We start from the raw sequence: 56,749 nt of genomic DNA on the forward strand, positions 1-56,749 counted from the left end.
GAACTTAAAATCTTTGGCTTTGACAATTTGCATAGATTTTTCCTTCCTACTTGCTGAGCATTAATGTCGTTGGCTACCCCTACGGAGCTAAAAATTGCACGTTCTAACTTGCGTTAGCAAAACCAGGCAAACGTCTTTTTCTGCGGTAATACTCAATTCCACGAGGAGCAAATCCTAAATATCGTTCAACTCGTCCATACAGCCGGGGCATGAGCAAAACTGCTGGAATTGCTCCTAAAATGATGCCGTCGTTGATGGTGTTGCCAATAGCACTCCAAATAGCAACTCGCAATAACTCTTGATCAAACAGGAGCAGCGCAGTCACTTCAATCACCGCATGCAGGAAGCCGGATACCAATACCGCAAAGGCTAAGCGAGCTTTGTTTAAGGGGCGATTGCCGACGATATAGCCACCTACAACAAACCCTACAAGGTAGCCTATAGCTCCAATCGGATCATCAATCTCATATCCCTCAAGCAAATCCCGCAAAAACTCCCCTAGCATTCCGCCCAACCCAACAGCAAGGAGCGGCCCCCAAGCTCTTGGAACCAGGGCCGCAAATACCATCGGGATGAAAAAGGGCTTGAAATCGATATCAACCGGAATTTCAGGAATTGCTTCCACCAAAGTCAAAGCAAGGAAAAACGATACTGCAACGACGACCGAAACTACAGTCAGCTTAGGAATATTGGCACTTTGCATAGAGAAATCCCTATAACTTTAAATCAATTGTTTGCCTGAGAAACCACTTTTTAACTGACAAACAAGAAGAAGAAAATGCCTTTTTGTCTTGCAGAACACAATTCTCAAATTTAAGGTCGAATTAACCTTTTCTTATCCTAAACAAAGCGTTTCTCAAGCACTTTGATTTTTGCAGATTGGTCAACAGTGCGTTTATAACTTTAGAGGGAATTGTACAAAGGCACGTTATTTATAAGCCGGGAAAAAAAGCGCTACCCACTCTTGAGATAAGCAAAGCATAGGGCTGGCATTTGCAGTACTTGCGCTTATTTCCGTCCTCTCTAGCAATTTGAATCTGGCCATCAATCTGCACGATCTAAACTTGATCGTGTCAGAGCTAATAGATAACCTCTCTAGTCATCAATAGTGATGATTAAGAATGGAACTTATGTATTTACGAGAAAACCAGAGCAGCGGAACACACCTTTTCAAGCATTGAAGATCTTGGGCAGGAAGATCTTTTTCTCACCAGGCGGGTATGCATTCTGCTTTCCGAGCGATCGCTTCTGTTTTCGCCAAGATATGTGCTCCACTACCTTGTCTCTGCAATAAGTTGATCCATAGTCGATCAATCTGAAGCCAGTTCTAAGCAGTTCGGCCCGTGAGCCCACCCAGGATCAGGACAGTTCGATCAGCAGATGCTGTGACCACTAACGCTTATTCGCAGCATCGGGTTTGACCTCTACGTTGGCAAGACTGAGGCTATGTGCGATCGCATCATTCCAGCGCACCGCCTAAATAAGTAGGCGTCAAAACGGTTTCTGTCACCGAATCTCCGCATTTCTCCACGCGGTAGGCTTTAGCCTCAAGGTGAGAACTCACAACTTTCTCTATCTGCTCGTTCACGAAATGTAGCGCAACCCCATCATCTGCTGCGTACCCATTGCTTAAGAGACTATTTGCTATAAGCTGATGATAAATAGGTCTTCTTTGAGGATGGTTATAGTGGGGAGAATGGCTGCCCTTGATGAATCCTAAACACTTCAACGGATTTAATTGCCCTGGCAGGTAGTCACTGACGCCTTCTTCAAACCAACAGAGTGACCCCGCACTTACCCCACAAAGAATTGTGCCTTTCTCCCAAGCTTCTTTGATAATTTGATCAAGTTCCCAAGCTTTCCACAGAGCCAATAAATTTCTTGTGTTGCCGCCACCCACATAAAGGATGTCTTGCTCCAACACAAAAGACCGTAGATCAACGGTGGGAGGGCTAAATAAAGAAAGGTGGCAGGGAGTGCAGGAAAACTGCATAAAGGCAGCGTAGAACTGAACAATATAAGAATCGCGATCGCCACCCGCTGTTGGCACCAAGCAAACTCGTGGTTTGTCTTTAGCAGCTAGGTTTAGGATGTACTGTTCGATTAATGGGTTGTCAGGCTCCTTTGAAAAACCGCCGCCACCTATTGCAACAATCTGGCGTTTGATTTCAGACATAGCACTTTCAATTCAAAAAATTCCTTCTACACAGTTAACGCTTGCTAAGCGCACACCGTATTCTCAGTCATTAAGCTGTCTTGCGCGGCAGCCTAGACACAGTTTAGCCATGTCATCCACTACGAGACACTCTTCAACCGCTGCTTGGCTAGCTGTAAAACTGCCTGACGGTTGACCTTGCCCTGCGCATTAAGCAGCAGAGACTCAACCGCGATCCAGTGCTTAGGCTGCTTAAACTTGCTTAGCTGAGGCATAATTTGCTGCCGCAGTTTCCCCACTTCCGGGCCTGCCTCCCCCGGCACATACACAGCCGTTACCACCTGCCCCCAATCGGGGTCTGTTAGGCCCACCACGCACACGTCACTCACTAAGCCCGTCTCTCGAATCACTCGCTCCACTTCCTCAGGAAACACCTTTTCACCCCCGGTGATGATCTTCGTACTGTTGCGGCCCACGACAGACAGGTAGCCCTGTTCATCCAAGTAGCCCAAATCGCCGGGAAGAAAGCCGCGCCAGCCCTCAACACCAGTTGGGACTGACTGGGAACCAAAGTGTGTTTGGATATAGCGATGGGCTAGCGATCGCACATACACACAGATCTGCCCCACCTCCCCTGGCGGCAGCACGGCCCCTGCCTCATCCCAGATCTCAATCCGGGCATGGGGCAGCACTCGCCCCGCACAGTTCCGCCCGCTGAGAAATTCTGCAGGCAGCAAAGTTGCTACCTGCGCTGCCGTCTCGGTCATGCCGTAGGTAAGCGCAACTGGCACTGCCTGTAGCCGCGCCTGCTCCAGCAGAGCTGACCAGGCGGGCGCTCCCCCCAATAGCACCGCCTGAAATTGGCTCAGCCAGGTTGCCGCTCCCTGGGTTAAGAGCCGCTGCAGCTGAGTTGGCACCAGGGAGATAAAGCTGCCTTGGGCTGGAAGGGTCAATCGATTGCCGGTGCTCAATGCTTTAAACGGCTGAATTGCCAGCCTGCCCCTAGAGATAAACGCCCGCAGCGCCTGCATCAGCCCGCTAACGTGATACAGCGGCAGCACACAGTAGGCATGGACCTGCCCCACCTGAAAATGCTGCTGAAAGCCCTCAACCGCCGCCACAAGCGTTTCCCAGCTATGCACTGCAAACTTAATCTGTCCCCCAGATCCCCCAGTGGGAATGCCAACCCTGCCCCGTTCCAAGGCCAGCAGAGGCGCTGTCTGTGGGGGCAGGCAGTTGGGGGGCAGATCTCCCCAAATTGTGTCGGGTTTGCCCTGCGCCCACACCTGCTGCCACTCGCGCTCACCCCAGTCAGGGCTGCCTAGGTAAATCGGGCAATCTGCCGCCCAGGCCGCCCAGAAAGTAGAGAGAAACTTGAGCGGATCGCGTTCTGTAATTAGCACGACTGGAGATGCCTGCTCTCGGCACTGCTCTATCTGCACCTCGACCCTTTGCCAAAATACCTGACTGTCTATCCCCACCAGCCAGTCATCGCCCCACCGCTGCTGTAAAACCTCTCTAGGGTTCAAACTGCTTCCCATAGCTGCTCCGCTGGGAGACTATCCCAATCATCATCAAACAGGCTGCCAGTGCCAAAGCCCAAGGCCCTTTTGGGGTTGAGCGAGATTTCCTGAGCTAGTGCGATCGCACCCCGTCTCCCTACCCCAGTTTCCAGAGCCGAAGACAGCACCACATCCAGAGAGCGATCGCAAATAAACCGCGTCAACTCAGCCGGATAGCCACAAATAGTAGGTTTAACGACGTAGATCCCTGACCACTGCAGCCGCCAACAGCCCTCAAGCTGGGCCAAAGTCGCCACCGATTCATCCAAGGCAATCGGGGTTTGACAGCGCTGGCTTAAACGCTGTAAAGCCTCAAACTGCTCAGGCGGCAAGGGCTGTTCTAGAAACTCGATCTTTCCAGGCAGCGCATCACAAGCTTCTAGCCATTGCGCTGCCTCCACTTCTGTCAGGCCCCCATTGGCATCGAGCCGCAGTTGCCCCTCCGATGGCAATTCCCTCGCTAGAGCCTGTAAGCCCTCCAGTTCAATGTCTAGGGCCTGCACGCCCACCTTCCACTTAAAAGTGCGGTGTCCTTGCTGCCATAGGGGTTGCCACCGATGCAGCGCCGCTTCCCCCGCTGGCAGCAGGCCGCAAATCGCTCTCGGTTCCAGTTTTGGCAGGGGTAAAAGAGCCTCTAAATCGGCTAGGGCCAGCCCAAAGCCAAACTGACAGGCGGGCAGCGCTGCCGAAATTTCTCGCAACTGCAGATCATCCTGCCAGCCGCTCAGGCTTTGACAAAACGCTAGGGCCGCTGCCGTTGTCTCAGAGCCAAACCAAGGAATCGGCGCAACCTCGCCATAGCCTACACGGCCTGTCGGGTCGGTCAGCCTGAGCAAAATCCCCTGCCGCACCGACCACAGCCCATGCGCCGTTTTTAGCGGCTGACAGAACGGCCTCTCGTAAGGACGATACTCAACCCACCGCATCAGACGCCGGTAGGCAGCAGTAGCCCCAGCGCCAGCAGCACGCCGCTCCAGAAGTGAAAGCCAATGGCAATGAACTTAGAGTTACTGACCTTTTCCGGCACGTGATGGAATTGCCCCACATACTGGCTCAGCCTTACTGCTGGAGGCACACTGGCTAGCACCAGCAGCGTCCACAGCGGGAAATAATCAGCCGCTACAGCAAAGACGATTAGAGCAAAGACGCTGGCACAGGCCCAGGGAATCAGAGCTGCCCCGCGCTTTGTCCCCATCCTGACAATGGGCGATCGCTTGCCTGCGGCGAGGTCATCTTCGACCTGATGAAAGTGCGAGCAAAACAGCACCAGCGTGGTTGTCAGGCCGATGATTAAGCCCGCTAGCTGGCTACTCCACGACCAGGTCTGGGCCTGACTGTAGTAAGCCGCTCCCACACCCAAAGGCCCAAAGGCCAGGAAGCAGAGGATTTCGCCTAGCCCCTGATAGCCCAATCGAAATGGCGGCCCTTGATAAAGGTAGCCCAGCCCGCAACAGGCCAAAATCAGGGCCAACACTGTGGGGTCTTGCTGGCCGATTGCGATCGCAACAATCCCCGCAATACCAACTCCCAAAAACAGATTACTAATCCAAAAGATCATCCGCTTATTGCGGGTTAGGTTGACCAAAGAATGGGCTTTGTTCACATCAATGCCCGTCTCTGAGTCAAAGACATCATTGCTGAGGTTTTCCCAGGCCAAAATCAGCACGGCAGACAGGGCAAAGGTACAGAAAACGCCTGCCTTAAAGACCTGAGTTTCAGCATAGGCGGCGGCGCTGCCCACCAAAATCGGCATAACTGCCACGCTATACATCGGTGGCTTAATAGCAGCAAGCCAGAGCTTACGAGGGGTGTATTGAACCGAGCGAGTGGTCATCGTCTACGTTTTTACTCCAGGGCTAGCATATCGCTTTCCCTAAACCCGCTCAAAGGCCTTTCCTCAGTGGCATTGAGGCCCGTAAATCTGACGAGGGCGCGGCCCCTCAGCCTCAAAATTCAGTAAATTCCCTTAGCAATTCTTCAAGGAGCGCGGTCCATATTAGAAGCATCGACCCAGTCTGCAGCGATTTCTTATCTCATCTAGCCAAATTAGCAATGGATTTTCAAGTTCCTGCTCACTGTCACAAGCTTTTCCTCGACTCCCAACCCCGCAGCGAGCAGGCGGCCTAGGAGCCGACTAGGAGTCAACAAGTTTCTCCCTTCGAGAAAAAGTGGTTTGAGAGCCACAGGACGCAGAGTTATCTGCGTCCTTTTTTTTGTTTGGCCTGCCTTACTCGGTTGGATGCGCCTTCAGGTAGCTCAGCAGCCAGTTAGCCATTGTTGCGCGGCGGGTCAGCCGGGGAACGAGCTGATCGATACTGTAGCCCTTAAAGCCAAGCTGCTCTTTCAGCAGCTGCTTATTTTCAGGGGGGATAGAGCGGGTGAGCTGCACAGTGGCCGGACGGCTTTCGATAAAGTTGGGCGGCTCAGGGTATTTCTCGCTCCAGGCGGGCTCTACGTGAGCGGTGTTCCAACCCTCTGCGGTCTGCTGGTAGCCCAGGTAGTACCAGACCAGGCGGTTGACGGTGTCGTCGTCTAGCTTCTCGTTGAGGATGGCCCAAATGGTGTCTGTATTCAGGGGGGGCAGGTCAGGCATGGCGGCAGCGCTAGGATTGGGATGTCAGTTATTTTAAGGGTTTGACGGGCGCTGCTAAGAGCGCTTTAGGCAGAGGCGATTCCCTCTTCAGCCCTAATCACGTCTAGCGTCTGCTGCAGCTCTTTCTCATGAAACCAGCCGATGAATCCGGAGTAGAGGCACTGGCCATCGGGAGCCGCTACGTAGATGTGTAGGATTCCGAGGGAATTTCTCCAGGTGCGCAAAGTGCTGCCGTCTTTGAGCGCGATTAGGGTCTTGGCTTTGGCAAAATCTCGGGGATGTCCGTCAGTCACCCACTCAATTGCTCGCAGGCGGTTGATCACCGGAATAATGACTAGCGGCTCGCCCCGATTGGTATCGGTCCAAAATTCCTGAATGGCTGAAGCGACAGCGGGGTGATTCCGCATGACCGCATGGGATAGCCCCGGCAGACAAAGAAACTGGGCATTGGCGAACTGGGTGCAGGCTACGGGTACAGTGCCGTCGCTGCCGCCATCAATGTCGCCCGCAATGATCAAAGTGGGAATTTGGGCGGCAATGGGTTCTGCGATCGCACATCGAGTTTTGCCCAGATCTGCTGCAATACCCACCCCAAAGCCTATGGGATCTATCAGCCTGCTCAGGTCAGAACCGCCCACCGGAGAAGCCACCAGCACCAGGGAATGAACCCGGCTCCACCACTCTGGATGACGATGCAACAGTTCCAGCCAGATTAGCCCACCCATCGAATGGCCCACAATCCGTAGGGGTAAATCAGGGTGCTGAGCGAGAGTTTGTCGAGCAATCTGCTCCGCCGCCTCAATTAGGGGCATTATTCTCAGCCACGTCTGGAGGTAGCCGAGGCTAGGGGCCACAATATGCGCCTGTGGGGTTGCTAGTGCCTGTGCTAGAGCCAGCATGGCCCGGTTGTCGTCAGCCCATCCATGTTGAGCAAACAGAATAAAACCAGGCGAGGCCAAATCCATAAAAGAAGAATACATAGCGCAGAATGTAAGTGAAGTATAGGCGTCGGCCAACCTTATTGTTAGTCTCTCCGACTACTCCTATCTGTCTTTTGAAGGAGACCTTTTGACAGAGGGAACTAAGCAGTATGGTCGTTAGACTCTTGAGTGTTGTGACAGATAATGTGCCAGTTTGGCCGAGTGACCTTTTGGTGGGGTCAATTTGATCCACTGCTCGACCTTGTTTGGCGGCTTTAAGCGACCCGATCTGAAGCTTGAGGCCCTTGTAGCGTCTCCCTTTGAGGGATTTACCGGAATGGCTCTTAATGCCAAAGAGATTGCTGTTGCCACTGCACTAAGTGGCATAAAGGTGCAATCCATTCCCTCTCTCTTAGCGCTACAACTATGAATACGAGGGCGAGCAACACCTCAAACTCGACACTCAAACCTCCCTGAATCAGCAAGGCTCAAACAACCTCTAACGCCTCAGGGAATGTCTCAACTACACGCAGTCTGTTTCTTGGAGAACGTTCATGAAAGCTCGTCTATTCACTTCTATCTCTTTGGGTCTCGCTGCTGCTGCGATCGCAGTTATGCCCACTGCTGCTAACGCTCAAACCGCCGCTACAGACTACAACTACATCGGTGCTGGTGTCGGCGCTGGTGGCCTAGGTGGCAGCAACATCGGTCTATCTGTTAACAGCAAGCTCTCCGTTGCTGACCAGGTTTCTGTTCGCCCCGGTGTAATCACCAACTTTGACTTCGACAGCGAAGGCACCATCATCTCTGTGCCTGTGACCTACGACCTAGGTGCCATCACTGATGATGGTCGTCTGCTGCCCTACGTCGGCGGCGGTGTCTCTGTTGTCACTGGCGGTAACACCTCAGTAGGTCCGATGGCAACTGCAGGTGTTGACTATCTGCTGACCGACAACTTCGTCCTCAACGGCGGCGTCAACGTGTCTTTCACCGGCAACACCCGCGTTAATGGCACTCTGGGCGTAGGCTACACGTTCTAGGCTGAAGCGCTACAGACCTTGAAGGCTGATCTAGCTTTCAACCTTCAAGGTTCACCCTTAGGTAAAAGGTTGCTCTCCTAAGTTCTTTAAAGTAGCTGACAAGGATATGAAGCTGACCCGTCTGGGAAGGTTTCATATCCTTTTTGTGTTGTGTATTTGTCAGGCTACTCGGTTGGGCGGGCACTGCCCCTCGGAGAAATTCTAGATGGTGTCAAAGTTCTCAATGAGCGGAAAGCTTTCAGCGTCTTTGGAGGGGTTGCCGGGGCGATAGGAAAACAGGGTTTTCATGCCGGCTGCCTGGGCTGCTTGGAGCTCTGCAGCGATATCAGAGATGAAAAGGATTTGCTCTGGAGGCAGGCCGATAGTAGAAGCAATTTTCTGGTAGCTTTCAGCTTCTTTTTTCGGGCCGGTAGTGGTGTCGAAATAGCCGCTGAGCCAGGTTGTCAAATCGCCTTGATCAGTGTGGGCAAACAGCAGCTTTTGCGCCTGGATGCTGCCCGAGGAGAAGATAAATAGCGCTTTACCCGCCGCTTTCCAGCGCTTAAAAGCGGGATAGACATCGGGGTAGATTTGGGATTGGAGGCTGCCGTCGGCGTAGCCCTGGTTCCACAGTTTGCCCTGGAGGGATTTGAGGCCGATGGACTTGCGATCGCACCCAATCAAATACTGAATATACGCCACTGCTGCTGTCGGCTCGTCCCCCTGCCAGTCCGGCAGATCCAGCCCTTGAACCCGGTCTGCTTCATACTCCTGTCGCAGCAGAGCCAGGTCGGCCTGAACCGCTGCCTCCTGTCCGTGGGCCTGGAGGAATCTTTCAGCTTGGTCGCGGGCAAAGGGAAAGAGGACGCCAAACACGAAGTCTACAGGGGTAGTCGTGCCCTCAATATCTAGAAGAATCGCCTCAACCTGATCTGAAATTCGCTCTGCCATTGCCCATCCCCGCGCATCAGTTAAACCTGTAGGGTGGGTTGAGGCTTTGCAAAACCCACAATCCTCGCCAATGTTGGGTTTCACGTCTTCGACCCAACCTACCAGTCGAATGGTCCTAAGTTGCTGTAGTGCATTAGTAGTAAGGGGGCATCATCGCATGACGCCCCCATTTGCTAAGCCGTTACAAAAGCAGGGCCAAAGCACATCGGCACATAGCTCTGCTCTTTAGCGCTTTCGGTGTAGTGGGGAGCCCAACCCGACATCTCCTGAAACATGCGAATGGCGCGAATTCTGCGATCGCCGCAGAGTCCAAACCAGTGGTGCGTGCCGCGCGGCACGACCAGCAGATCTCCCGGCCCAACCTCAATGCCAACGACCGGACCAGTCTTCGGATTGATATGGAAAAGCCCGTGTCCAGACAGTGTGAAGCGCACCTCGTCTTCATCGTGCCAGTGCTCTTTACTGAACTTATCCAGCATGACCTCCAGGTTGGGAGTGTCGGGCTTGATATCGATCACGTCGGCGGTAACATACGCCCCAGACTGCTTCAGCACTTCAATTTCTTTAGAGTATGCCGCTAGCACCTCTTCAGCCGTGGCCTCTTCTGGCAGCGGGTGGGATGGTTCCCAGCGCTCAAAGCCAATGCCGATGTTGGCCAGATAGGCCTTGATCTCTTCGGGATCCGTGATTCTGCGATTTTCTTCAGCGATATTGAGAACAGCCATAGTCACCTCGTAAGAATTCAAAAAAGAGAAGGTTCAAAACTTTAGGAGTGTCACCCATCACCGCATTCAGGGTGGTGATCTGCTCGCCCCGGTGCAACATTCTGGGCTTAAGCGGGCTACATTGCAGGCAGCGTCAGTTTGCGGTAGGTCAATTCAAACAAAAATTCCAAAATTTCCAGGTGTCGTCGTGCCTGAAATAACGTATTACCCCAGGTATACAGGCCATGACCGGATAAAAGAACCCCGTGGGAATGCGGGTTCTGCTGCAAAATAGGGCGGATCTCTTGACTCAACTGCTGCATGTCTTGGGAATTGGGCAGCACCGGAATCTGCACTGTCGTGTCGTGGGTGGTGATGCCCTCTAGACCCTTGAGCATTTCATAGCCCGCTAAAGGCACCGCCCCCTGAGCCGCATAGACAACCGACAGCAGCGTATTAAAAACCGAGTGAGTATGCAGCACCGCTCCGGCCCCAGTCGCTTCGACAATAGCTAAGTGCAGCGGCGTTTCTGCCGAGGCTTTGCCGCTACCCTCAATTACCACCCCCTGCTGGTTCACCCGAATCAGGTCTGCCGGAGTCACCATGCCCTTATCCACTCCACTGGGAGCCATCAGCAGCGCCAGCGGCTCACGACTATCCACCGCACTGAAGTTGCCGCCAGTGCCCGTCGCCCAGCCCTTTCCATGAATCTCCTTAATTACCCAACTCAGCGCTTCCCGCTGATCCGGGGAATACAGCATCGCCTGACTCCTGCCCCTGGCCGCGATAAAAATTCTCCGAATTAAATACAATAGCTTAGAAATTTGGGCTTTATCAGCCGCTTTGTATCGCCGGATACGGGTGCTCTACAAAAGTTAAAGTGCGGGGAGGGAGTTGGGATTGTTAGGCCGCGCTGTGCTTGACACCAACTACGAGGCTTCTTGTCTTCCCCATCTCCTCCCCGCACCCCCATCTCCCCCCCCATCTCCTCCCCGCACCCCCATCTCCCCCCCTTGTGTCCCCCTCCCTAGTGTCTCTTTCGCTGAGATAGAGTAGGCGTATCTCCTACCTTCTCCCACGCCATGACCCATCCCCTGATCGAATTTCGCCACGTTCGCAAGGTCTACGGTGCTGGCAACACAGAAGTTCACGCGCTGTGGGATGTGGATCTGCAGATTGAAACAGGCGAGTACTGTGCCATCATGGGGCCTTCGGGTTCGGGCAAATCCACGGCGATGAATGTCATTGGCTGCCTCGATCGACCTAGTGCAGGCGATTACTATCTAGATGGGGAAAACGTGGCTACCTTGGATGACGATACCCTGGCCCACGTTCGCAACCGCAAGATTGGCTTTGTGTTTCAGCAGTTTCACCTGCTGCCCCAACTGACGGCTCAAGAGAATGTAGAGCTGCCGATGGTCTATGCCAGCGTGCCTGCAGCAGAGCGGCACCAGCGCGCCCAAGAAGCCTTGAAACAAGTAGGCCTGGGGGATCGGATGCAGAACCGCCCCAACCAGCTATCAGGAGGTCAGCAGCAGCGAGTTGCGATCGCACGCGCCATCGTCAACCGGCCTCTGTTGCTACTGGCTGACGAACCCACGGGAGCGCTCGACTCTCGCACCACTCAAGATGTGCTGGATATCTTCTCAGACCTTAATGCCAGCGGCATCACCGTCGTCATGGTGACCCACGAACCTGAGGTTGCCCGCACTACCCGTCGGGTTGTTTGGTTCCGCGACGGGCAGGTGCTCAATGCCCACCTTAGCCCGGATGAGGTGGGGCAGTTGGCGGCGGTGGGTTAGGGGGTGAAGGGTTAGGGGGTAAAGGGTGAAGGGTGGAGTGTTGCGCTTGACACTAAGCCCATAGGGCTGAAACTCAAAACTTAAAGCTTTATCCCCTACCGCTCCTACCTCCCCTCACTCATCCACCCTGCTACCCACCTCGACCCACTCGTGCCAAAGCGCAGATCAGGTGCTAACCTTAGACTCAAATTTCTGCAGCACGCGCTTCAAGTTGCCATGATTTACCGGAAGCAGCTTTGGTATCGGGTTTTGTCTTTTCGCCCTTGGCTGGTGGCGCTGTCTCTGGCGGCTCTTGTAGGGGCGTGGCCTAGTTTTACGGCTGCTCAGAGTGAGCCTGCGCCCCCGACGGCTGCTGAGGCGGAGCTTAATCGAGGCCTCATGCTGATTCAGCAGGGGCAGTTTGAGGCGGCGATGGCGGCTTTTCAGCAGGCGGCGGCGATTGACCCGAGTTTGGCGGCTGCTTACTACAACTTGGGGCTGGGCTATCGGCAGCAGGGCAAGCTGCAGGAGGCGGCGGATGCTTTTTGGCGAGCGACTCAAGCCGACCCTCAGTTTGCGATGGCCTATGCCAACCTGGGTGCGGCCTTAATTGAGGGCACTAACGCTGACCAAGCCCAGTCTTATCTGGAGCGGGCCATCCAGATTCAGCCGGATCTGGGTAATGCTTACTACAATCTGGGGCTGGTATATCAGGCGCAGGGGCGGGTAGAAGATGCGATCGCAACTCTCCAGCGGGCTGCCGAGCTTACGCCTAATGCGCCCGAACCTTATTTCCATGTGGGCCTAATCTACTCTCGTCGCCAACAGTACACCGAGGCCGTAGCGGCCTTTCAAAAAGCTCTGGAGGTGCGGCAGCAGTATCCTGAGGCCCACTACAACCTGGGCATTGCTCTGTTTAATCAGGGGCAAGGAGAACCGGCTCTCGATGCATTTCGATCGGCAACCCAGCTCAATCCTAACTACGCGGATGCTTATTACAGCGCTGGGCTGGTGCTGCTGCAGCAAGGCAAATATGACGAGGCCAAGCGCGTCTTGGAATATGCCAAGGGCCTCTACATCGCCCAGCGCAATCCTCAGTGGGCCGCCACGGCGCAAGCCCAGCTAGACCGCATTCCGGCTACACCGCAGTGAGGGGGGGCAGTCCCCTTGCCTCAAAGACGGCTTTCTCAGGGCTCTAAAAACAAACTGCCTACTGCACCAGAGAAAGCATAGGGTCAAACTCTGCTTCGAGGGCCAGTTCGTTAGCGGCCAGTTCATCAGAAGACAGGGTCTCTGAAGTTGGCAGCTCTGCTGCGCGGATGGCTTCTAACCCAGCAAAATCAAATAAATTTGGATCGGCCAGTTGAGAAGGGGCCACGTTTTGCAGGCTGTGAAACAGCGTTTCTAAGCGGCCTGGCCACTGCCGCTCCCAGTCTTGCAGCATCTGCTTAACTTGCGATCGCTGCAAGTTTTCCTGAGAGCCGCAGAGGGTGCAGGGGATGATGGGAAACTGCCGCTGGCGGGCATAGCGGGCAATATCTTTTTCCGGGCAGTAGGCCAAGGGCCGGATGACGATGTGCTGCCGGTCATCAGTCAGCAGCTTGGGCGGCATGGCCTTGAGTCGTCCGCCGTGAAACAGGTTGAGAAACAGCGTTTCTACCATGTCGTCTCGGTGGTGGCCCAGAGCAATTTTGGTTGCCCCTACTTCAGCAGCGGCTCGGTAGAGTGCGCCCCGACGCAGGCGGGAGCACAGGCTGCACATCGTCTTGCCCTCGGGGATAATGCGCTTGACAGTGCTGTAGGTATCTTGCTCGACGATGCGATAGGGCACCCCAATCGACTCAAAATATTCTGGTAAAACGTGGGCTGGAAAGCCGGGCTGCTTTTGATCTAGGTTAACCGCCAAAAGCTCAAAGTGAACCGGGGCGCTACGCTGAAGCAAGAGGAGGATATCTAGCAGGGTATGGGAGTCTTTGCCGCCAGACAGACAGACCATGACTTTGTCGCCATCCTGGATCATGTCGTAGTCGTGGATAGCTTTGCCGACCTGGCCCCGCAGCCACGACTGGAGCTTTTTGAAGCTCTTGGAGGTGGGAATTTTCACCTCATCCATGAATGGGTTCCTCTGCCTATTTCACTTTTATCCTAATCGCCAGTTTAGCCAAGACTCAAGCACCTGCGCGGGGTATCTTGAAGGGAATTCGCCTCTAAGGCGGAATGTCAAAGAAGTCGCAACTGTTAGTTGAACCAGGGGCATCCCCTTATGTAGTCGGAGGGCTATGAACGCGGTATTAGCTTTTTTTCGGGAAAATCCCATCGGTCTGTTTACCCTACTACTAGCCATCATCCTGACCGTTCCCCCGCTGTTTAAGCAGCTGCGGCTACCAGATCTGGTGGGCCTACTGGCGGCTGGGATAGTGTTTGGCCCGCAGGGGCTAGGCTGGCTAGACGGCAACTCTGAAACAATTGAGCTGCTTTCAGACATTGGGGTGGTGTATCTCTTGTTTGTCGCGGGACTGGAGATTGACCTGGAAGAGTTTCGCAAGATCCGCAACCGCTCGATGAGTTTTGGCCTGCTGACTTTTTCGCTGCCTCTAATCACCGGTACCGTAATTGGCCGATCTTTTGGCTTTGGTTGGAACGCGGCCATTTTGATGGGATCTCTCCTGGCCTCCCACACACCCTTGGGTTATCCAATTGTTCGCAGCTTTGGGGCAGTGCGGGATGAGTCGGTGATTGTCACCATTGGCGGCACTATTTTTACCGACATTGGCGCGCTGCTAGTGCTGGCCCTGTGTGTGGCTTTTAATACTGGGGATCTGACGCTGGCTACTGGGGCACGACTGCTAGGTGCGATCGCACTCTACGTCTTCGTCGTCTTATTCAGCCTAAAACGAATTGGCCGTGCCTTTTTCCGCCGCAGTGGTGACAACGAGGGTAACCAGTTTCTGTTTATCTTGCTGGCCCTGTTTCTAGCAGCAGTAGGGGCCGAGGTAGTTGGCATTGAAAAGATTGTCGGCGCGTTTTTAGCGGGTCTCGCTGTCAACAGTGTGGTGCCCGAAGGTCCGGCAAAGGAAAAGGTAATCTTTGTCGGCAGTGTCCTCTTCATTCCCATCTTCTTTATCGATATGGGGCTGCTCATCGACCTGCCTGCCTTTATTCGCACCCTATCTGCAATCTGGCTATGTTTGGCGATTGTGGTGGGGCTGATTGCCAGCAAGTTTGCCGCCGCCTTTATCACTCGGCTGATGTACCGCTACAGCTGGGCCCAGACTATGACCATCTGGTCTCTCTCTCTGCCTCAAGTGGCGGCGACCCTGGCGGCGACTCTGGTGGGCTACCGGGTGGGGCTACTCAACGATGCCGTACTCAATAGCGTTTTGGTGCTGATGCTGGTCACGGCAACGCTCGGCCCTTCTATCACGGCTCAGGCAGTCCCTCGACTGATCAAGTCGGCCCCCCCGGCTTCCCTTTCCCCCGAAACTACAGGGACTCTAGCCCTGCGGCGAGAGTCTCTAACGCTGCTGGTGCCCGTGGCCAACCCCCTGACCGAGCAGCCCCTGATTCACTTAGCGGCCCGGTTAGTACAGGGTTCTGGCAAATTGATTCCCCTAGCAGTCACCATTGCCCACGCCAAATTGGGCGACGAGCAGCTAGCCGAGGGCATGGCCCGCAGCCAACAGCTGCTGGATCGAGCCGAAGAAACCACCCAAACTCTGCAGGTACAGGCCCAATCGCTGCTGCGCATTGACGACAACATCGCTCAGGGTATCACCCGGGCTGCCCGAGAGCAGCGAACGGATCTCATTTTGATGGGCTGGGGCAAAACCAACACCCTGCAAACTCGGCTGTTTGGCAGCATCATTGACTCGGTTTGCTGGTCGGCTCACTGCCCGGTTGCCGTGACCCGGCTACTAGACGATCCAGGACGGTTCCAGCGAATTTTGGTGCCCTTAAAAGATCTCTCAGAATATGCCCTGGAGCAGGTGCAGCTAGCAGAGCGCCTAGCCCTAAGCACCGAGGGGCAAATTACGCTACTGCACATATACCATCCCCGCACCCCGGCTCAGCAGATTGCCAGCTTCAAGACTCAGCTAGCCCGGTGGATCGACGTTCAGCAGAAGCCGCCTGCCACGATTGAGCTGGTGCCGTCTATTGCGATCGCACAAATCATCACCCGCTTCTCGCGGGCCCATGACCTAGTGATTTTGCGAACCACTCGCCGACAAACTGCGGGCGGGCTGATGGCAGCCAGCGAGGTTACCAACCAGCTGGTCGTCGATCTGGCCTGCTCGGTGATGATGCTGAGCGACCCTCCCAACCTCGCTCAGACAATTCGCCCCTGGTCCGATGATCTGCGGCAAGACCCCCCAAAAGATCCCGACACCTCAGGGAAGAGCTTCCTTGCTTGATTCGCAGTTCCCTTTAATGACTTAATAGAACTCACCCGTCAAAGGCTGTCTCTCTTGAGTAGAAGTCTCTGGCGCTGACTGTTTGGGCTTTTCCCTAAGTTATGACCCTCGCAATTGACTTTGGCACCAGCAACACCGTTGTAGCCCGCTGGAATGCCGCTACCCAATCTGCCGAAACGCTCACCCTGCCTGGCCTGAGCTACAGCCTCAGCGACAATCCCCCTCTAATTCCCAGCCTAGTCTATATCGAGCAGGCCAGCACCGGAGCCGTACTGGCCGGTCAGACGGTGCGCGATCGTGGCCTCGACGTGGTCAGCGACCCCCGCTTTTTCCGCAACTTCAAGCGCGGCATCGGGATTCCTTGGCAGGGGTTTTTGCCTGAAATCGAGGGGCAGAGCGTGTCCTTTGAACAGGTGGGGCACTGGTTTTTGACCCGCGTGCTGAGTGAGCTCAAGACAACTGCAGGCGATCTAGACGCCCTCACCTTCACGGTGCCCGTCGACAGCTTCGAAGCTTATCGTCATTGGCTAGGCCAGCTTTGCGACTCGCTCGATATCCAGCAGGTACGAATGCTCGATGAACCCACCGCTGCCGCCCTGGGTTACGGCCTCAGCGGCGGGCAGACCCTGCTAGTGGTAGACTTTGGCGGCGGCACCCTGGATCTATCTCTGGTGCGCCTAGAGCTGCCTGCGAACCGCAAACCTCTGGGGTTTGTGCTCAAGTGGGGCAACCGCTCCCTGGCCGATAGCTCGTCCCAGAAGGTGCAAACCGCCCGCGTATTTGCCAAGTCCGGAGAGAATCTGGGCGGTGCCGACATCGACAACTGGCTGGCCGACCACTTCGCGGCCCAAGGGCTGTCCCTCTCGCCGCTGACGCTGCGGCTGGCCGAACGGGTCAAAATTGCGCTTTCTAGCCAGCCGCAGGCCAGCGAAGTTTACTTCAATGATGAAACGCTAGAGACCTTCGAACTCAGCCTTAATCGGGAACAGTTCAACGCCATTTTGCAAGAAAACCAGTTCTTTGAGCGTCTAGATAATCGCCTGACTCAAGTGCTTCAGCAGGCCCACCGTCAGGGTATCGAAACCAGCGATATTGATGCGGTATTGCTGGTGGGAGGAACCGCCCAAATTCCGGCAGTGCAAAGCTGGATTGGAGAGTATTTTCCAGCAGACAAGATCCGGTGCGATCGCCCCTTTGAGGCCATTGCCCAGGGAGCGCTTCAGCTTCAGCAGGGGGTGGCTCTAAAAGACTTTCTCTACCACAGCTACGGCATTCGTTACTGGGATCGCCGCAACAAACGCCACGGCTGGCACCCCATCGTCAAGCAAGGGCAGCCCTACCCCATGGCAGAGCCGGTAGAACTCACCCTAGGAGCCTCGGTAGAAAAACAGCCCAGCATTGAGCTGATCTTGGGAGAATTGGGCGATGAGTCGGGTCGCACCGAGGTCTACTTTGAGGGCGACCGTCTAATCACCCGCCAGGTTAGCCAGGGCAGTACCCAGGTGCAGCCCCTCAACGACCGCGACGGAGCCCGCACCATTGCCCAGCTTATGCCGCCGGGAATGCCGGGTAGCGATCGCATTCGAGTGCAGTTTCAGGTCGATAGCGATCGCTTTCTCCGTATCACTGTCGAGGACATTTTGACCGGAGACGTGGTGTTGACCAATCAGCCGGTGGTGCAGCTGCGCTAATCAAGGTTGACTGGGCTGCTGCGCCTGAGCGGGCGCAGCCGACTTAACTGCGATCCCTGGCTGGGCAAACTCTAGACGATAATACTGGCCATTGCCTGCCATCAGCAGCGGTCCTGACACAGTCGCTGCTTGAGATGCGCTCATGTCGGGTAGGGCTGTTAGCGTCAGGGTTGCTGTCTCGTGTCCTGCTACCGGGGCCAGCATCTGAGCTAGCTGTACCTGCTGCTCCAGCGTGCCTGTAGACGACACCAGATTGCTGAGGCCATTGACCAAGTCGCGCAGGTTATTCCGAAAGGCCGGATCTCCCGTCAGCTCATCCACATCGGCCAGCACTTTTTGTGCATTCTGAAAAACATTACGGGCTGAGTCAAGCGTCTGCTGCAGCACCGCCAGGTTTTCGCGGGTACTAACCGCTCCTGTGAGGTCGCGCAAACTATTTGTAGCCAGCAGCGCATTGGCCGAGAGCGCATCTAGGTTAGCAATGAACTGACTGTCTCGAACTGCCGGTTCCAGGCTGTTCATGATTGTCAGCAGCTGCTGACTGCTGACGTTGAGGTTGGTCAAGGTGCTACTGAGATTGGCCTGGTTGGCAAGCACCAGGCGATTCACTTCGGCCCCTGTCAGCTCAAACTGGCCTGCCGCGCTGCTCACGCTGTCTGCGGCCCGACGGGCTGAGGCTGATAGTGGCTGCACCTCAGCCCGCACCGACTGTGACAATCCCGTCAGCTCATCCGCTACAACTCCTGCCTTGGCTGCCGCTACTGAGGCATTGGTCAAAGTTGATCTGAGCTCAGCAACCAGCAGCGGGTCGGAATAGGTACTGGCCAGTCTTTCCGCTGAGCGCAGCAGCGATTCATAGCTCGCGCCTACCAGGCCTGGCAGCACATCGCCATCGCACACAATCAGCTGCGAATTACAGTCCTCACCGTAGGGGGTCAAAGCCAAACTGGTTTCAGGAAGAATTTCTAGAGGCGTGATGTCAATCGTAGTGTCGCCAATCAGGCCCGATTGGTTGGCATAAGCCTCTACGGCTTTCGGAATTCTTAGGTTAGTGGCGGTAATTTCAGTTAGCACCGTCACTTCATTAGCCCCTGGACTGATGGCCAGCACGCGCCCCACAGGAACTCCCCGATAGCGCACTACCGTCCCCGCCTGCATGCCTAGAGTGTTTTCAAACACAAAGCCCACTTGATAAGTGCGTCTTCCTGGACTGATACCCCGCAGCCACAAAACCAGCGCACCAAACAGCCCTACACTGATCAAAATTAATAGTCCAACCGAACCCTCACGAATTGCCCGTGCTCGCATTTCCTCTTCCTAACGCTTGCGCGTGAATCTCCCCGCTAATGTACCAGCTGGATAGGGCCTTCTACCCGACCGCTAAAAAACTGACGCATGAACGGGTTATCTGTTTTATCAACGTCTTCTACCGAACCGCTCCAGCGGATTCTCCCCTGGTGCAAGAATATCACCCGATTCGCTGTTCTCCGTATTGTGCTGTCTTGATGGGTAACAATCAGGTAGGAGCTACAGCCGTTTCCCCTCTGAATGCTCCGAATTAGGTCTTCAATCACCGTTGAGGCTATCGGATCTAGTCCCGCAGTTGGCTCATCGTAGAGCAGCAGGGCAGGCCGATCCGTAGGGTTTTCTGGGTTAGACACAATGGCGCGGGCAAAACTCACCCGCTTACGCATTCCTCCCGACAGTTCTGCTGGAAAGCGGCTGCCAATTCCTGGCAACCCCACCATGTCTAAAACTTCATCCACAATCCGCCTGATCTCTCTAGCAGGAAGATCAGAGTGCTGATACAGCAGAAAACCGACGTTTTCCTCCACCGTGAGGGAATCAAACAGAGCGGCCTGCTGAAAGACCATACCAATGCCCAAAGGGTCGGGAGAATCTTCAATCAGACCGAGCCGCCGCTTGCCCTGAACGAAGATATCGCCTGATCCGGGCGCTTCAAGGCCTGCGATAATGCGCAAGATGGTCGATTTACCTGTGCCAGAAGGACCAATAATCGCGATGGCTTCGCCGGGATAAACCGTGAGGTCAACGCCGTCTAGGACCTTGTTATTCCCAAACTGCTTGGTAATGCCGCGCAGCTCTAGCAGCGGAGCTTCCCCGCCACAATCTCCGGTGTCAGAGTTCCGTTGGTTCGTCAGTTGATCCACCATAGGTCAGGTTTTAGCCGCTACCCTTTATTGTTTGGTTAAAACTTCACACCCCATTGAAGCTGTGGAAAAGTCCCCCTAGAGTTTACCCACCCTTTCCTTAGAGTCTGCCAAACGATAGATAAAATCAAAGGCATCTATAGAACGTCACAGAAGTTACACTAATCCATCGAAGCGTCTGTCTTAGGGACGCTACTATCTTGCCGCGTTTTTACTGCCCTATGCAATGTTGCTTAAGCCGCTCAACGCTGTGATTATTAAGTTCTTCCGTCAATTAGACCGAGACCGGAGCTGGTTAGCGTCGTCGCGCCGCATTAACCGTTGGATGGGCTGGTTAGCGCCCGGTCTGCTCGTGAAACGGTGGCTGTTTCTCAGTGTCGCTGGCGTTTTGTTGGTGGGCTTTGGGATGTTGGTCTGGCTGAAGCTAACCCCGGTGTTTTACACGGGGCAGCTAGTGGGCTCAGTGCTGCGGCTGATCACGAGGTTCTTTCCCAGCTATATCAGTGGGCCTCTAGCAATCTTGACTGGGGTGTTAATTATTCTTTGGGGTCAAACTCGCACCCTGGGGGTGATCACCGATGTGCTGATGCCGGGGCAGGAGGAGGAACTGCTCGATGTGCTGTTGAACCAGCGACGGCTCTCTAGAGGCCCCAAAATTGTGGTGTTGGGGGGCGGCACTGGGCTCTCTAATCTGCTGCGGGGCCTAAAGCAGTTTAGCTCTAACATTACGGCCATTGTCACTGTAGCCGATGACGGGGGCTCGTCGGGGCGGCTGCGGCGCGAGATTGGGGTCTTGCCACCGGGGGATATCCGCAACTGTTTAGCGGCTCTAGCCGATGAGGAGAAACTGCTGACGGAGCTGTTTCAGTACCGTTTTAAGGCCGGGAGTGGTCTGGTGGGCCACAGCTTTGGCAATCTGTTTCTAACGGCCATGAATGAAATTACGGGCAACCTGGAGCAGGCCGTGGAGGCCAGCTCTAAAGTGCTGGCGGTGCGGGGGCAGGTGCTCCCCGCAACGCTCACTGATGTCCAGCTCTGGGCAGAACTGAGCGACGGTCGCAGGATTGTTGGGGAGTCCAAAATCGCCGAAGCCCGAGGCCGGATTGTCACTATCGGCTGTTTGCCAGCCAACCCACCGGCGCTGCCCAACGCTGTCAAGGCAATTGAAGAAGCAGACTACATCGTGATTGGCCCTGGCAGCCTGTATACCAGCATTATTCCAAACCTGCTGGTGCCTGAGATAGTCGAAGCGATCGCAAGCCGCCAGGTGCCCCGCATCTATGTTTGCAACATCATGACTGAGCCGGGAGAGACCGACGGATATAAGGTTTCTGACCACATTCGGGCCATCGATCGAGCTTGTGGCCGCTACCTATTTGATGCGGTGCTGGTGCAGCGAGAACCGGCCTCAGTCTCAGCTCAAGAGCGCTACGCCCGTGAAGGCGCTATTCCGGTGGAGCTAGACCGAGAAGCCATTGTTGAGTCGGGCCGCCGCATTATTGCTGCCAACGTCATGCTGGAAAGCGAGATCCACACGGTCCGCCACGACCCCCACCGACTGGCGCGAGTGCTGCTGCGCTGGTATAGCCGCACCCAGCGGCTGTGGTAAGGCCAACAGGCTTAAACTCCAGCATCTTTGGCGCTGAGCTTTTTGGTAATCCAGCTCATCACACCACTTGCGATCGCGCCTGCCATCAATACACTAATAGCCGGTAAAATCAGCGGATTCCAGAGGCTGTACCACAGGTCTAGCCCCAAATTGAGGTTCATGCTCTGGCCCAATACTGCTGCCATAAACCAACCAAAGGCAGCCAGTACAACAAATAAATCAGCGACTAAAATCCAGCCAATCCAGCGTGAGATCTGTTCTTTCATACGGTCATCCTCCTTCAACCATTCTTAGCCAACGGGGGACAAAGCGAAATAGCGCTGCCCCGCTGTTTGCAGAATTTTCCTCGTTCACCAAAAAGTATGGCTGTCCGTTTTAGAACAGCCATACTTTAGAAGTTAAATTTTGCCAGGTTAAGTAATCTGAGAATTACTCGCCGGGGAGAGATAAATATCACTCCATTTCATGCCCTTCCCCAATTGGCACCAAAAGATTATCCGGGTCAACGTAGTGACAAACGGCTTCATCGATGCAGATCAGGGCCCATCCGGTCTGCTCAATGCTGACCAATTCGTAGGCGGCATCTTGAACGAAAAAACCCTTATGGTTGCGGGTTTCAGGCTTTACTTCTACAGAACGTCTAACCATGACCATTAACTCCAAGAACAACGACCAGCAAAGGAAAAGAATTTCTTATCTCCGGATTGACCAAATCTTATCATTGGCTTTCTGGGAATTTCATTAAGTTATTTAATTGAATGTTGCAGCGAGCCACCGTTGCATTCTGTAATGAAGCCCCTTTTAAGGGGAGCAAGTATTGAAATTGCGTCCTTGAGCGGGTCAATCGCATTTTCATTCCACAGTCAAGGGAAAGTTTACATTCAAATTTATTTACAGAAAATTCTTGCTCATCTATCGGCTCCATCTCTAGGCATAGGTATAATTGCTAACTACAAAAACTTAGCAGGGATCAACCTTGAAAGAACCACAAACGACGAATAACTAGATGCTTTTGCAGGCTTAAGGATTTCATAGGTAGCTAAAAAGCTTGAAGTAATACTTTTGTTCAGGTTCCTCCTCAAACATCTTCTCTCTACCCTTCGATAGATTTATGAGAGCCTATAGGAAGACTCTTAGTGAGCCTTGTCCCTTAATGTCGGTGTCAGCTATTTTGGCTTTTGAAGAAAACGGCAGTGCTGCTTGAGGCCGTACAAGAGCTACTTCTTTGACCCCTTGCGATCGCACTTCTGCCGCCTTCAAGCCGAAATAAAGACCCAGCCAACCGCCTTATGAGAGGCTCTGTAACGGGTTAATAACGATTCATAGGGGCATGAAGTGAGCTGTTAGTCAGCCCATCTCTAGCTTTAATCGCACAAAAGCCCTGCAAAGCTTAGCTTTGCAGGGCTTCTAATAGGACTGATTTGTATGGCTTTAGAGGCTTCTGGTCGGGGCCATCCTCGGGTTCAAGAGCCGCATTAGGCTCCAAACAGCCAGTTCTGAACACGGATTAGAGAGGGCCATTCGGGCCTGCGGCTAAGGCCATCTTGAATGCTCTGCTGCACCTCTTCCTTTAGTTCAGGCACTGCCATCATGACCTGCCCAGCCACTTCAATGTGCTCGCGCACCCCGGCTTTGCCTGAGTCGAGCATAGCAGTCGCCAGGTTGACCCGCGCCTGCGGATCTTGAGGATTGAGCTTGACCGCCCTTTGAGCCGCCTTGAGAGCAGAGCTGGCCTTGCCCTCTAACAGATATAGCCAGGCCAGACAGGTCCAGGCTGGACTACTCTTAGGTGCGCGATCGCACACTTCCTTAAAGACCGGAATCAGCACCTCAGGGGATTCACCTGCCTTGTAACGCTCAATCCCCGTATCAAACAGGGTCTCAACGGTCTGAGTCATGGTAGGAACGAAAATTCTGTAAGGTCTACAACAGTACAACAGACCCAGACGCAATGGTCCAGGTCTGCTTAGGAGATTATCTTAACGTTAGCCCTGCTGGAGAAAATAGAGAAGGTAGGAGAAAGGAAATGCTCCAACGCACGCTCCCCCAGCTTTCCTAGGCTCCAAACGACTTCCCACAGCCACAAGTCTGGGCCGCGTTGGGATTGGTGAACTGGAAGCCGCCGCCGATGAGGGCGTTGCTGTAGTCAAGCATCATGCCATAGACATAGAGCAGGCTCTTAGGGTCGCACACCACTCTAAAGCCATCGTAGTCGTAGACTTCATCCTGCTCAGTAATATTGCTGGCGTCTTCAAAGTCCATTGTGTAAGACATGCCGGAGCAGCCCCCCTGACGCACACCTACCCGCAGACAAAGCGCCTGGTCACCCTGCTGGGCTTGCAGTGCCTTGACGTGCTGGAGCGCCGCCTCGGTCATCAAAATGCCTTTTTGTTGTTCAGCTGTCTGTGTCATGAGAACCTACATGCCCTTCAAAAACTTCATCCACAGGTGCAACGGCTGCTGAATTACAAAATCCTTCAATCCCCTGGTATTTTGGGCAGCTTGCCACCAACATCATTGAATACGGTATTCCCAGTTTAGCTCACCCCTTAGAGCGTCGTTCTATCCCAAGAGCTAGGGAGATCCCTAGAACCATTAAATTGCCCTATGTCCTGGCTAAACCCTTCCCTAGGAGGCCATCTCACCTTGCTCCATCTGTCCCCCAGAAGTGTCATGCTTTAAATCCTACTTCTCTAAAAATCGTGCTCTGCGCTTGACATCTAGGCGGCTGCCCCGATTTATCGACCCCTTGTTAGACTGTTCGCGAACTGCTTGCCAAAATCCGCCATTCTCTGTTTCTGAACGTTAAGAGATCGTCGCTGCCCATGAGTACGCTGAGCCGCATCATCCTCCAACGCCTCAAACAAATCCCTAAAATCCCCAGCGTCTGGGAGGCTGACCGACGTGAAATTAGCGACTATGTAGCCGACAGCATAGACGAGGGAAATGATGCCGGATCTAGCCACAGCGACTGCATTATTTGGGTAGACGGCACGCAGGGAACGGTGCGATCGCTCTCTGTTGTGCCCTCTGACAGCGGCCCTGAACCTCTGGTACGGGCCTTTCTGCAGGCTATGGAAAACCCCCAGGGGCCTCAGAGCCCAGCCCGACCCCAAAAAATCGTGGTACGGGACCGACAGATCCAGTTTTACCTGCGGGGCGTACTCCAGGATCTTGATATTGCCGTTGACTACGTGCCCGAACTGCCCCTGATTGATGAGCTGTTTGAGACACTGCAGCAGGGCTCAGAACCCCACGAGGCCGAACTTCCAGAGCGCTACGCCAGCACCCTGGTCGAAAAAGCCTTTGATATGTGGGAGGCCGCCCCCTGGAACATTCTCAACGAGCAGCAGATTTTAGCCGTTGAACTCAATACCTGGGACATTGACACCCTTTACGTATCGGTCCTCGGCATGGCGGGGGTAGAATACGGCCTGCTGATGTACCGCTCTCTGGAGTCACTGAAACAGTTTCGGCAGCGCGTCTTGGTGGGGGACCAGTCGCCCAAGCAAATGCAGGAGGCTTTTCTTGAGCAAGATTGCCTTTACCTCAACTTTGAGCTGATTGAAGGCCCAACTAGACCGCGCAACCCCCTGCCCGGTCTAGACTGGCTGCAAGATTCACCCGAGGCCATCAACCCAGAGTTTGGCAGCCTGCATCCTTTGGAAGGACTGCGAACCACTCTGGTAGAAGAGGAGGGCGCGACGCTAGTGGTGGCCCTAGAAGCCTTGAACCGTTTTTTTGTAAAGCACTATGACAGCTTAGAAGGCCCCCCTTTTCCAGCCCTGCAGGCTCGCTACCGCATTCCTAACCCAGCGGACGACCCTGGCCGCAAAACCATTTCGATAACGGTAAAAACCCTGCCGGAGGTGGCCGATGAGCTGATGGAGCAAACGAGCCAGGCATTTTCTGATCAGGTTGGGCTAGGGTCAGGCTTTCCGGTCTTGCGAGATGATTTTGTGCCGGAAGGGTCGCTGATTCTGCTGATGCAGTTTTCTCTAGAATGGGTCCAGCACTTGCGGCACAGTCCGGTCGTTTACTACCAGGCCCTGATCGAACCCCAGGCTGCTCCAATCGGTCTGCCCGTCGTGCTCATTCAGACAACCCGACCCAAAGCTCAAATCCTGATCCAGGATTTGCAGCAGGCTGGGGGCATTAAGGCGGTTTGCTTTAACCAGGGTCGCGACCTGATCAGCGGGGAGAGCTACGAATTGGGGCTGCTGCAGAGCGGCGACGGCGAGTTTCACCTGTTTGCCGAGTACCAGCCTTCAGAATTGACCGACAAGCGAATTCTCAAGCACTGGCAGCAGTGGCAGCAGGAGCATAACGGAGCCTGCGGCGTGGTGATTGCGGGTGGCGTGACCGGCACCTCTAAGGGCAAGCCTCAGATTAAGGATATATACGCCTTCTTTGAAACCACTGCTCAAACCTCTGAGGCGCTGGGGCTACCGCCGCTGCAGTTGCAGTACGCCCTAGACTGGGAACTAGACCGCTAGGGCAAGAGGTCGTAGCCTCAAACCCCCGCAAAGAATTAATATATGTAAAGCAAATCTAAGGATACGGCGGCGAATGCGAGTTGCGATTGTCGGTGCGGGGCTGGCTGGAATGGTTACCGCCCTAGAGCTGGTAGATGCGGGCCACGAGGTTGAGATTTTTGAGTCTCGTTCTTTTGTTGGCGGCAAGGTCGGCAGTTGGATCGATAAAGACGGCAACCATGTCGAGATGGGGCTGCACGTCTTCTTTGGCTGCTACTACAACCTGTTTGAGGTGATGAAGAAGGTAGGGGCCTTTGATCACCTGCTGCTCAAGGAACACACCCACACCTTTGTCAACCGAGGCGGGCAAACTGGAGCCTTGGACTTTCGCTTTATTACTGGGGCTCCCTTTAACGGGCTGAAGGCTTTTTTTACTACCACCCAACTTACGGTGCAGGACAAGCTGCAAAATGCGATCGCACTTGCCACCAGCCCCATCGTGCGCGGTTTGGTTGACTTTGAAGGGGCAATGAGAAACATTCGATCCCTCGATCACATCAGCTTTGCCGACTGGTTTCGCAAGCAGGGCGGCTCCAACGGCAGCCTCAAGCGCATGTGGAACCCGATCGCCTATGCCCTCGGCTTCATTGACACCGAAAACATCTCAGCTCGCTGCATGCTCACCATCTTCCAGTTTTTTGCCGCTCGCACCGAGGCTTCGGTGCTGCGAATGCTGGAAGGTTCACCCGATACTTACCTGCACCAGCCCATTGTTAACTACCTGACCGAGCGGGGGGCTCAGATTCATACCCGCAGGGGCGTACGGCAGGTTTTATTTGAGGGCGAAGGCGATCAGATCCAAGTGACGGGCTTGGTGATTGCCAACGGAGAGAGCGAAGAAACTATCACTGCCGATGCCTACGTCTGTGCCTGCGACGTCCCCGGCATTAAGCGGCTGATTCCCGATGACTGGCGCAAGTGGCCCCAGTTCGACAATATCTTCAAGCTAGAGGCGGTGCCTGTTGCCACGGTGCAGCTCCGCTTTGACGGCTGGGTCACGGAACTAAACGACTCCGAGGCCCGTCAACAGCTGCAGAGAGCGGTGGGTTTAGATAATTTGCTCTATACCCCCGATGCCGACTTCTCCTGCTTTGCCGACCTGGCTCTAACTAGCCCTAGCGACTACTACCGCGAAGGTCAGGGTTCGCTGATGCAGCTGGTGCTGACTCCCGGCGATCCCTTCATTAAGCAGAGCAATGAAGAAATTGTTCAGCATGTTCTCAAGCAGGTGCATGACCTGTTCCCCTCCTCGCGGGAGCTAAATCTAACCTGGTCTGGTGTAGTCAAGCTGGCCCAGTCCCTCTATCGAGAAGCCCCAGGTGTGGAGCCCTACCGCCCTGATCAGGCGACCCCTATCTCTAACTTTTTCCTAGCGGGCAGCTACACCCAGCAGGACTACATCGATAGTATGGAAGGGGCAACACTTTCTGGCCGTCGGGCTGCCCAGGCAATTTTGGAACACCCCCATGAGTGATTGGCTCGATCACAGTGTATTGGTTGATGTGGATGTCCCGGTGGAGATGGCTTGGGGGCTTTGGTCTGATCTAGAGCAAATGCCCCGCTGGATGAAGTGGATTGACTCGGTCACTGTCTTGCCAGAAAACCCCGAGCTGTCTCGCTGGAAGCTGGCCACACGAGGGCTTGAGTTTACCTGGCTGTCTCGCATTACAAACCTGGTGCCAGAGCAGATTATTCAGTGGGAGTCGGTCGATGGGCTGCCCAACCGAGGCGCTATCCGGTTTTACGACCGCAAAGGCAGCACCACCGTTAAGCTAACGGTCTCTTACGATGTGCCTGCCATTGTCAAGTGGATGGACAATCTCTTTTTGGGCAGGGTAGTGGAGGGAGAGCTACAGGCTGACCTAAACCGCTTTAGGACATACGCCCTGGCTGTAAAGCAGCAGTCTTCCTAGCCCTATGAATACGCTGACTCAACAGGTTCAGTCTCGACTGGAGCGGTTTGAGTTTACGGCCCTGTTTAGGGAGGTATTGGGCTGGGCTGCTGTTGGGGTGAGTCCGGCTCTGTTAGCTACAGAATCTAAAGATGGTGTGCTCTCTGGCTTGAGCTGGCGGGCCATTGCCCAGCGATCGCACTACACGGTCGTTGAAGTTTCCCTAAACAGGCCCTGGGATTTAGACCCCGATCTGCGGCAGCAAGTCTATTGGGCCATTGCGGCAGAAGTTTCTCACCTGCTGCTGATCTTTTTGGAGGCATCTGGCCAGCGCAGTCTTTGGATGTGGCCAGGATCGGCTGAACCCGCGGAGTATTTGCATAGTCAGATCTACATTCGCGGTCAGGTGGATAAGGGCTGGGCGAGTCGGCTGGCCCGCCTGCACCCGCAAATCTCAGAGGATCCGGAGCAACTACACAGCCACCTGCTGACGGCCTTGAGTGATGGCAGCGAGCAGTTTGGGGATGTGCAGGCTCACTTTCAGGCATTTCAGGCCAGCCTAGAGCAGATCTATAGCGGCATTACCGGGATTGGCCGGATTTGCGATCGCAAGCACTATGCCCTGGTTGTGCTCTGTCGCCTTTTAGCCTTAGCGCAGCAGCAGCGCCAGGGCTGGCTTGACCAGGGAGATGAGTGGTACCTACACAATCGGTTTGGCCAGAGCCAGCAGCGAGGAGCCAACCAGTTTTTCAGCGAGTTTTTGCAGCCTCTCTGGTTTCAAGGGTTCATTCTGCCGTCTCAAGAGCGTCCTCTGCTGGTGCAGGAGCTGGGGGAAGTGCCCTTTTTGCCCACCGGGCCATTTCAGCCCCATCCACTAGAGCAACAGTATGACCAAATTCAGATTGCCGATGTTGCCTTTGAAGCTGCGCTGACCTGGTTGGGCGATCTGGCAGAATCCGCCGCGCCCGACCAAATTTTGGATCTGCTCGGCCCCCTCTTTGAGCGATTTGTAAATCAGCCGGGCGATCTGCCCCTGATTACGCCCGAGCCGATGCTGAGGGCGCTGTGCGATCGCACCCTAGAGCGCTGCCTGCTGCAGCAGAGCCAGCCTTTTGCAGCCATCCCCCCACCGTCTTTAGACGATCTGCTGATGGCAATGGCCGCCCCGAATGCGCGGGTTCTCCTAGAGCAGATGCCCAGCCTGACAATTTTAGATCCAGCCTGTGGTTCGGGTCGCTACCTGGCAAGGGCACTGCAGTTTTTAACCCAGACAGGGGCAGCACTGGCCGCCATTCTAAAAACGACTTCTGGCATTAGCCTGCCTGATTGGCTGAAGTTGGAGCCGGAATCTTCTCTGACCCTGGCCCTACAGCGACGGCTCCTAAATCGGTCGTTTTTGGGCGTTGAGCTGTCGGCTCAGGCGCTAGAGCTGGCCCGTCTGCAGATTTTTCTGCAGCTGGTGCAACAGGTCAAGCAAGTGCAGGAGCTGCAGGGCCTACCGGATTTGGCTCTCACCGTTTTGCAGGGCAATTCTCTAATTGGCCTTATCAAAGTAGACTCCGAGCGGTTTGACCAAGTGGAGGACAAAGCCGCAGCCGAGCAGCCAGAAACGGAAGCCGACCTGGCCCTCCAAGGCAACCTGCTGCAGCCCCTACTGGCGGAAAACTACCGCAGCACCTTAGCCGAGCGGCAGATCTGGCTGGAGCACTACCGAGATCAGACCCACCTGCTCTCGGAGGTAAACGGCATTCCCGGCTATGTGCAGGCAGAGTTTCTGCGCGACCGCCTGCTAGAACTTAACCGCACTGTCCAAGACGAGCTCAACCAGCTGCTGCTGAGCGAGTTTAGTCAGCAGCTCGGCATTCGCTACCGGCAGAGTGATAGTCAGGGTCGGCAGCAGCGGCGGCTATTGACACTGGCCGATATAGAAGCGCTGCAGCCTTTTCACTGGGGCTTTCATGTCCATCAGCTGCTGGAGCAAGGCGGCTTTGACATAGTGCTGTGCCACCCGCCGTGGAGTGGGGTGCAGAGCACAGCGGAAGGCTTTTTTACGGCTTTTCAAGATCTCTTTGAGCGCAAGGGCATCCCACTAGAAGCCTTTCGCCACCATCGCAAAGAGCTCCTCAGCATCGATGCGGCTCTAGCTACCGCCTGGCGAGACTACTGCGGGCAGTTTACCCTTCTCAGCGACTATTTTCGTCGAGCTGAGCCATTTCGCAACGCTGCCCAACCCCCCCCTAACCATTCCCAAATGCGGCTCAGTCAGGCCAGACTGCTGCTAGAGCGCAGCCAGCAGCTCCTGCGCCCTGGAGGGATTGGGGCGTTTTTGCTGCCGCCTGACCTGTGGCACCACGACAACGCCGTCCGGCTACGGCACTGGCTGAGGGAAGAAAACCAAGTTTTGAGTGTGATTGAAGTTTCCAATCAGCAGGGAGCTTTGGGAGATTTGCCAGCCCGCACAGCAGTCAGCTTACTTTGGCTAGAGAAAGGCAGCCCTACCCCAGAAAATGCCGCGCTTTACGAGCAGCCTGCCCCCTCTCCAACTGCCGCCGCGCTATGGAGCCTGCTGCAAAGCCCAATCCACCTGCTGGAAGAGAGCGTTGAGGTCGGCTGAGTTGTCTAGCACCACATCAGCCTGAGCTATCTTCTCGGCTAGCGGCATTTGGCTACGGATACGGGCCTGGGCCTGGTCAGCGGTGAGCCGATTGCGCGCCATTAATCGCTGCTGCTGCTGAGTTTCGCTGCAAGCAACCACCCAAATCTCGCTTACCTGATCAGTCAAGTTAGCTTCAAACAGCAGGGGAATGGACTGCACCACAATGGGCAACTCTGTCAGCGCTGCCATTGCCTCGGTAAACTGCTGTCGCACAAAGGGGTGGATCTGCTGCTCTAGCCAGCGCTTTTCTGCCGTGTCGTTGAAAACAATCTCCCCCAGGCGCGCCCGGTTCAAACTGCCCTCAGGCTGCAGAATGGTCGGGCCATAGCGATGTGCGATCGCACCCAAAATTGGCGACCCTAGTTCTACCGCCTGCCGAGCATAGTGGTCGGCATCGAGCACCGGAATTGAGTGCTGCGACTGCAAATACTGAGATACCGTAGATTTGCCGGTGGCAATGCCGCCGGTCAGACCGATGATCCGCTGCCTGCCCATGTGCTGATCGCCTCAGTCAGGCCGTCTAGGGTATACTCTGCCGCTTCGATGTCTACCCGTCCTAGCAATTCCTGACAGGTGATTGAAGTTTGTGGCCCAATCGAGGCAATGGCAACCTCTGCCAGGAAGCTCAGCCAATCGGGGCCTAACCCCTGCTCTACTAGGGCGCTAAAGTGCCGCACCGTCTTAGAGCTGGCAAAGGTGACCACGTCTACCGAACCAGACTGTAGCGCGGCGATGGCTTGCGGATCCAGTTCGCGGGGGCAGCCCGACTCATAGGCTGCTACTGCCACCACCTGTGCCCCCGCAGCCGTGAGTTCTTCGATCAGCACTTCCCGGCTGCCGCTCTCGACGCGGGGAAAAAGCACTTTCAGCCCGTCTACCGGCTCCGGAAAATGCTCCACCAGCGCATCGGCCACAAAGTCTGGGGGCACAAAGTCCGGCGCTAGCCCCCACTGCCCCAATACCGCTGCCGTTTTTTTGCCCACCACAGCAATTTTGATCCCGGCGAGCGATCGCACATCCTTTCCAGCCGCCAGCAGTCGCTCTAGAAAATAGTTCACCCCGTTAGCCGAAGTTAGGATCAGCCAGTTAAAGCGGGAGAGATGTGCGATCGCATCATCCAACTCTGCCCAACTAGAAGGGGGGCAAATCTCCAGGGCAGGCATCTCCACCACCTGGGCTCCTTGAGCCTGCAGCAGCTTGGTGAACTGGCTCGACTGCCCGAGTGAGCGCGTGACCAAGATGGTTTTGCCAGTTAAAGGCATTGCTGGGGCTGCAGCCGGGGGAACGGTATTAGCGAGGCTTCCCAGTTCAGACATGGTTAATGCTGGCCGCTCACTTCCCATTAAATACGGACGCAATCCTACCACTTCTCCAATCACAATCACGCAGGGCGATAGCTTTTCCCCTTTCGTCACCTGGTCAATATTGAGCAGCGTGCCCTGCCAAACCTGCTGCTGAGGCTGACCAGCCCAACGAATCACCGCTACTGGAGTTTCGGGCCGCTTGCCGCTAGCGCGCAGTCGAGCTGCGATCGCACCTAAATTACGCGCCCCCATCAGCACAACCACCGTCTGTATCTGAGCTAAGGCCCGCCAGTCCAGCAAATCCATATCGTGAGCTGTGACTACCGAAAATCCGTGCCCCCACACCGAATCGGTCAGCGGAATTCCAGCTAACAGCGGCGCAGCCAGCGCCGAGGAAAGGCCCGGTACCACTTCAAAGGCACACCCCGCCCCCTTGAGCGCCTGAATCTCTGAAGTCGTGCGTCCAAAGATAAAAGGGTCGCCACTTTTCAGCCGCACCACCTGCCGCCCCTGCTGGCACAGATCCACCAGCAGCCGATCGATCTCAGTCTGCGGTGGGCTGGGTTGGCCGCCCCGTTTGCCTACATCAAACTGCTCACACGTTGGCGGCAGCAGCGCCAACCAGTCGCTATTCACTAGCGCATCGTGCACCAGCGCCTCGGCTTGCCCCAGCACTTGATACCCCCTCAAGGTGAGATAGGCCAGATCCCCTGGCCCTGCTCCTACCAGATACACCTTACCTGTGGTCACACTGCTTTCCTGGGATGTGTCTTTTTTATGATGCCTGAGAATGGGGGGTGGGGGAGATGGGGATGGTGGGGGAGATGGGGAGGGTGGGGAAGGTGGGGAGCAAATGCGGTAGGGGCAGGTCTAGGCAGAGACGTTTACTTCTCTTCCCCAATTTCTCAAGACTTGCTTGACGTGTGGCTACGCCTAACTTCCTGCTCTCTGTCTGGAAAATTAAATTAAAAAACAGGTGCTTTCCCTGCCTCCTCAGTCCGGCTATCTTAAGGCAATAGCCCCCTCTTTAACGGCACATGTCACATTCCTCAGCGCTGGTGCTTAAACGTGTTTTTTCGGGTTTTGCGATCGCAGCCGCAGCAATTACACTCTCGGCTCAGGCAGCACCAGCGGCTACCCTGAGCTTTGTGCAGCCAGGAGACGGCGGTACCTTTAGACCTCTAGTGCCTGTGGCTCCGGGGGAGTATGGTTTTGAAGGCCGGGGCGGCAGCCCAACTACCTGGGAGCTGGGGGTGGGCACTCAGACTAGCGTTGTCGGCAGCTTTAACGAGGCGGATTTTGCTTGGGGGGCGCTGCAGCCTTTTGAGATGACTTGGGCCCCTGGATCTCTAGTTAGCGTCACTGTTGGGACGACTAGCCTGTCTTACAGCGCTGACTGGCTGGTGGGCAACGCTATCCGCGTGATCGCCAAGCAAAAGGCCCTGCTTTCTATTTCCGAGGTGGATGGGCAAAGTTTGAGGGGCAGCATTGGCGATATTGCAGGCACGACTCTGGAAAAGCTCTACCTCACAGGAGACAGTCTGCTAGATGGTTGGACGCTGAAAGGGCAGATTCAAATTGCGCCGGGCGGCAACTCCCGCAATGAGATCTTGATCACCAGCGGCAACTTCACCCCCGCTGAACCGGTTCCCGAACCACTGACTACGGCGGCGCTCTTTCTGGTAGCAACGGCAGGATTGGGGCTGACTCAACGGGTTATCAAAGCCTGATCGGCGGGGATGGTTTCGTGGCATTCTGGTAGCCAGCATTCAAGAGAGCCCCGATGATCACGCTGTACCACACACCCATTTCGCTTAATTCCCGCCGAGTCTGGGTAACCCTGTTGGAAAAGGGTCTGTCCTTTGATCTGGTGAAGGTCAACCTTACCGGGGGCGAGCAGTACCAGCCAGAGTTCCTGGCAATGAACCCGTTTCACCACATTCCGGTGCTGGTGGACGATGAGACTACAGTGATCGAGTCCTTCGCCATATTGGATTACCTGGAAGCGAAGTATCCGACTCCGGCACTGCTGCCAAAAGAGGCAAATGCGATCGCAAAAGTCCGCATGGTGCAGATGGTTGTGCTAAATGAGCTGACGACCGCTCTTGGCCCACTCACCCGCCAGTTTATGGGGTTTGGCGAAGCGTCACCGGAAGAACTGGACAAGGCTAAGCAGCAGGTTGCCGTCTCCCTAAAATTCTTTGAGTCAAAGCTGGGAGATCAGACCTTCTTCGGCGGCGAACAGCTGACGCTGGCCGACATTGTTTTAGGCATTATCACGCCTTGGTTCGACGAGCTGGCGCTGCCCCTGGCCGACTATCCGGGCCTGCAAGCCTGGACGGCTCGACTGATGGAGCGACCCGCCTGGAAGACCACCCAGGCCACACCGGAGGAAATCGAAGCCTTTAAGGTGCGCGCCCGCGAAATGATGGCACGCCGACGTTAGATCAGCCGTAAATCTTGCGGTAGTAGCTCTGATACTCGGCCGACAGCAGCGGCATCCACCAGTCGCGGTGAGTTAGATACCACTGAACAGTCTGCCGCAGCCCTTGCTCTAGCGTCACACTGGGCGACCAGCCGAGCTGAGTCTGGATCTTGGTAATGTCCATCGCGTAGCGACGGTCGTGACCAGGCCGATCCTTGACGAAGGTGATCAGGTCGCGGCAGGGGCGTACCGGCAGATCCTCTGCCAGTTCATCCATCAGGTCGCACAGGGTATGAACCAGGTCAATGTTTTTGACCTCGGCTTGGCCCCCGATATTGTAGGTTTCGCCTGGCTGGGCCTGGTGCAGCACTCTGTCGATGGCGCGGCAGTGATCTTCCACATACAGCCAATCCCGGATGTTCTGGCCGTCACCGTAGACGGGCAGAGGCTTGCCCAGCAGCATGTTGACGCACATCAGGGGAATGAGCTTTTCAGGGAAGTGGTAGGGGCCGTAGTTGTTGGAGCAGTTGGTAATCAGGGTGGGCAGGCCGTAGGTGTGGAAGTAGGCACGGGCCAGGTGGTCGCTGCCCGCCTTAGAAGCTGAGTAGGGGCTGTTGGGAGCATAGGGCGTGGTTTCTGAAAAGGCCGGGTCTTCTGGCCCTAGGCTGCCGTACACCTCGTCGGTAGAGACATGCAAAAAGCGAAACTGTGACGGCTGCCCCTGAGCCTGCCAATACTGGCGAAAGGCTTCGAGCAGGGTGAAGGTGCCAACGACGTTGGTCTGCACAAAGGCCTCGGGTCCGAGGATAGAGCGATCCACGTGGGACTCGGCAGCGAAGTGAACCACAGCGTCGATCGCATGATCCTGCAGCAGGGTGGTAACGAGGGTGCGATCGCAAATATCCCCCTTCACTAGCTCCACCGCCCCAGTCTCAACCAAATCGGCTAGGGTTTTGGCATTGCCCGCGTAGGTCAGGGCATCTAGCACCCAAATCTTTTCGCCCGGTCGCTGTTGGGCCCAGTGCCGCACAAAGTTAGAGCCAATAAAGCCCGAACCGCCAGTCACCAGCAGCCGCTTTAAAGAAAGTTCTGTCAACTGCTTATCTCCTCACCGTCTACACCAAACCGTCTACACCAAAGCTTTGAACAGCCTCTAAACCAGCTCAATCTGCGAGTCGTCACCGACCAAAAACCGCAAGGCCTTAGGTCTTTGAGGCGTCGTTTTCAGGTGGACGCGCTGACCAATCACGCTGTCTACAATGCGGTGGGGAATGCCCTCAATCCGCGCTCCGCCTAAAATAACGCTGTGATCGACTTCTGTCTCAATCAGCGTAACTGAGTCAGAAATACTGCTGTAGGGGCCGATAAAGCAGTTCTCGATGTGACAGTTGCGGCCGATCACCACCGGCCCTCGAATCACAGATTTGATGATTGTGGTGCCAGAGCCAATCTGCACCCGACCACTGATCTGGCTGTCACGCCCCTCCACTTTGAGCGTAGTCGTCTGTAGACAGGTATCGAGCAAAATTCGGTTGGCCTCTAGCAGGTCGTCTTTTTTGCCGGTATCGAGCCACCAGCCCGACAGTTCGCTAGCCTTAACCACCTTGCCATCACTAATTAGCCGCTGGATGGCATCGGTAATCTCCAGTTCCCCCCGAGGGGAAGGCTGAATTCGATCAATTGCGGCATGGATAGCTGGGGAAAACAGGTAAACGCCCACTAGCGCCAGGTCGGAAGGAGGCACCTGAGGCTTTTCTACCAGCTCTAGCACCCGGCCATCTGCTGCCAGCTTAGCAACGCCAAAGGCCCGTGGATCGGTGACTCGCTTCAGCAAAATTGAGGCATCCAGGCACTCGCTCTCAAAGGAATAGACAAACAGATCGAGGCTGTCTTGAATTAGGTTGTCGCCCAGATACATCACGAAAGGCGAGTCTTGCAGAAAGGGCCGGGCTACCTTAACGGCATGGGCCAAGCCGCTGGGAGTATCTTGCAAAATATAGGTAATGCGGGCTCCAAAACGGCTGCCGTCGCCTGTACGAACCTTAATCTCGTCGCCGGTCTCTGGGCTAATCACGATACCGATTTCGGTGATGCCCGCCGCCACAATATTTTCAATTCCGTACCACAGGATGGGCTTGTTCATCACCGGCACCAGCTGCTTCGCGCCGGTATAGGTGATGGGCCTCAGACGGGTTCCCTTTCCTCCGGAAAGGATTAGCGCTTTCATCGTCATGCTTCCTCAGCCCAGTGGGTCATGGCTTAAATTTCAACCGTACATTCAAACCCCATTACTGCCGGTTCCTTAAGGCGGTGCGGCCAGCTCAGCCAGCATTTTCCGCAGGCTCGCTCGCCAGTAGGGGGGTCTGCGCCCAAGTAGCTGCGAGATCTTTTGTGAGGAGAGCACCGAGTAGGCAGGTCGCTGGGCCGGTAGAGGGTACTCCGAGGTTGGAATGGGCACAACCTCGGGCAGGGTTTCGATCAGCCCCAGCGTTTGAGCCTCTTCAAAGATTGCGATCGCAAAGTCAAACCAGCTCGCCACCCCGCTGCTAGCAAAGTGGTAGAGCCCGCCCTGACCAGACTGCACCGGAGCCAGCAAATCACTCACCGTAGCCGCAATATCGTAGGCCCAGGTCGGTGCGCCCACCTGATCTACCACTACCCTTACCAGGCCCCGCTCAGGCCCTACCCGCAGCATGGTCTTAACGAAATTTTTAGCTGAGGGAGCCGCCCCATAAACCCAAGCTGTTCGCAGCACAATCGCTCGGTCAGTGGCCTGCAAAACAGCCACTTCCCCGGTTCGCTTAGAGTGACCGTAGATGCCGAGGGGAGCCGTTGTGTCGGTTTCCTCGTAAGGCGTGTTTTTGGTTCCGTTAAACACGTAGTCGGTGGAGAGGTGAATCATTGCAGCCCCGCACTGTTTTGCGGCCTCAGCCAGCAGACCGGGGACTGTTCCATTAATGCAATGGGCTAGCTCCGGCTCGGTTTCGGCTTTGTCAACAGCGGTGTAGGCTGCTGCATTGACCACTACCTGTGGCTGCAGGCTGCTCACCGTCTCAACCAGATGATCTAAGTGCGTCAAATCTAGCTCTTGGCGAGACAGGCAAACCAATTCACCCTGGCGGGCCAGCGTTCGCTGTAGCTCTTGCCCCACCTGCCCCTGACTGCCCAGCAGCACAATTCTCATCAGGCGTACACCTCTGCATCCTTCAGGCAAACGCCTGCCTCATCCTTAGCAGACAGAATAGGCTCTGCCTCGCCAAGAGGCCAGACTATCCCCACGTCTGGATCGTTCCAGAGCAGCGTGCGATCAAATTCGGGAGCATAGTAAGCCGTAGTTTTATACAAAACTTCGGCCCGCTCAGAAGTCACCAAAAAACCGTGGGCAAATCCGGGGGGAATCCAGAGCTGGCGCTTGTTTTCAGCGCTGAGCAAGACACCGACCCACTGCCCAAAGGTAGGGGAAGACTGCCTCAAATCAACGGCCACATCAAACACTTCGCCCACCACCGCCCGCAGCAGCTTGCCCTGAGGTTGCTGAATCTGATAGTGCAGCCCTCTGAGGATGTGGGCCCCTGAAGCGGAGTGATTGTCCTGTACAAAGTCTATATTCAGGCCGGTTTTGTCGCGAAAAACCCGCAGGCTAAAACTCTCCATAAAAAAGCCGCGATGATCGCCAAACACCTGCGGCTCCAAAATCAGCACTTCAGGAATCTCTGTCGGTGTAACTTTCATCCCAATCTTGGCAGCCCCAAACCCGAAAGATGTCCACACCACTTATACCAGAAGACGGCTGTTCCCCACCGCCCAAGCAGGATCGCTCGGAGGGCAGTGCTGCAAAAACTTCTGTCGTTTCACAGCAATCCGGCTCACAGCAATTCAAAAGGCCGTTTAAGACCCTAGCTCTTCTGCTACAGGCGTATTCACCAAATGGCGGAACTTAGAGCGCCAGCCCACCCGCTTTAGGTCGTTGAAGGTGACGAATTCAAGCGCGACGTGCTCTCCCCACCAGGCCGTGACTCGCTGCTGAATCTGCTCTGGATCGGCATGGGGGGCCAGCACGAGCCGTAGCAGGCAACGCTCTGGGCCTACCTGCTCTAGCTGAAACTCATCAATACCCCCCAACCGATCCAGCAAATCCTGCAGGTAGTGGGTCGGGTACTGGCGATTGCCCAGCCGCACCATATCGTGAATGCGACCGGCAATATTGGTGATGTAAAACTCACCATCGACCCGCACCAGATCGCCCAAGTCGCCGGTTTTATAGCGCAGCAGCGGCATGGCGGCGTTCCTCAACCCAGTAAAGACGATCTCGTTTTGGGTGTCGGCAGCTACGGCTTCGCTCCAGACCATGAAGTCTAGAACTTTGAGGTGGCTCGACTGGGGAAATTCAGAGTGGGCTACGACGCCAAACTCAGCATTGCCATAGCGATCAAAAATCTGGCACTTGAACACGTCTGCGATCGCATCTCGCTGCTTGCCATCCAAAACTTCGCCCGTGGACTCAAAGACTTTAAACAGGGATTGAGGGGTCGCAAAGTGGCGCTTGGCGTAAAGGGCCAGGGTGTAGAGAGTAGAAGGGTGCCCCTGCACGCTGTAGGGCCGGGTTCGCTGAAGCTGTCGCAAAATGTTCTCTAGAGAAGCATCATCGAAATCAGCAGTGCGAATGTTGACCCGGTTTAGGGTGATGCACTTAATCGATTCACGGAGGCGATCGCGCCAGGGAATCTCCTCCGGAAACTCTGAGGAAAAGTGGGCTTCCTTGGTGTAGCGCTTTTTGCCGGTCCACTCCAGCACAAACAGGTTGGCAGCAGCCGTCCAGTCAAGGGCCTCGTCATCGTAATAAATCAGGGTGGAGGGGCCGGTGGATCCGCCTGTTTTACGGACGTGGAGCCCAGTGCGATCGCAGCTCTCGCTCAGCAGCCGCTCTCCCTGCTCGCGGATGATGTCTTTGGTCAAGTAGGGAATGTCTTGGAAGTAGGCGCTATCTTTAGCCAGCCGCTCCGGGTCAAAGCCAATCGCTTGGAACAGGTCGCGGTAGTAGGGCACTGTTGCAGCAGCAGCGGCTACCATCTCGGCTAGGCGCTGCTGAATGGCTTGCGATCGCGCCTCCCGCGAGAGCGCCGAGAACGCCCTAAGCTGAGCCAGCTTTGGCAAAATGTTGCGCTTTTGCTGCCGCTCTACCAGCGGGTAGAGCACATAACTAATTAGAGCCTTGCTCATTTTTGGACTCTCCCCTAGACAATTCGCGAATAGGCTTCTTGCAGCTGCTCCGCCGCCCGCCGCCAAGTGTAATGGGTCGCGACGTGCTCCTTCAAGCCAACCGGCCGAGCCGCCCCAAGCTGAGCCTCAACCCCCGCTCGAATGCTCTCCACCGACATCGGATCAACATACTCCACAAAGTCACCAAAATATTCGCGCGTGCAGCCCTCCTCGGTCAGCACAATCTTGGCCCCCGCCGCTGCGGCCTCTAGGGCAGATAGCCCCGGCGTTTCCAGAGTGCTCGGCAGAACAAACAGCTCACAGGCGTAATAGGCAGACAGCAGCAGCTCACTCCGGTGAGGAACATACCCAAGATACTTCATACACCCCTGGCTTTCCTCCAGGCAGCGATTGAAGTAGTCTCGATCACGAATATTGCCCAGCACCACCAGATCGATGCCCAGATCTCGCACCGCCTGCACCAGACGCCGCTGGTTTTTGCGCGGCTCAATATTGCCGACATTCAGCAAAAACGGCCCCTCAATGCCAAATTTCTGACGAAACAGGTCTGGCGAAATGCCTTCCTGAAAGAAAAAGTTGTCGATCCCGTTTACCACCGGATGAAACTTCTCTATCGGCACCCCAAACACCTGAGCCAGATTCACCGCCTCAATTTGAGAGTTGGGCAGCAGTACGTCGGCCAAGTGCAGCAAATGCCGAATTTCATCCACTGGGTACAGGCCCGCTCCGTAAGTCTCTTTGGTGATCCAGAGAATGGGGGAAATCGCCAGCGGCAGCTGGCGATTGTGCTTGACATAGTTGCAAAACACAGACGATCCGCCCATGACCGAAAAGAAATGGACGGCTTGGGCCTGATCAAACTGAGGCTGCCAAGGGTCGTAGGGAATCACGTTTTCCCCCAGAGCCTCCAGCGCCTCTTTTGACTTCAGGAGTTGAATCTCGCCGCCTCCCGGACAGTCAAAGGCAACAGGATAGGTATTAAACAGGATATTCATCTTCAAATACCAGGGGCGCTTCTAAAAATTTCCAGATGGCTGAACCGTTGGCGTCAGCCTGCATTGCCTGCAGGCGTTGAGTCTGCCGGTTCAAAATCAGCTGCTGCTTTTGAGGATCTGACAAGACCTCGTACACATCCTGGGCCAGGCTATCAAACGCCTTCTCATAGAAAACTTTGCCCGATCGTCCCAATGTCTCACGAACGGCCTCTTGACCATAGGCGAAAACGGGTACCCGAAAATGCATTGCCTCTACCAGGGGAATGCAAAAGCCCTCATGCTCACTCATCATCACTAGAGCGCTAGCAGACTGATAGGCAGTTTTGAGCTGACCATCGCTAATCATGCCCAAGAAGTGAATTTTGTCTTTTAGAAACGGATAATCTGCGGCAAGAATGCGATCTAGAAAGTCTTTGTACACAGCAAAGTCGGTCGAGCCAATAACAACTAGATGGGCTGCTTCATCCAGTTTAGAGTAGGCAGCAAAGAGCTTAATTAGATCTTCCACTCGTTTGTGAGGTACGACTCTGCCTACGTAGAGCAGGAAGCGATCGCAACTCAAATCTGCGATCGCTTCCGCTTCCACCACACTCCACTTCTGAAAATCCACCAGCGGTGGAATAATCTGAATTTCCTCTAGCTTGAGGGGCTTGCGAACAATTTTTTGCAGCGCTCTCGCTGCCGATTCAGAGATTGCGCCATACTGATCAAAGGCATCTAACAAGTGCCCCTGCTGATACCCCTTCAAGCAGTGATCGGCTAGTTCGGGCTGATATGCCTCTAGAAACTTGGGCGGCGTAATGCCGTAAAAAATAGCCGTCTTGTAGCAGCTAAGCTGCGATAGCGCCTCCAGCTCTGGCAAAAAAATAGAGAAGTTGACGATAAGAAGATCTGTAGGTTCTATCTCTTGATACAGCTCAGAAATTGGATAAACCTTCCCCTCTAGCTCCGGGCTATAGGCTCCAGAATAGTAAAGGCGGCAGGGCACTTTATTTCTCTGTAGCAGATCGTAAAAGTAAAGAATAAAGTTGCCAATGGCATCGCCAATATGAATATTATTTGAAACCATGTGAACGGTTTTACCCGCTGGCCAGAAAAACCAGGGAAACACCAGTTCTTGACTTTTTAAAGACGACGCTTCTTGCATACAACAGTTATTGATTAAGTGAGCGATTGGTGTGTGAAAGCTGCGCTACCAGCTCAAGATTTGGCCCTAACCCCGTCATGCATTCCCCGCTACATGATGAGAAAGGCCCTATCCAGATTTAGTGACTGGAAAACCGCAACAGTAGATGCCTTCTAAATCAGTTCATCGGTTGTCCCAGACTCCCTGCAGTCGTTCTAACATCCCCCGGCATCTTCCTTCCCAAGTGTTTTCTTGGGCGGCAGCTATCATAGCCTGTTTTTTTAAGGCAGACTCTCCAACCAAAATTTCTTCAATCGCGCTAATGAATTTTCCGGAGGTAGAACAGACCTCATGCAGCCCTTGATAGCTCTCCAGGGCAGGCAGCGGAGTTGCCACAATCGGCTTGCCCGCCGCTAAATACTCAAAGAATTTCATGGGAAACATCGAGCGCGTATAGTCGTTTAGCAGGCAGGGCAGTGTCACCACATCAAAGCCCCGCAGGTAGTCTGGGAGCATCCCATAGGGACGCTCCCCTAAAAAATGAACATTCAAACCGCTAAATCGTTCCCGCAGAGCCTCCGGGGCAGCCACTTCAAAGGCCCCAATCAAAACCCAAGCCCACTCCGGTCGAGCTTGGGCAATTTGCTCAATTAGGTCAAAGTCGATCTTGTAGTCTTTAATGGTGCCAACAAAGCCAATTCGGGGCGCGGCAATGGTCGCTAAGTCCTCAGGGATTTTTCCTGGGGTTTGCGCCTTTGAAAAGTGCCCATAGTCAGCCACGTTGGGAAAGTAGTGGGTTTTTTGAGGTGCGATCGCAGCCAGCCTTGCCTGTAGAGAGGGACTGGTGGTAAACACAACGTCAGCCTTATTTACCGTCTCCAGTTCTGCCGGTACCACCAGCTTGGCATCGATCCCGGGGACCGTAGCCAGATCATCGACGCAGTGGTAAACGGTTAAAGACTCTCCCAACGTGCCCATCAGTTCATGGGCTAGCGGGTTATAAATCCAAAGGATCGGATTTTGCAGCCGCAGCAGCCTCGACAGAAGCCGCACGATGCCGCCCAAAACAGACCAGTTCAACCGACGAATCCAGGGGTTGTGGTAAAAGGGCAGCACCAGAGGCGAGTATGCCCAAACCTGAGGCTCTACCCGGCGAACCAGCCGCAGCCCTTTTCTCAACCGGCGAAAAATTCGCTTAATATCTCTGGCCGACGCCGTTGGGCTTCTCAGTCCCTGAGACTCCACATAGAGCACCCGAAAGCCCTGACGCGCCAATTCATGGGCCATATGCTGATTGTTTGTCCAGCCCGACTGAGTCCAGTCTGCCGTTGACAGCACAATAATGCTGCTGGGTAATTGCCGACTGCCCACTGCCTCTCCCACTCCACGCCTTACAAGATCTAAGCAGATCCTGTGCAAATCCTGGTGCCGATATGCCTTGCCCAGCAGAACCAACTAAATGCCGAGGTCGATAGTCTCCCCCCGCCAGCCAACAGAAATTGTAGGAAGGTCGCCCGGAATGCCTTTAGGATCGCAGCGCACCTGAAGCTGGTCAGCTTCGACAGATATCTGAACCTGGTCCCGCTTACGGACAAAATCAAGGCACTGCACCAGATTTGGGAACCAAATATCCTCGTGAGACTGAATGAACCGGATCAGCTCAGCATGGGCTGCTAAGCGCTCAGTCTCACTCAACCAGCCGTACTGGTAGGTTGCCGAAAACGGGTGATCTAAGTATCCAAAAATGTTGCCCGCTTTCAGGTGATTACTAAAACTCTCCAGGTAGGGGTCTACTGAATTGCCGTAGCGATGGTAGCAGTCCCCGTGCAGCATACACTGCTGGCTGTGGGAAACAATCGGTGGCTCACAAAAAGGCACTCGGCCGGCCCGCCCAATCAAATACTCCGGATCGTTGTGGATAATGCCCCCCACAAAGCCCTGATACCCCGCATCAGTAAGGGCCTGGACTGCGTAGGGTGGATTTTGGTGAAAGGGAGACACCGCATAGCGAACTGAGCCGACTTCAGGCAGATGTTGCTCCAGCCAGCGCTTTGAGTCTTGTGCTTCCTGCAGTGCCTGGGCATGGTCAGCACCCCAGTTAGGCGGATGGGTAACTGAGTGAGACACGACCGATCCACCTGCGGCAATCACGTCTCGCAGCAGGGCCATGTCTTCTACTTGAGGCGGCAACCCAGTGACCACGGCTAGGGAGAAGGGCAGCCCCGCATCTCTGTAAAGTTCAAACAGGGGCCGGGAAGTTGCGATCGCTTGATCACAGTCCAGCCGCATCGTGACAGCCCCCTGATACCCCGACGGAATTTCCCTGAGGTGAGGAATGCAGGGAAGCTCATCAGAGCGATAGTGGCTGTAGAAGTCCTCTACAATTGCCCATTCCCAACTGTCTACTGGACCCACTTGGCGGTTGAACCACAAAACCTCCGAGGTCTCAAAGGAGGTTAAAGACGCATAGAGGCCAAAAGTTTGCCCGATCTGATTGGTTAGCTGAGCGAGCGAGCTGGCCGTTATTGCCCTGACTTTCTGGCAAATTGACCAAGGGCTAGGCCCCTTTTGAATACCTCCAAAGCCCAAAGTGTTCCATTCGTCCGTAAAGTCATAGCGTAGTAAAGGCCGGCTCCGGGCCTTCAACCGAGCCAAAATAGGTGAATCTGAAACGTAATGAATGGACAACTGAGACTGATCGAATGTATCTGTTTCAATTAAGGACAGATAGTCCTGGAAATCTCCAGCTTCTAGCGCTTCAACTTCCAATCCAAGAGTTCTACCTAGGGCTACTCCTAAGGAGCCCAACAGGATGATCTTGGTCCGTTTTGCTAGCAGCTGTTCAATCAGGCCAGCCTGCTCGTCTTGCGGGTTTACAAACAAGTAGCAGCCGTCAACTTGCTCTGTAGCAACATAATTTAGCCGCTGCACCCCGGCCACAGAAAAAGATCGAATCAAAGCAGCTTCCACAATAGAAACCAGCTCTATATCCTCTTGGCGGCCTATAAGGTTGATTGGCACAGTAGAGTATTCAAACTTAAAACTACTTTTGGACACCGCTTCCTGGAGCAAATAAAGGCTCAGACAACTTCATTCCTGGTTCCAGATTGTATGCATTAACCAATCTCGACCTGAAATGCCAGCTGCATCCTCCGACAACAGGAAACGAATAAGGCCAGCCACCTCAGAAGGGGATGACAGCCTGCCTAACTCCAGAGGGCTCGTAATTTCCTGCAGGTAATTCTCAAGACTCACACCCTTCTCATCTGCAATTCTCTGAGAGTCGACCCTGGACATCTCAGTATCTACCCAGCCAGGGCAAACAGCATTCACTGTGATTCTGCGGTGGCCCAACTCTTTAGCCCAACACTTGGTCAAGCCAATCAGCCCAAACTTTGATGCACAGTAAGCACCGTAGCCTCTCCTACCCTCTTTGCCAAGCTGAGAAGAAATGTTGATAATTCTGCCGCCATCCTGAATTTTGCTGAGCAGATTAGCAGTTAATAAATAAGGAGCAGCAAGATTAGTTGCCAATATCTCATCCCACTCATCTAGGCTCTGATTCTCGTCAATTCGTCTAACCTTACAAATACCGGCATTATTAATCAATCCGTAAACGGGATCATTAACAGCCTCACAAAAGGAGAGGACAGAGTCCCTATTGGATAGGTCAACTTCACAGGTTGAAACAGCACCAAAATCTTCTAAATCAGTTTTAGCCTGGTCTAGGCTAATTTTATTTTTACCCACAACGACAACTTGATAACCGTCTTTTAGTGCGCCCCTTACGATCTCAAATCCAATCCCTCTGCTGCCTCCCGTAATAATTAGCTTTCGGCTGCTCATAAAGGATAATTCTTGTAGTCATCAAGAAGGGATGCAAAGTCCTGAATGCGAACTCTGGAGAAGTAAGAGTCCCCCTCTCGATGGGGTTCTCCAACCCGGGTCAATAACCCTAAGGATACCTTGCCGTCATAGTAGTGCTTATCGTACTTGACATGGTAAATAATTTTATCAGCCTCCAGCTCAGCAGGAACTGTGAACGGCAATCGGTAGTGCTTTAAGACACTAACGTGCTGACTGAGTAACTCTTCACTGCATAGACCTAATTTGTTTGCCGCAAAGGCTGAAAATGCCATACCGATAGCAATGGCTTCCCCGTGCAGCATCTCATTCTCGCTAGCATGTTCTATCGCATGCCCCAAAGCGTGACCGTACTGCTTGATCGCTTCGTTGTAAAGGAAAGGATCGTTAGCGGATGACTCATACTCCGACATAATATCCAGCTTCAGTGAGACACTTTTGCGGATAACGCTGTTCATTCTTGCCGGATCCCAAGCAAACGGGTCTTGAGTGAGCAGTTCTTGATAAAAGGAATAGTCTTGGCAGAGGGCATGCTTAATAACCTCTGCAAAACCATCGATCAAAAACCGCTCTGGCAGGGTGTTTAGAAAGTCAACACAAATAATGACTGCCGTTGGGGGGTAGTAGGAGCCTATGGAATTTTTAGCAAAAGTGGAGTTAATAGCTTGCTTAACGTCTACCGCTGCATCTGCTTGGGAAAGCAGGGTAGTAGGAATATGAACGAGCTGAATTCCTCGGTAGAGTGTAGAGGCAATAAAGCCAGCTAAATTGTTGACGACTCCGCCACCAAAGCTAACGATGCTGGAGTATTTATCAATGCCGATGTTAAGAATTTTAGAAATACACTCGCCGTAAGTTTCTAAACTCTTTGAATCTTCACTCGCTGGAACTACGATCGGGAATACTTTGATGCCCAGATTCGCTAAGCAATCGAGCACAAAGTCTAGATGCAGAGCAGCAAGGTTCTCGTCTGTAATGAGAATGTTGGCCGACTCTTGACTGAAGAGATTGAGTCTAGCTAGAAAATCAGCTAGTTCCTGCTTCTGAGGATAATAAATTTTTACCTGAGATTTTTTTTCAAACTTAAAATCCTGAAAAAAGTCAGCCATTTCTGAACCTCTTTCCGTCAAATTCCTTAATCAACTGTTCGAGGTCAAATCTTTCATTGAGAAGCCGAAGCCAAAACTCTCTGGACTCTTTGAATTTGAACCAGGCATGAGCCCCGAATGGTAGTTCCCCATGATTCATCGTCAAGCATTTCTCAGGGTTGTACTCAAACCCAAAAGCGAGGGAGTCTTCAAGGGAGCCCAGCTTAAAGTCACCCTTAAAGCGATTGGCCCAAAATCCCCAGAACATATCCTCATTATTGCTAAAAACTTTACCTTTATGTAAAAGGCTAGAGTACCGCTGGATCATATCACCAAACGAGCAAAGTGAAGTATCTTTGCCAAGTGCCCGCTGGGCCTCTGCGATCGCACCTCTCAAAGCTTCAATGCAGGAGGAAACCTTGCGCAGAGAAAAACCACCGTTACCACACCCAAAATCGACGTAGTTCCAGGTTACATTTTCCCAGAACTCTATTTCATTCCTATCCCACAAAGGACCAATGTAGTCGTACTGCTTCTGGCACCACTCAAGCAGGCGATCTGAAAGAACTAGAGAGTCCAACTGATAAATCAAAATATAATCAAAATCTTTAAACTGAGTGTAAAAATCAATGTCAAGTAGAAGCTGACTGTAGTTGTTATGAGAGCGGAAGAACCAATCATCGAATGAGAACAAGGTCCAACCGGAAAATTTCAGGTTTAAGGAATGTGGTTTGACGATAACTCTCGTATGGTTAGCTAAGACATGATCTGCTAGCAGGAAGGAAATCTTCTCGTATTCATTAAAATCTGGTTTGTATAGAGGCAGAACCACTGCAACTCGCAGATCTGTTGACATTGCTAGCCACGGCAAAACTTTGACTGAACTAGAGGCGATCCAATTATCTCACCTAGCAGCAGTAATAAGCCTCGTTCAGAACACTTTATTCCGCTAAGGACAATTGAAGACCTTAAACCTCATAAACAGTTCCCTTGAGGGGGTGTAGGAGGAGGCAGGGCCGTATTTTGTTTGTGTACGTGATGCCCTAAAAGAAAATAGCGGATCTGAAGGCACTCCCCTGTACAGCGCTTTAAAGACGTTTTATAGGGCGGCAATTCTGCTTAAAGCTTTTTCTGCAACCGTGGCAGTGGAGAATTGCTCTGAAACAAACTTATAGGCAGCCTCAATTTTTTCCTGTCTCAAACCGGGATGCTCTGAGCAGGTCTTTAAAGCTGATACTGCAGATGCATGGGAAGGATCAAACCATTTAGCATCCCGCCAAAAAGGGTAAGCATAGGGCGCAACGTCTACCAATTTGCCCTCAACAAGAAAAGAAGTGTTTTCATTGCAGTAGTCAACATTGCCTGAGTAATCAGAAGTGACAACCGACTTCCCGAGCAGCATAGCCTCAGCCATAGTTCGACCAAATCCTTCTGATCGGTGTAGAGATACATAGGCATCTGAAAGTTTAAACAGAAGGTTGATTTGAGCTTTGCTGAAAGATTCATTGATAAAGATTACGTTGGGCGCAGCCGCAATCATCTCGCTTAGTTCTTCATCATGATGCCTGTAATTCATTGTTTTTAGAATTAAACAGGTCTCTTGACTTCTCCCAAAAGCGCTAGCAAAGGCCCGCAGTAGGCCCTTTGGATTTTTGCGAATCAGCGTTGAGTTAGCATCAAATACAAAAAGAAATTTGAAGGAGTCTGCCTCAAGAGCTTCAATAGAAGTGGGTAAGGCTTCAAACTGTAATGGCTCTTTAATAATTAAGGGAATGTGAAATACGGGTTTACTAAAAGAGTTCTGAAAGCAGTTTAAAGTAAAAGCTGATGAAGCCCAAATTTCATCAACCAAGTCCTGGATAAAGGAAAAATCCTTAGGCCATAGGGATAATTCCCAGGGCCAATAGCCGATGTTATACCTGCCTTCGAAAGGTTCTGGCCCAAATTCCAGAAAAAAATGCATTAGCTCAAACGCAGGAAAGCAGAAAATGTTGCAGCTATACTTCAAACTGTCTGAAACATACTGCTCGCAAGACCTATCACCCTGTCGTGTAGTTAACCTTTTGGGATAGTTAAAAATAGTCGTTGGCACTCCCGAACTAACAAGGGCTTCAGCCAATGTTCGAACATCTTCGCCAAGACCTAGTTCACCAAAAACAGGCCCAATAATATTTACGCCATCAACTGTCATTAAACGAATACCTCTAAGGTGATTAGACCTCAGCAGTTAGATAATTTGACAAGAGCTGTTCGACTTCCTGTTTGTAATTATAGACCTTGACAAGTTCTGAATCCTGCAACTCTCCGCTGTTCCTAAGCCTCTCCCAGTTAAAAGACCAAAAGGCCATCCTACCCTCAGCTCGACCACAAGAGAGCCAATGCTGATATCCAGAAGTGACCTGGCCTGCTTTAATTGCCTCCATTACGTCGAGATTTGCATTTAAATACTCAGTTTCGTTGAAGCATAAAGGTAGTTTAAATTTGTTAGACCAGAAAGCGGTTCTACCCTCTTCCTTGCCATGACGCACCCAGTGTTGGTGCCCAGAAACCATTAAACCTGCCCTGACTATTTCTGCAACATCGGGGTAGGTATTGAAATACTCGGCCTCATTGAAGGAGGAAGGTAGGTCGAATTTGTCGGACCAAAAGGCCTTTCTGTCTTCCTCAATACCGCATTGAATCCAGTGCTGATATGCGGAGGCAAACACACCTGCTTCAATAGCTTCTATGACGTCAGGGTATGCCTTGATATATTTTGTTCCGTCAAAGCACAAGGACAAGTCAAATTCTCTCAAAGCTGTTAAAAACTGATTGTTTTCAACAAATGCTTCAAGCGGTAGTTTTTCGACAGCAGTTTCAATCAGATGGGACTTGGGCAGCGTACTATAGCCCCAATCCCTAATCCACAGTAAATATAAAATTAATCCCTCTACAGAGGTCAGATTGAACTTGTTTTTCAAATCTTCTCGAGTTAAGTAGAGGCAGTAAAAGAAAACAGGCAAGTAGAGCCTGTTTTCTTCTGATTCAGGCAGGATTGATTTCAAGAGAAAATCAACCATCTCGTTGTGGTCAAAAACATGTTCCAGGTGATGGAAATTTTTGACCAACTCATCATATCCGAGCAAGAACCATCCTAAATAGCGGATTAATCCACTACGAGTATAAAGATCAAAGTTGGGCTGAAAACTGAATCCATGAGCAACCCACAAAGCAGCCAACATATTTGGCAAGTGCCAGGTAGAGTCTCCCGCCTTTAAAGAGAAGCTGCTGTTGCCCAACAGGGTTGAGTTTTTAAAGGTTTTCGGGCTCACACAATACCTACACCAAGACTTATATCGAGCGAAGTTTTGATCAAATGTACTTTGTCTGCAGAGTTCTGACTTCTACTAAAGTAGATCAAACTTTACTGGCTTGAGTTCCTCATGGAGTAAGAGATAAGCCTACTCATCCACAAAATGGGGGCCCCAGACTATGCCTTTGTAGTCTATACATTCTCCATACTGACAGCCAGCGGTAGCGCAGAAGCAGCGCTACCAACATGATTCAGGTACATTTCAGTGATCTCCTTAGGCTCTCCTGAGGCTAGGATTTGGCTGTCTTGCAGCCAAATCACCCGATTGCAGGAGTCTTGGATCATCTCCATGCTGTGGGATACGACCAATACGGTTGTATGGTTGTTCCAAAGCTGATCCATGCGGGCTTTGCTCTTTTGCTTAAAATTTTCATCTCCTACCGATAGAACCTCGTCCACGATTAGGATGTCGGGCTTAACTTCAGTTGCGATCGCAAACGCCAACCGCGCCACCATCCCCGAAGAAAGCCCCTTGAGTGGAGCCGAAGCATAGTCCTGCAAATCTGCAAAATTGAGGATATCGTAAGTGCGCCTCACCATCTCGCTGCGGGGAAACCCTAGCAGTACCCCGTAGAGAATAATATTGTCAATAACAGAAATATCGGCTTCAAACCCTGCCCCCAACTCGATCATAGGCGCGATCCGGCCTTTGACTCTGACTGTTCCTTGGGTAGGCTTTAAGATACCAGAGATCACCTTTAATAGGGTAGACTTTCCAGCTCCATTGGGGCCAATGATGCCAACTTTTTCCCCTTGCTGGATAACGAGGTCAACCTGTGTCAATACGCGCTTTCGAGCAGGCTTTCTGTACTTGCCTTCTAGAATAGAAAATAAGGTTCGCTTCAGATCGTAGGAAAACTCTTCCTGCGTCCTTCTCCAAAGGGAAACTTGATCCAGCCGTATAGCTTCCATAGGGTTTTATAGTAAATCCATAAACTGAGGTTTGAGCCACTTAAAGGTAAACCACCCAAAACTCATAAAAATAATGCCGCTGAGCCAAGAGGTTGCCACCAAGGTTAGGTCGGGAGCCTCCCCTGAAAGCACGATTTGCCGTGTACTTTCTATAATCGGATACATGGGATTTAGCTGCAAAAAACCGGCCACTTCCTCGGGCACAATAGCTGATGGGTAGAAAATTGGGCTAGTGATCCAAAGGGCAAAAGTGACCAGCTCATACATGTAGGGTAAGTCCCTAAAGAAGACGTTCAAAGCAGCCATCAGTAGCCCAATACCAGTACAGACCATAGTCAGACCAACAAAAGGCAAAATAACAGCTGCCGCATTGAGAACGCTATAGGAGATCAATAGGGTCATAACCACTAGAAGCGGCCAGACAGTGAGGCAAAATTGGAAGGCATTGGCTGCAATTATAGAGAGGGGGAAAGCACTCATTGGTAAGTGCATCTTATTGAGCAAGCTGCCGTTGTTGACCAGGCTTGAGAGTGCCTGTGATGTAGAAGTCGAGAAGAAGTTAATTACGGCCATCCCCGTGAAGGCCGCCAAGATATAGTTAAGAATCGAGTTGTTATAGTATTCTGCGAAGGTAGTTCCAAAGATAGTGGTGTAAACCCCTGTCATAATAAGTGGGTTTAATAGAGACCAGTAAATTCCTAAAAGTGAGCCACGATAGCGCACCTTTAGGTTTCGCTCCACCAAAACCTGTAAAATTTCCCAGTATCTATAGGCTTCGACCTGGGTTGGCAGTAGCTTCTTCACAGTGAGCGCCAAGGACCGTTTCCTACTGAGTTTTACATCATCGATTCACTTTAGGTGGCTTAGAACGGCATTGTCAATCTGACCCATACGGGGGATCTCTGCGGCTGAGGCTGCTTTTGCGTCCACCTCGTTTCCTTATTGCCCGATACTTGAAGGCTAGCTCTAGCCGCAGTTGAAGATGACATTGAAAGTTGCCTTAGTGCATGAGTGGCTAGTGAGCCATGCGGGTTCGGAGAAGGTTGTCGAGCAGGTTCTGGAGTGCTTTCCATCCAGCGATATTTTCTGCCTGGTGGACTTCCTGCAAGGCACAGATCGGAACTTTTTGGGCGATCACCAGGTCTACCCTTCTGTCATTCAACGGCTGCCCCTAGCGCAGAGGCACTTTCGGCAGTACTTACCTCTAATGCCCTTAGCGATTGAAAGGTTTGATCTCTCTGACTACAACCTGGTGCTCTCCAGCCACCACGCAGTGGCGAAAGGGGTGCTGACTCGGGCCGATCAGCTGCATATCAGCTATGTGCATACGCCTTTGCGCTACGGCTGGGATCTGCAACACCAGTACCTGCAGCAAAGCGGCCTCAATCGGGGCCTCAAGGGCTGGGTGACTCAAGTGATACTGCACTACCTGCGCCTGTGGGATGTGGCTAGCGCTAATCGGGTTGACTGCTTTGTGGCCAATTCCCGCTATGTCGCCCGGCGCATCTGGAAAACCTACCGTCGTCCGGCCCAAGTTATTTACCCCCCAGTAGAAACGACCCGCTTTGTGGCCTCCCCCCAGCGAGACGACTTTTACCTAACTGTTTCTCGGTGTGTTCCTTATAAGCGGCTCGATTTGACGGTGGCGGCTTTTAACCAGCTGGGCCTGCCGCTGGTCGTTATTGGAGACGGGCCGGGGCTAAATGATTTGCGATCGCAAGCCAAGCCCAACATCCACTTCCTCGGCCATCAACCCGATTCAGCTGTAGAAGACCACATGAGCCGCTGCAAAGCCTTCGTTTTTCCGGCCGAGGAAGACTTTGGCATTGCCATTGTGGAAGCTCAGGCAGCAGGCGCACCCGTCATCGCCTTTGGTCGGGGAGGAGCAACAGAAACCGTTATGCCTGGAAAAACGGGCCTGCTGTTTCCCTCACAAACGGTTCCCAGCTTAATGGAATGGGTACAAGCTTTTGAAGCAGGACAATTTTCCTTTAGCTCAGAGCAAATCCAAAACCATGCTGAGAAATTTTCGGTAGAACGATTTCGCCGAGAATTTAAGACCTTTGTTGAAGCGATGTGGAGGAAATTTGAGCAAGGCGAAGCGTTGGAGATGCATTAGAGTATTTACGGTGATGCAGGAGTGAGCTGCGGCTGGCATGATTCCCCTACGCCGAACTCTGAAACCGGCTATTTCGACTCTGAAAATCTCGTCCCAATCATGGCCCATGATTGGGGTTTTTCTGGCCTCAGATACCTTAGCTTTACTAGGGGCTGCCCTGGCCGGTGTTTATCTTCGTCTAGCTTTTAATGGAGAGTACCATCCCTCTCTGTATTGGCATTTGTGGCCCGTCATTGGGCTTTTTTTACTGGCCTATTGGGCCTCAGGGCTCTATCCCACGGTAGGGTTAAGCCCGGTTGATGAACTGAGGCGAATTTGCCTCTGCACCACGCTGACCTACCTGGCGCTCGGAGCGGCTATTTTTCTATTCCAAGAAGGTGAAACCTACTCCCGAGGCATTTTTTTGCTGGCCTGGCTGTTTTCCCTAATAGCCGTTTTGGCGGGTCGTCTTATCGTTCGTCAGCTATTTTCCCGCTACACGTGGTGGGGATATCCAGTCTTAATTTTGGGCGCGGGCCGCACCGGAGAACTGGTGATTAAAACCCTACAGCACCAGCCGGGCTTCGGGCTCAAGCCGCTGGCTGTTTTAGATGACAATCCCAACAAGCGAGGTGAACTGGCAGGCGTACCTATTTTAGGCCCCCTGTCTTTGGCCCCAGCACTGGCGGTAGAGCGGGAGATTAGCTACGCCATTATTGCCATGCCTGGGGTGCAGCGGGAAAAGCTGATGACCATCCTGGAGCGATACGCTCACACCTTTCCCCACCTGCTGATGATTCCCGATCTCTTTGGCATTGCCAGCCTGTGGGTAGCGACCAAAGACCTAGGCGGTGTTTTGGGGCTAGAGCTGCGGCAAAACTTGCTGCTGCCGGGCCCCCGCATGACCAAAGCCTGCCTGGATGTCTGCCTGACAGTGGTGATAGGGCTGCTGCTGCTGCCGCTGATTGCGCTGATTGCAGTGCTGATCAAGATCGACTCGCCAGGGCCTATTCTATATAGTCAGGAGCGGCTCGGTCGAGGCGCTCAGCACTTCACGGTTTGGAAATTTCGCTCTATGCGCCTAGATGCCGATCAAGCTCTAGAGCGCTACCTCAGGGAAAACCCTAACCTGAAGGAAAATTGGGAGCTAGACCACAAGCTGAAGGACGATCCGCGCATCACCCGAGTCGGCAAACTTCTTCGCCGCACCAGCCTAGACGAACTGCCCCAGCTCTGGAACGTACTGCGCCGAGAAATGAGCCTAGTAGGGCCTAGGCCCATTGTTGATCGAGAAGTTTGGCGCTACGCCGATAAATTCGAGCTCTATGCTCGGGTTTCACCGGGCCTAACTGGGCTCTGGCAAGTCTCTGGGCGAAATGATGTGTCGTATGATGAGCGAGTCAATTTAGATGCTTACTATGTCCGGAACTGGTCCGTTTGGCTCGATATTTATATATTAATTCGTACAGTTTGGGTGGTTTTGGTTTGGGATGGCGCCTACTAAATTTGGTAAGTTCGGAAGACTCACAACTTCTCTAAATCCTGAAGCAGGGCTGCTGGGATGTCTATTGATTTTGCCCTATGCCAGCTACCTTGCCTTGGTAGGTATGGCCTCTTTAACCCTCTGGATCTGGCTGCAGCACAGTCAGGCCGCTTGGCGGCTTTTAGCCCGTCAGGGATGGCTCGTGCTGGCGATCGGGATGGGAATTACTGCGGCTACGGCCTATGACCCGGTCGAAGCTGGGCTACAGCTCACGAATTTTCTGCCTTTCTTCCTGTTTTTTGCGGCTCTTTCTGTTTGGATTGGTCATCTCCAGCGCCCCCTCTCTACCCTTGAAACTTGGGCCTTTATTCTGGTGCTGGGTTCAATCCCCATCAGTTTGCGGGCCGGAGTAGAGTATTACCTGAAAAGCCCGCCGGTAGAAACCAGGCTATTTGACTCTCCCTATTTTGGCTGGCTGTATAGTCAGGTTGACTACGGCCACCGAGCTAGTTCGGTGTTTGGTCATCCCAACGTATTAGGAGCTTATCTGGTCATTATTTTAGGGTTGGCGCTGGGGCTGGGGCTAAAGGTTTTGCGGAGCGGCACCCTGGTTGCCCAGTGGCGGTGGCGCTACTGGCCGCTGGTCCTCTATAGCGCGATCGCATTGGCCCTATTAGGCATTTTTTGTTCGGGCTCTCGCAGTGGAGTGCTAGTTGCGATCGCACAGCTCCTGATCGTCGGCTGGCTGATGCGCCGCAATCGGCTCATCGTGCTGCTGGGGCTCTCCGGCATTGCCGCTGTCTCGGCAGCGGTTTTGGCGCTAGGCATTGGCGGTCGATCGGTCGGTGAAGCCTTGACCACCACCACTCTGAGAATGGATGTCTGGGAAATTTCCCTCGATCTGATTCGGCAACACCCCTGGCTGGGAACGGGGCTAGGCGGCTTCAGGCTGAGCTATGTGCCCTACACCATTCCCCAGTACGACACGGTAGAGCACGCCCACAACCTGTGGCTCATGCTGGCGGCCGAGATTGGCATTCCGCTGATGCTGCTTTTTACCGCAACCGTAGGCTGGATCTGCTGCCAAGGACTCAAGACGTTAATCGGCTCCAAAAACAAGCACTTTCCCCGTAGCGAGCAGGCCGTCCTGGCAGGTTATGGCTTGGCTTTTATGAGCTGTATCTTATTTGCCCTGTTTGATGTGACCTTCTACGACTCGCGGGTTAATGTTTTAGGCTGGCTGACGCTGGCTGTCCTTCAGGCCATACCCGCTCTGGCTGCTAGAGAAGATCTGGCTGAGGCCGATGCAGCTTAGCCTGGCTAAATAACCAGGCTAAGTCGTCTGTGGCTAGATCACCTTAGTAATTCTCAGGCCAAAGTAGAGGCCAATAGCCAAACCCAGCATCGCGCCATAAAAAAGGAAGTAGGCTACAACGCTACCCATACTCAATTCTCCCAAGCATAAATTACAGCAATTGCTGTAATTTATTGAACCACGAGACTGACCTCGAAGGCTGAGCTTCCAGCAACAGGTAGAGAAGACTGTCCTCGTGACGAGAATCCGGCAAGGGGGTAGGGTGGAAATGAAGAGGAAACCACAGCCATGAAATCAACAATTACTGTCCCCCTGCCTGAACAGGCCTATGAAGTCGTAGTTGCCCCAGGCGGCCTCGATCACCTAGGCCACTGGTTGACCGACGATACCCCCCGCATCAAACCTGGGCAGAAACTGTTGCTGGTTTCCAATCCGATGATCTATGAGCATTTTGGTGAGCGGGTCAAAGCAGCACTAGAGCAGGTGGGTTTTCAGGTCAGCCCCTGTCTTTTGCCTGCCGGAGAACGCTATAAGACCCTAGCCTCGGTGCAAAAACTTTACGATGCTGCCCTAGAACAGCGCTTAGAGCGGGGGTCGGCTATGGTGGCCCTAGGCGGTGGAGTCATTGGGGATATGACCGGGTTTGCTGCCGCCACCTGGCTCCGCGGCATTCCAGTAGTGCAGGTGCCTACCTCTCTACTGGCCATGGTTGATGCTTCAATTGGCGGCAAAACCGGCGTTAACCATCCCCAAGGCAAAAACCTAATCGGGGCATTTCACCAACCCCGCCTAGTGCTCATTGACCCCCAAGTGCTAAAAACTCTGCCCGCCCGTGAGTTTCGAGCAGGCATGGCCGAGGTAATCAAATACGGCGTCATCTGGGACACCGAACTGTTCGCTGCTCTGGAAGCGGCCG

53 protein-coding genes (2 of these 53 running past the window's edge) are annotated in these 56,749 nt (G+C 53.5%); 16 read left to right on the forward strand and 37 right to left on the reverse strand.

Annotated elements, in window-relative coordinates:
* The 8 genes from H6G13_RS06575 to H6G13_RS06610 form a co-directional block, all read right to left on the reverse strand.
* Nucleotides 1–33, reverse strand: partial view of an ATP-binding cassette domain-containing protein gene (locus H6G13_RS06575; protein ID WP_190482350.1) — the beginning only. The gene continues 1,716 nt to the left of window position 1, outside the view; the window shows 33 of its 1,749 coding nt (coding positions 1–33); it begins with the start codon at nt 31–33; the stop codon falls past the left edge of the window.
* Between the two features lie 70 nt (nt 34–103).
* The gene (locus H6G13_RS06580) at nt 104–703 is read right to left on the reverse strand and encodes a hypothetical protein (RefSeq protein ID WP_190482351.1); all 600 of its coding nucleotides are present in this window, start codon (nt 701–703) and stop codon (nt 104–106) included.
* A gap of 756 nt (nt 704–1,459) precedes the next feature.
* Nucleotides 1,460–2,176, reverse strand: a complete 717-nt coding sequence (locus H6G13_RS06585; protein WP_190482352.1) for a peptidase E — start codon at nt 2,174–2,176, stop codon at nt 1,460–1,462.
* Nucleotides 2,177–2,295: 119 nt separating this feature from the next.
* Nucleotides 2,296–3,696, reverse strand: a complete 1,401-nt coding sequence (locus tag H6G13_RS06590; RefSeq protein WP_190482353.1) for a 2-succinylbenzoate--CoA ligase — start codon at nt 3,694–3,696, stop codon at nt 2,296–2,298.
* Nucleotides 3,681–4,643: an o-succinylbenzoate synthase gene (locus H6G13_RS06595; RefSeq protein WP_190482354.1), complete on the reverse strand. Its 963-nt coding sequence runs from the start codon at nt 4,641–4,643 to the stop codon at nt 3,681–3,683. The genes H6G13_RS06590 and H6G13_RS06595 overlap by 16 nt, the downstream gene beginning before the upstream one ends.
* Nucleotides 4,643–5,551, reverse strand: a complete 909-nt coding sequence (gene menA, locus H6G13_RS06600) for a 2-carboxy-1,4-naphthoquinone phytyltransferase (RefSeq protein ID WP_190482355.1) — start codon at nt 5,549–5,551, stop codon at nt 4,643–4,645. The genes H6G13_RS06595 and menA overlap by 1 nt, the downstream gene beginning before the upstream one ends.
* A gap of 393 nt (nt 5,552–5,944) precedes the next feature.
* Nucleotides 5,945–6,310, reverse strand: coding sequence for a DUF1823 family protein (locus tag H6G13_RS06605; protein WP_190482356.1), 366 nt, complete (start codon nt 6,308–6,310; stop codon nt 5,945–5,947).
* 65 nt (nt 6,311–6,375) lie between these two features.
* Nucleotides 6,376–7,290: an alpha/beta hydrolase gene (locus H6G13_RS06610; protein WP_242028169.1), complete on the reverse strand. Its 915-nt coding sequence runs from the start codon at nt 7,288–7,290 to the stop codon at nt 6,376–6,378.
* Between the two features lie 494 nt (nt 7,291–7,784).
* Here H6G13_RS06610 and H6G13_RS06615 point away from each other — a divergent pair, with 494 nt between their 5' ends.
* Complete coding sequence (locus tag H6G13_RS06615; protein ID WP_190482357.1) at nt 7,785–8,270, forward strand: hypothetical protein; 486 nt, start codon at nt 7,785–7,787, stop codon at nt 8,268–8,270.
* Between the two features lie 201 nt (nt 8,271–8,471).
* On the opposite strand, the gene mtnC is transcribed toward H6G13_RS06615, so the two are convergent.
* From mtnC to mtnB, 3 genes are all read right to left on the reverse strand, one after another.
* Nucleotides 8,472–9,200, reverse strand: a complete 729-nt coding sequence (gene mtnC, locus H6G13_RS06620) for an acireductone synthase (RefSeq protein ID WP_190482358.1) — start codon at nt 9,198–9,200, stop codon at nt 8,472–8,474.
* A 173-nt stretch (nt 9,201–9,373) separates the two neighbouring features.
* The gene (locus tag H6G13_RS06625) at nt 9,374–9,925 is read right to left on the reverse strand and encodes a cupin domain-containing protein (protein WP_190482359.1); all 552 of its coding nucleotides are present in this window, start codon (nt 9,923–9,925) and stop codon (nt 9,374–9,376) included.
* 116 nt (nt 9,926–10,041) lie between these two features.
* Complete coding sequence (mtnB, locus tag H6G13_RS06630) at nt 10,042–10,665, reverse strand: methylthioribulose 1-phosphate dehydratase (protein ID WP_190482360.1); 624 nt, start codon at nt 10,663–10,665, stop codon at nt 10,042–10,044.
* A gap of 321 nt (nt 10,666–10,986) precedes the next feature.
* Here mtnB and H6G13_RS06635 point away from each other — a divergent pair, with 321 nt between their 5' ends.
* Both H6G13_RS06635 and H6G13_RS06640 read left to right on the forward strand, forming a co-directional pair.
* The gene (locus tag H6G13_RS06635) at nt 10,987–11,706 is read left to right on the forward strand and encodes an ABC transporter ATP-binding protein (RefSeq protein WP_190482361.1); all 720 of its coding nucleotides are present in this window, start codon (nt 10,987–10,989) and stop codon (nt 11,704–11,706) included.
* 216 nt (nt 11,707–11,922) lie between these two features.
* Nucleotides 11,923–12,837: a tetratricopeptide repeat protein gene (locus H6G13_RS06640; RefSeq protein WP_190482362.1), complete on the forward strand. Its 915-nt coding sequence runs from the start codon at nt 11,923–11,925 to the stop codon at nt 12,835–12,837.
* Nucleotides 12,838–12,895: 58 nt separating this feature from the next.
* On the opposite strand, the gene ttcA is transcribed toward H6G13_RS06640, so the two are convergent.
* Complete coding sequence (gene ttcA, locus H6G13_RS06645) at nt 12,896–13,798, reverse strand: tRNA 2-thiocytidine(32) synthetase TtcA (protein ID WP_190482363.1); 903 nt, start codon at nt 13,796–13,798, stop codon at nt 12,896–12,898.
* A gap of 166 nt (nt 13,799–13,964) precedes the next feature.
* Between ttcA and H6G13_RS06650 the strand changes: the two genes are divergently transcribed.
* Both H6G13_RS06650 and H6G13_RS06655 read left to right on the forward strand, forming a co-directional pair.
* Nucleotides 13,965–16,097: a cation:proton antiporter gene (locus H6G13_RS06650; RefSeq protein ID WP_190482364.1), complete on the forward strand. Its 2,133-nt coding sequence runs from the start codon at nt 13,965–13,967 to the stop codon at nt 16,095–16,097.
* A gap of 101 nt (nt 16,098–16,198) precedes the next feature.
* Nucleotides 16,199–17,788 (forward strand): Hsp70 family protein, encoded by a 1,590-nt coding sequence (locus H6G13_RS06655; protein ID WP_190482365.1) that lies wholly within the window; start codon nt 16,199–16,201, stop codon nt 17,786–17,788.
* On the opposite strand, the gene H6G13_RS06660 is transcribed toward H6G13_RS06655, so the two are convergent.
* Both H6G13_RS06660 and H6G13_RS06665 read right to left on the reverse strand, forming a co-directional pair.
* Nucleotides 17,789–19,096 (reverse strand): MlaD family protein, encoded by a 1,308-nt coding sequence (locus H6G13_RS06660; RefSeq protein WP_190482366.1) that lies wholly within the window; start codon nt 19,094–19,096, stop codon nt 17,789–17,791.
* Between the two features lie 35 nt (nt 19,097–19,131).
* Nucleotides 19,132–19,962, reverse strand: a complete 831-nt coding sequence (locus H6G13_RS06665; protein WP_190482367.1) for an ABC transporter ATP-binding protein — start codon at nt 19,960–19,962, stop codon at nt 19,132–19,134.
* A 322-nt stretch (nt 19,963–20,284) separates the two neighbouring features.
* On the opposite strand from H6G13_RS06665, the gene H6G13_RS06670 reads away from it, so the two are divergent.
* Complete coding sequence (locus H6G13_RS06670; protein WP_242028217.1) at nt 20,285–21,568, forward strand: gluconeogenesis factor YvcK family protein; 1,284 nt, start codon at nt 20,285–20,287, stop codon at nt 21,566–21,568.
* A gap of 11 nt (nt 21,569–21,579) precedes the next feature.
* On the opposite strand, the gene H6G13_RS06675 is transcribed toward H6G13_RS06670, so the two are convergent.
* From H6G13_RS06675 to H6G13_RS06690, 4 genes are all read right to left on the reverse strand, one after another.
* Complete coding sequence (locus H6G13_RS06675; RefSeq protein ID WP_190482369.1) at nt 21,580–21,834, reverse strand: hypothetical protein; 255 nt, start codon at nt 21,832–21,834, stop codon at nt 21,580–21,582.
* A 187-nt stretch (nt 21,835–22,021) separates the two neighbouring features.
* Nucleotides 22,022–22,216, reverse strand: coding sequence for a hypothetical protein (locus H6G13_RS06680; RefSeq protein WP_190482370.1), 195 nt, complete (start codon nt 22,214–22,216; stop codon nt 22,022–22,024).
* An 827-nt stretch (nt 22,217–23,043) separates the two neighbouring features.
* Nucleotides 23,044–23,466, reverse strand: a complete 423-nt coding sequence (locus H6G13_RS06685; RefSeq protein WP_190482371.1) for a tetratricopeptide repeat protein — start codon at nt 23,464–23,466, stop codon at nt 23,044–23,046.
* A gap of 157 nt (nt 23,467–23,623) precedes the next feature.
* Nucleotides 23,624–23,980, reverse strand: coding sequence for an iron-sulfur cluster assembly accessory protein (locus H6G13_RS06690; protein ID WP_190482372.1), 357 nt, complete (start codon nt 23,978–23,980; stop codon nt 23,624–23,626).
* A gap of 413 nt (nt 23,981–24,393) precedes the next feature.
* On the opposite strand from H6G13_RS06690, the gene H6G13_RS06695 reads away from it, so the two are divergent.
* The 4 genes from H6G13_RS06695 to H6G13_RS06710 all read left to right on the forward strand — a co-directional run bounded on the left by H6G13_RS06695 (nt 24,394) and on the right by H6G13_RS06710 (nt 30,609).
* Nucleotides 24,394–26,064: a hypothetical protein gene (locus tag H6G13_RS06695; protein ID WP_190482373.1), complete on the forward strand. Its 1,671-nt coding sequence runs from the start codon at nt 24,394–24,396 to the stop codon at nt 26,062–26,064.
* Between the two features lie 73 nt (nt 26,065–26,137).
* Entirely contained in the window at nt 26,138–27,577 is a 1,440-nt protein-coding gene (gene zds / locus H6G13_RS06700) for a 9,9'-di-cis-zeta-carotene desaturase (RefSeq protein ID WP_190482374.1), read from the forward strand.
* Entirely contained in the window at nt 27,570–28,016 is a 447-nt protein-coding gene (locus H6G13_RS06705) for an SRPBCC family protein (RefSeq protein ID WP_190482375.1), read from the forward strand. The genes zds and H6G13_RS06705 overlap by 8 nt, the downstream gene beginning before the upstream one ends.
* Nucleotides 28,017–28,020: 4 nt before the next feature.
* On the forward strand, nt 28,021–30,609 hold the full coding sequence (locus H6G13_RS06710) for a DNA methyltransferase (protein ID WP_190482376.1): 2,589 nt from the start codon (nt 28,021–28,023) through the stop codon (nt 30,607–30,609).
* Here H6G13_RS06710 and coaE read toward each other — a convergent pair.
* Together coaE and cobA are read right to left on the reverse strand one after the other, a co-directional pair.
* Complete coding sequence (coaE, locus tag H6G13_RS06715; RefSeq protein WP_190482377.1) at nt 30,550–31,146, reverse strand: dephospho-CoA kinase; 597 nt, start codon at nt 31,144–31,146, stop codon at nt 30,550–30,552. The genes H6G13_RS06710 and coaE overlap by 60 nt on opposite strands.
* Complete coding sequence (gene cobA / locus H6G13_RS06720) at nt 31,119–32,705, reverse strand: uroporphyrinogen-III C-methyltransferase (RefSeq protein WP_190482378.1); 1,587 nt, start codon at nt 32,703–32,705, stop codon at nt 31,119–31,121. The genes coaE and cobA overlap by 28 nt, the downstream gene beginning before the upstream one ends.
* A gap of 287 nt (nt 32,706–32,992) precedes the next feature.
* Between cobA and H6G13_RS06725 the strand changes: the two genes are divergently transcribed.
* On the forward strand, nt 32,993–33,685 hold the full coding sequence (locus tag H6G13_RS06725; RefSeq protein ID WP_190482379.1) for a hypothetical protein: 693 nt from the start codon (nt 32,993–32,995) through the stop codon (nt 33,683–33,685).
* Nucleotides 33,686–33,738: 53 nt separating this feature from the next.
* Complete coding sequence (locus tag H6G13_RS06730) at nt 33,739–34,401, forward strand: glutathione S-transferase family protein (protein ID WP_190482380.1); 663 nt, start codon at nt 33,739–33,741, stop codon at nt 34,399–34,401.
* A gap of 1 nt (nt 34,402) precedes the next feature.
* Here H6G13_RS06730 and rfbB read toward each other — a convergent pair whose 3' ends face one another.
* From rfbB to H6G13_RS06810, 16 genes are all read right to left on the reverse strand, one after another.
* Entirely contained in the window at nt 34,403–35,476 is a 1,074-nt protein-coding gene (gene rfbB / locus H6G13_RS06735; protein ID WP_190482381.1) for a dTDP-glucose 4,6-dehydratase, read from the reverse strand.
* A 57-nt stretch (nt 35,477–35,533) separates the two neighbouring features.
* Nucleotides 35,534–36,607, reverse strand: coding sequence for a glucose-1-phosphate thymidylyltransferase (locus tag H6G13_RS06740; protein ID WP_190482382.1), 1,074 nt, complete (start codon nt 36,605–36,607; stop codon nt 35,534–35,536).
* 75 nt (nt 36,608–36,682) lie between these two features.
* Nucleotides 36,683–37,564 (reverse strand): dTDP-4-dehydrorhamnose reductase, encoded by an 882-nt coding sequence (gene rfbD, locus H6G13_RS06745; RefSeq protein WP_190482383.1) that lies wholly within the window; start codon nt 37,562–37,564, stop codon nt 36,683–36,685.
* Nucleotides 37,564–38,112, reverse strand: a complete 549-nt coding sequence (gene rfbC / locus H6G13_RS06750) for a dTDP-4-dehydrorhamnose 3,5-epimerase (RefSeq protein WP_190482384.1) — start codon at nt 38,110–38,112, stop codon at nt 37,564–37,566. The genes rfbD and rfbC overlap by 1 nt, the downstream gene beginning before the upstream one ends.
* A 156-nt stretch (nt 38,113–38,268) precedes the next feature.
* On the reverse strand, nt 38,269–39,600 hold the full coding sequence (locus H6G13_RS06755; protein WP_190482385.1) for a phenylacetate--CoA ligase family protein: 1,332 nt from the start codon (nt 39,598–39,600) through the stop codon (nt 38,269–38,271).
* A gap of 14 nt (nt 39,601–39,614) precedes the next feature.
* Nucleotides 39,615–40,595, reverse strand: a complete 981-nt coding sequence (locus H6G13_RS06760; protein WP_190482386.1) for a glycosyltransferase — start codon at nt 40,593–40,595, stop codon at nt 39,615–39,617.
* Nucleotides 40,579–41,664 (reverse strand): glycosyltransferase, encoded by a 1,086-nt coding sequence (locus H6G13_RS06765; RefSeq protein ID WP_190482387.1) that lies wholly within the window; start codon nt 41,662–41,664, stop codon nt 40,579–40,581. The genes H6G13_RS06760 and H6G13_RS06765 overlap by 17 nt, the downstream gene beginning before the upstream one ends.
* 240 nt (nt 41,665–41,904) lie before the next feature.
* Nucleotides 41,905–43,092, reverse strand: coding sequence for a glycosyltransferase (locus tag H6G13_RS06770; protein ID WP_190482388.1), 1,188 nt, complete (start codon nt 43,090–43,092; stop codon nt 41,905–41,907).
* 84 nt (nt 43,093–43,176) lie between these two features.
* Entirely contained in the window at nt 43,177–44,742 is a 1,566-nt protein-coding gene (locus tag H6G13_RS06775; RefSeq protein WP_190482389.1) for a polysaccharide deacetylase family protein, read from the reverse strand.
* Between the two features lie 69 nt (nt 44,743–44,811).
* Nucleotides 44,812–45,567 (reverse strand): SDR family NAD(P)-dependent oxidoreductase, encoded by a 756-nt coding sequence (locus tag H6G13_RS06780; RefSeq protein WP_190482390.1) that lies wholly within the window; start codon nt 45,565–45,567, stop codon nt 44,812–44,814.
* Nucleotides 45,564–46,694, reverse strand: coding sequence for an iron-containing alcohol dehydrogenase (locus H6G13_RS06785; RefSeq protein ID WP_190482391.1), 1,131 nt, complete (start codon nt 46,692–46,694; stop codon nt 45,564–45,566). The genes H6G13_RS06780 and H6G13_RS06785 overlap by 4 nt, the downstream gene beginning before the upstream one ends.
* The gene (locus H6G13_RS06790; protein WP_190482392.1) at nt 46,687–47,529 is read right to left on the reverse strand and encodes a DUF5672 family protein; all 843 of its coding nucleotides are present in this window, start codon (nt 47,527–47,529) and stop codon (nt 46,687–46,689) included. The genes H6G13_RS06785 and H6G13_RS06790 overlap by 8 nt, the downstream gene beginning before the upstream one ends.
* A 243-nt stretch (nt 47,530–47,772) precedes the next feature.
* Complete coding sequence (locus H6G13_RS06795) at nt 47,773–48,864, reverse strand: glycosyltransferase (protein WP_190482393.1); 1,092 nt, start codon at nt 48,862–48,864, stop codon at nt 47,773–47,775.
* Between the two features lie 22 nt (nt 48,865–48,886).
* Nucleotides 48,887–49,984, reverse strand: coding sequence for a hypothetical protein (locus H6G13_RS06800; RefSeq protein WP_190482394.1), 1,098 nt, complete (start codon nt 49,982–49,984; stop codon nt 48,887–48,889).
* A gap of 173 nt (nt 49,985–50,157) precedes the next feature.
* Nucleotides 50,158–50,937 (reverse strand): ABC transporter ATP-binding protein, encoded by a 780-nt coding sequence (locus H6G13_RS06805; RefSeq protein WP_190482395.1) that lies wholly within the window; start codon nt 50,935–50,937, stop codon nt 50,158–50,160.
* Nucleotides 50,938–50,943: 6 nt separating this feature from the next.
* Complete coding sequence (locus tag H6G13_RS06810) at nt 50,944–51,753, reverse strand: ABC transporter permease (protein ID WP_190482396.1); 810 nt, start codon at nt 51,751–51,753, stop codon at nt 50,944–50,946.
* 166 nt (nt 51,754–51,919) lie between these two features.
* Here H6G13_RS06810 and H6G13_RS06815 point away from each other — a divergent pair, with 166 nt between their 5' ends.
* From H6G13_RS06815 to H6G13_RS06825, 3 genes are all read left to right on the forward strand, one after another.
* Entirely contained in the window at nt 51,920–53,056 is a 1,137-nt protein-coding gene (locus H6G13_RS06815; RefSeq protein ID WP_199305748.1) for a glycosyltransferase family 4 protein, read from the forward strand.
* A 106-nt stretch (nt 53,057–53,162) separates the two neighbouring features.
* Nucleotides 53,163–54,539 (forward strand): undecaprenyl-phosphate galactose phosphotransferase WbaP, encoded by a 1,377-nt coding sequence (gene wbaP / locus H6G13_RS06820; protein WP_242028170.1) that lies wholly within the window; start codon nt 53,163–53,165, stop codon nt 54,537–54,539.
* Entirely contained in the window at nt 54,526–55,833 is a 1,308-nt protein-coding gene (locus H6G13_RS06825; protein ID WP_190482398.1) for an O-antigen ligase family protein, read from the forward strand. The genes wbaP and H6G13_RS06825 overlap by 14 nt, the downstream gene beginning before the upstream one ends.
* Nucleotides 55,834–55,866: 33 nt before the next feature.
* On the opposite strand, the gene H6G13_RS28295 is transcribed toward H6G13_RS06825, so the two are convergent.
* The gene (locus H6G13_RS28295; protein WP_199305749.1) at nt 55,867–55,962 is read right to left on the reverse strand and encodes a cytochrome b6-f complex subunit PetL; all 96 of its coding nucleotides are present in this window, start codon (nt 55,960–55,962) and stop codon (nt 55,867–55,869) included.
* A 159-nt stretch (nt 55,963–56,121) separates the two neighbouring features.
* Between H6G13_RS28295 and aroB the strand changes: the two genes are divergently transcribed.
* Nucleotides 56,122–56,749, forward strand: partial view of a 3-dehydroquinate synthase gene (aroB, locus tag H6G13_RS06830; RefSeq protein ID WP_190482399.1) — the 5' portion only. 485 nt of this gene lie beyond the right edge of the window; only the first 628 of its 1,113 coding nucleotides appear in the window; the start codon lies at nt 56,122–56,124; its stop codon lies beyond the right edge, outside the window.

This window comes from Pseudanabaena sp. FACHB-2040, assembly GCF_014696715.1.
Lineage (GTDB): Bacteria > Cyanobacteriota > Cyanobacteriia > Phormidesmidales > Phormidesmidaceae > JACVSF01.

What these genes read in the sequence shown, in the direction of transcription:
- H6G13_RS06690 (WP_190482372.1), bottom strand. Translation starts at nt 23,980, where the DNA reads ATGACACAGACAGCTGAACAACAAAAAGGCATTTTGATGACCGAGGCG.
- H6G13_RS06595 (WP_190482354.1), bottom strand. Translation starts at nt 4,643, where the DNA reads ATGCGGTGGGTTGAGTATCGTCCTTACGAGAGGCCGTTCTGTCAGCCG.
- H6G13_RS06805 (WP_190482395.1), bottom strand. Translation starts at nt 50,937, where the DNA reads ATGGAAGCTATACGGCTGGATCAAGTTTCCCTTTGGAGAAGGACGCAG.
- H6G13_RS06665 (WP_190482367.1), bottom strand. Translation starts at nt 19,962, where the DNA reads ATGGTGGATCAACTGACGAACCAACGGAACTCTGACACCGGAGATTGT.
- menA (WP_190482355.1), bottom strand. Translation starts at nt 5,551, where the DNA reads ATGACCACTCGCTCGGTTCAATACACCCCTCGTAAGCTCTGGCTTGCT.
- H6G13_RS06640 (WP_190482362.1), top strand. Translation starts at nt 11,923, where the DNA reads ATGATTTACCGGAAGCAGCTTTGGTATCGGGTTTTGTCTTTTCGCCCT.
- H6G13_RS06610 (WP_242028169.1), bottom strand. Translation starts at nt 7,290, where the DNA reads ATGTATTCTTCTTTTATGGATTTGGCCTCGCCTGGTTTTATTCTGTTT.
- H6G13_RS06615 (WP_190482357.1), top strand. Translation starts at nt 7,785, where the DNA reads ATGAAAGCTCGTCTATTCACTTCTATCTCTTTGGGTCTCGCTGCTGCT.
- H6G13_RS06785 (WP_190482391.1), bottom strand. Translation starts at nt 46,694, where the DNA reads ATGGCTGACTTTTTTCAGGATTTTAAGTTTGAAAAAAAATCTCAGGTA.
- H6G13_RS06705 (WP_190482375.1), top strand. Translation starts at nt 27,570, where the DNA reads ATGAGTGATTGGCTCGATCACAGTGTATTGGTTGATGTGGATGTCCCG.
- H6G13_RS06755 (WP_190482385.1), bottom strand. Translation starts at nt 39,600, where the DNA reads ATGAGCAAGGCTCTAATTAGTTATGTGCTCTACCCGCTGGTAGAGCGG.
- H6G13_RS06765 (WP_190482387.1), bottom strand. Translation starts at nt 41,664, where the DNA reads ATGGTTTCAAATAATATTCATATTGGCGATGCCATTGGCAACTTTATT.
- H6G13_RS06825 (WP_190482398.1), top strand. Translation starts at nt 54,526, where the DNA reads ATGGCGCCTACTAAATTTGGTAAGTTCGGAAGACTCACAACTTCTCTA.
- H6G13_RS06625 (WP_190482359.1), bottom strand. Translation starts at nt 9,925, where the DNA reads ATGGCTGTTCTCAATATCGCTGAAGAAAATCGCAGAATCACGGATCCC.
- H6G13_RS06725 (WP_190482379.1), top strand. Translation starts at nt 32,993, where the DNA reads ATGTCACATTCCTCAGCGCTGGTGCTTAAACGTGTTTTTTCGGGTTTT.
- H6G13_RS06670 (WP_242028217.1), top strand. Translation starts at nt 20,285, where the DNA reads ATGGGCTGGTTAGCGCCCGGTCTGCTCGTGAAACGGTGGCTGTTTCTC.
- zds (WP_190482374.1), top strand. Translation starts at nt 26,138, where the DNA reads ATGCGAGTTGCGATTGTCGGTGCGGGGCTGGCTGGAATGGTTACCGCC.
- H6G13_RS06790 (WP_190482392.1), bottom strand. Translation starts at nt 47,529, where the DNA reads ATGTCAACAGATCTGCGAGTTGCAGTGGTTCTGCCTCTATACAAACCA.
- ttcA (WP_190482363.1), bottom strand. Translation starts at nt 13,798, where the DNA reads ATGGATGAGGTGAAAATTCCCACCTCCAAGAGCTTCAAAAAGCTCCAG.
- H6G13_RS06655 (WP_190482365.1), top strand. Translation starts at nt 16,199, where the DNA reads ATGACCCTCGCAATTGACTTTGGCACCAGCAACACCGTTGTAGCCCGC.
- H6G13_RS06590 (WP_190482353.1), bottom strand. Translation starts at nt 3,696, where the DNA reads ATGGGAAGCAGTTTGAACCCTAGAGAGGTTTTACAGCAGCGGTGGGGC.
- H6G13_RS06650 (WP_190482364.1), top strand. Translation starts at nt 13,965, where the DNA reads ATGAACGCGGTATTAGCTTTTTTTCGGGAAAATCCCATCGGTCTGTTT.
- H6G13_RS06710 (WP_190482376.1), top strand. Translation starts at nt 28,021, where the DNA reads ATGAATACGCTGACTCAACAGGTTCAGTCTCGACTGGAGCGGTTTGAG.
- H6G13_RS06760 (WP_190482386.1), bottom strand. Translation starts at nt 40,595, where the DNA reads ATGAATATCCTGTTTAATACCTATCCTGTTGCCTTTGACTGTCCGGGA.
- H6G13_RS06580 (WP_190482351.1), bottom strand. Translation starts at nt 703, where the DNA reads ATGCAAAGTGCCAATATTCCTAAGCTGACTGTAGTTTCGGTCGTCGTT.
- wbaP (WP_242028170.1), top strand. Translation starts at nt 53,163, where the DNA reads ATGATTGGGGTTTTTCTGGCCTCAGATACCTTAGCTTTACTAGGGGCT.
- H6G13_RS06605 (WP_190482356.1), bottom strand. Translation starts at nt 6,310, where the DNA reads ATGCCTGACCTGCCCCCCCTGAATACAGACACCATTTGGGCCATCCTC.
- H6G13_RS06695 (WP_190482373.1), top strand. Translation starts at nt 24,394, where the DNA reads ATGAGTACGCTGAGCCGCATCATCCTCCAACGCCTCAAACAAATCCCT.
- H6G13_RS06685 (WP_190482371.1), bottom strand. Translation starts at nt 23,466, where the DNA reads ATGACTCAGACCGTTGAGACCCTGTTTGATACGGGGATTGAGCGTTAC.
- H6G13_RS06635 (WP_190482361.1), top strand. Translation starts at nt 10,987, where the DNA reads ATGACCCATCCCCTGATCGAATTTCGCCACGTTCGCAAGGTCTACGGT.
- coaE (WP_190482377.1), bottom strand. Translation starts at nt 31,146, where the DNA reads ATGGGCAGGCAGCGGATCATCGGTCTGACCGGCGGCATTGCCACCGGC.
- H6G13_RS06585 (WP_190482352.1), bottom strand. Translation starts at nt 2,176, where the DNA reads ATGTCTGAAATCAAACGCCAGATTGTTGCAATAGGTGGCGGCGGTTTT.
- H6G13_RS06795 (WP_190482393.1), bottom strand. Translation starts at nt 48,864, where the DNA reads ATGACAGTTGATGGCGTAAATATTATTGGGCCTGTTTTTGGTGAACTA.
- H6G13_RS06780 (WP_190482390.1), bottom strand. Translation starts at nt 45,567, where the DNA reads ATGAGCAGCCGAAAGCTAATTATTACGGGAGGCAGCAGAGGGATTGGA.
- mtnB (WP_190482360.1), bottom strand. Translation starts at nt 10,665, where the DNA reads ATGCTGTATTCCCCGGATCAGCGGGAAGCGCTGAGTTGGGTAATTAAG.
- H6G13_RS06740 (WP_190482382.1), bottom strand. Translation starts at nt 36,607, where the DNA reads ATGAAAGCGCTAATCCTTTCCGGAGGAAAGGGAACCCGTCTGAGGCCC.
- H6G13_RS06675 (WP_190482369.1), bottom strand. Translation starts at nt 21,834, where the DNA reads ATGAAAGAACAGATCTCACGCTGGATTGGCTGGATTTTAGTCGCTGAT.
- H6G13_RS06660 (WP_190482366.1), bottom strand. Translation starts at nt 19,096, where the DNA reads ATGCGAGCACGGGCAATTCGTGAGGGTTCGGTTGGACTATTAATTTTG.
- mtnC (WP_190482358.1), bottom strand. Translation starts at nt 9,200, where the DNA reads ATGGCAGAGCGAATTTCAGATCAGGTTGAGGCGATTCTTCTAGATATT.
- H6G13_RS06815 (WP_199305748.1), top strand. Translation starts at nt 51,920, where the DNA reads ATGACATTGAAAGTTGCCTTAGTGCATGAGTGGCTAGTGAGCCATGCG.
- rfbC (WP_190482384.1), bottom strand. Translation starts at nt 38,112, where the DNA reads ATGAAAGTTACACCGACAGAGATTCCTGAAGTGCTGATTTTGGAGCCG.
- H6G13_RS06680 (WP_190482370.1), bottom strand. Translation starts at nt 22,216, where the DNA reads ATGGTTAGACGTTCTGTAGAAGTAAAGCCTGAAACCCGCAACCATAAG.
- rfbD (WP_190482383.1), bottom strand. Translation starts at nt 37,564, where the DNA reads ATGAGAATTGTGCTGCTGGGCAGTCAGGGGCAGGTGGGGCAAGAGCTA.
- H6G13_RS06730 (WP_190482380.1), top strand. Translation starts at nt 33,739, where the DNA reads ATGATCACGCTGTACCACACACCCATTTCGCTTAATTCCCGCCGAGTC.
- H6G13_RS28295 (WP_199305749.1), bottom strand. Translation starts at nt 55,962, where the DNA reads ATGGGTAGCGTTGTAGCCTACTTCCTTTTTTATGGCGCGATGCTGGGT.